This window comes from Burkholderia savannae (assembly GCF_001524445.2).
Taxonomy (GTDB): domain Bacteria; phylum Pseudomonadota; class Gammaproteobacteria; order Burkholderiales; family Burkholderiaceae; genus Burkholderia; species Burkholderia savannae.
The window spans coordinates 2,758,875-2,813,955 of record NZ_CP013418.1 but is presented as its reverse complement, the minus strand read 5'-3'; the positions used below and the strand labels follow the sequence as shown (position 1 = coordinate 2,813,955).

General features: G+C 67.0%; 57 protein-coding genes and 1 pseudogene (2 of these 58 only partly in view). 22 read left to right on the top strand and 36 right to left on the bottom strand.

What is annotated here, in order from left to right; all coding sequences use genetic code 11:
- Positions 1 to 926, bottom strand: partial view of an AMP nucleosidase gene (locus WS78_RS33585; RefSeq protein ID WP_059581271.1) — the 5' portion only. Its footprint begins 601 nt before the window's first position; 926 of the gene's 1,527 nt are visible here — the first part of the coding sequence; it begins with the start codon at positions 924 to 926; the stop codon falls past the left edge of the window.
- A 156-nt stretch (positions 927 to 1,082) separates the two neighbouring features.
- Between WS78_RS33585 and WS78_RS33580 the strand changes: the two genes are divergently transcribed.
- The 5 genes from WS78_RS33580 (at position 1,083) to WS78_RS33555 (ending at position 4,890) form a co-directional block, all read left to right on the top strand.
- The gene (locus WS78_RS33580) at positions 1,083 to 1,481 is read left to right on the top strand and encodes a hypothetical protein (RefSeq protein ID WP_038755411.1); all 399 of its coding nucleotides are present in this window, start codon (positions 1,083 to 1,085) and stop codon (positions 1,479 to 1,481) included.
- Between the two features lie 96 nt (positions 1,482 to 1,577).
- Positions 1,578 to 2,573 carry a homoserine kinase gene (locus WS78_RS33575; RefSeq protein ID WP_038755394.1) on the top strand — a complete coding sequence of 332 codons (996 nt, stop codon included), beginning with the start codon at positions 1,578 to 1,580 and terminating at the stop codon, positions 2,571 to 2,573.
- Positions 2,564 to 3,373 (top strand): BPSS1780 family membrane protein, encoded by an 810-nt coding sequence (locus WS78_RS33570; RefSeq protein WP_038755397.1) that lies wholly within the window; start codon positions 2,564 to 2,566, stop codon positions 3,371 to 3,373. The genes WS78_RS33575 and WS78_RS33570 overlap by 10 nt, the downstream gene beginning before the upstream one ends.
- A gap of 497 nt (positions 3,374 to 3,870) precedes the next feature.
- Positions 3,871 to 4,323, top strand: coding sequence for a MarR family winged helix-turn-helix transcriptional regulator (locus WS78_RS33560; protein WP_038755401.1), 453 nt, complete (start codon positions 3,871 to 3,873; stop codon positions 4,321 to 4,323).
- Positions 4,324 to 4,470: 147 nt separating this feature from the next.
- On the top strand, positions 4,471 to 4,890 hold the full coding sequence (locus tag WS78_RS33555; RefSeq protein ID WP_038755403.1) for an organic hydroperoxide resistance protein: 420 nt from the start codon (positions 4,471 to 4,473) through the stop codon (positions 4,888 to 4,890).
- 116 nt (positions 4,891 to 5,006) lie between these two features.
- On the opposite strand, the gene WS78_RS33550 is transcribed toward WS78_RS33555, so the two are convergent.
- Positions 5,007 to 5,165: a DUF3563 family protein gene (locus tag WS78_RS33550; protein WP_038755405.1), complete on the bottom strand. Its 159-nt coding sequence runs from the start codon at positions 5,163 to 5,165 to the stop codon at positions 5,007 to 5,009.
- Positions 5,166 to 5,262: 97 nt separating this feature from the next.
- The gene (locus tag WS78_RS33545; protein ID WP_059581265.1) at positions 5,263 to 6,411 is read right to left on the bottom strand and encodes an extracellular catalytic domain type 1 short-chain-length polyhydroxyalkanoate depolymerase; all 1,149 of its coding nucleotides are present in this window, start codon (positions 6,409 to 6,411) and stop codon (positions 5,263 to 5,265) included.
- A 250-nt stretch (positions 6,412 to 6,661) separates the two neighbouring features.
- On the opposite strand from WS78_RS33545, the gene WS78_RS33540 reads away from it, so the two are divergent.
- The 4 genes from WS78_RS33540 to WS78_RS33520 all read left to right on the top strand — a co-directional run bounded on the left by WS78_RS33540 (position 6,662) and on the right by WS78_RS33520 (position 10,034).
- Positions 6,662 to 7,360, top strand: a complete 699-nt coding sequence (locus WS78_RS33540) for a phosphatase PAP2 family protein (protein WP_059581261.1) — start codon at positions 6,662 to 6,664, stop codon at positions 7,358 to 7,360.
- A gap of 474 nt (positions 7,361 to 7,834) precedes the next feature.
- Entirely contained in the window at positions 7,835 to 8,644 is an 810-nt protein-coding gene (modA, locus tag WS78_RS33530; protein ID WP_059581259.1) for a molybdate ABC transporter substrate-binding protein, read from the top strand.
- Between the two features lie 12 nt (positions 8,645 to 8,656).
- Positions 8,657 to 9,331, top strand: a complete 675-nt coding sequence (gene modB / locus WS78_RS33525; protein ID WP_059581255.1) for a molybdate ABC transporter permease subunit — start codon at positions 8,657 to 8,659, stop codon at positions 9,329 to 9,331.
- Between the two features lies 1 nt (position 9,332).
- A complete protein-coding gene (locus WS78_RS33520; protein ID WP_038748126.1) occupies positions 9,333 to 10,034 on the top strand; it encodes an ATP-binding cassette domain-containing protein in 702 nt (233 codons plus the stop codon).
- A gap of 332 nt (positions 10,035 to 10,366) precedes the next feature.
- On the opposite strand, the gene WS78_RS33515 is transcribed toward WS78_RS33520, so the two are convergent.
- From WS78_RS33515 to WS78_RS33505, 3 genes are all read right to left on the bottom strand, one after another.
- On the bottom strand, positions 10,367 to 11,215 hold the full coding sequence (locus tag WS78_RS33515) for a TOBE domain-containing protein (protein WP_038748124.1): 849 nt from the start codon (positions 11,213 to 11,215) through the stop codon (positions 10,367 to 10,369).
- A 34-nt stretch (positions 11,216 to 11,249) separates the two neighbouring features.
- The gene (locus tag WS78_RS33510) at positions 11,250 to 13,154 is read right to left on the bottom strand and encodes a CHAD domain-containing protein (protein ID WP_059581251.1); all 1,905 of its coding nucleotides are present in this window, start codon (positions 13,152 to 13,154) and stop codon (positions 11,250 to 11,252) included.
- Between the two features lie 213 nt (positions 13,155 to 13,367).
- On the bottom strand, positions 13,368 to 13,751 hold the full coding sequence (locus WS78_RS33505) for a tautomerase family protein (RefSeq protein WP_038748120.1): 384 nt from the start codon (positions 13,749 to 13,751) through the stop codon (positions 13,368 to 13,370).
- A 97-nt stretch (positions 13,752 to 13,848) separates the two neighbouring features.
- Between WS78_RS33505 and WS78_RS33500 the strand changes: the two genes are divergently transcribed.
- From WS78_RS33500 to WS78_RS33480, 5 genes are all read left to right on the top strand, one after another.
- Positions 13,849 to 14,724, top strand: a complete 876-nt coding sequence (locus WS78_RS33500) for a LysR family transcriptional regulator (protein ID WP_059581247.1) — start codon at positions 13,849 to 13,851, stop codon at positions 14,722 to 14,724.
- A gap of 66 nt (positions 14,725 to 14,790) precedes the next feature.
- The gene (locus tag WS78_RS33495; protein ID WP_038748116.1) at positions 14,791 to 15,714 is read left to right on the top strand and encodes a DMT family transporter; all 924 of its coding nucleotides are present in this window, start codon (positions 14,791 to 14,793) and stop codon (positions 15,712 to 15,714) included.
- A gap of 84 nt (positions 15,715 to 15,798) precedes the next feature.
- Positions 15,799 to 16,578, top strand: a complete 780-nt coding sequence (locus WS78_RS33490; RefSeq protein ID WP_059581244.1) for a sensor histidine kinase — start codon at positions 15,799 to 15,801, stop codon at positions 16,576 to 16,578.
- A gap of 93 nt (positions 16,579 to 16,671) precedes the next feature.
- Entirely contained in the window at positions 16,672 to 18,012 is a 1,341-nt protein-coding gene (locus tag WS78_RS33485) for a hemolysin family protein (protein WP_038748112.1), read from the top strand.
- A 62-nt stretch (positions 18,013 to 18,074) separates the two neighbouring features.
- The gene (locus WS78_RS33480; protein WP_059581240.1) at positions 18,075 to 18,665 is read left to right on the top strand and encodes a thiamine phosphate synthase; all 591 of its coding nucleotides are present in this window, start codon (positions 18,075 to 18,077) and stop codon (positions 18,663 to 18,665) included.
- 152 nt (positions 18,666 to 18,817) lie between these two features.
- Here WS78_RS33480 and WS78_RS33475 read toward each other — a convergent pair whose 3' ends face one another.
- Positions 18,818 to 20,461 carry a DUF3459 domain-containing protein gene (locus tag WS78_RS33475; protein WP_059581237.1) on the bottom strand — a complete coding sequence of 548 codons (1,644 nt, stop codon included), beginning with the start codon at positions 20,459 to 20,461 and terminating at the stop codon, positions 18,818 to 18,820.
- A 273-nt stretch (positions 20,462 to 20,734) separates the two neighbouring features.
- On the opposite strand from WS78_RS33475, the gene WS78_RS33465 reads away from it, so the two are divergent.
- Both WS78_RS33465 and WS78_RS33460 read left to right on the top strand, forming a co-directional pair.
- Positions 20,735 to 21,448 (top strand): class I SAM-dependent methyltransferase, encoded by a 714-nt coding sequence (locus WS78_RS33465; RefSeq protein WP_038748105.1) that lies wholly within the window; start codon positions 20,735 to 20,737, stop codon positions 21,446 to 21,448.
- Positions 21,449 to 21,703: 255 nt separating this feature from the next.
- Positions 21,704 to 22,159: a YbaK/EbsC family protein gene (locus WS78_RS33460; protein WP_038748104.1), complete on the top strand. Its 456-nt coding sequence runs from the start codon at positions 21,704 to 21,706 to the stop codon at positions 22,157 to 22,159.
- Positions 22,160 to 22,221: 62 nt separating this feature from the next.
- Here the strand turns inward: WS78_RS33460 and WS78_RS33455 are convergent, their stop codons facing one another.
- Positions 22,222 to 23,460, bottom strand: a complete 1,239-nt coding sequence (locus WS78_RS33455; protein ID WP_038748144.1) for an alpha-hydroxy acid oxidase — start codon at positions 23,458 to 23,460, stop codon at positions 22,222 to 22,224.
- 251 nt (positions 23,461 to 23,711) lie between these two features.
- Between WS78_RS33455 and WS78_RS33450 the strand changes: the two genes are divergently transcribed.
- Positions 23,712 to 24,122, top strand: coding sequence for a winged helix-turn-helix domain-containing protein (locus tag WS78_RS33450; protein WP_059581232.1), 411 nt, complete (start codon positions 23,712 to 23,714; stop codon positions 24,120 to 24,122).
- 240 nt (positions 24,123 to 24,362) lie between these two features.
- Here WS78_RS33450 and WS78_RS33445 read toward each other — a convergent pair whose 3' ends face one another.
- Entirely contained in the window at positions 24,363 to 24,956 is a 594-nt protein-coding gene (locus tag WS78_RS33445) for a LysE family translocator (protein ID WP_038748140.1), read from the bottom strand.
- 93 nt (positions 24,957 to 25,049) lie between these two features.
- On the opposite strand from WS78_RS33445, the gene WS78_RS33440 reads away from it, so the two are divergent.
- A complete protein-coding gene (locus WS78_RS33440) occupies positions 25,050 to 25,904 on the top strand; it encodes an AraC family transcriptional regulator (RefSeq protein ID WP_059581229.1) in 855 nt (284 codons plus the stop codon).
- A gap of 751 nt (positions 25,905 to 26,655) precedes the next feature.
- On the top strand, positions 26,656 to 27,687 hold the full coding sequence (locus WS78_RS33435) for a helix-turn-helix transcriptional regulator (protein ID WP_038748101.1): 1,032 nt from the start codon (positions 26,656 to 26,658) through the stop codon (positions 27,685 to 27,687).
- Positions 27,688 to 27,763: 76 nt separating this feature from the next.
- Here WS78_RS33435 and WS78_RS33430 read toward each other — a convergent pair whose 3' ends face one another.
- The 15 genes and pseudogenes from WS78_RS33430 to WS78_RS33355 all read right to left on the bottom strand — a co-directional run bounded on the left by WS78_RS33430 (position 27,764) and on the right by WS78_RS33355 (position 39,634).
- A complete protein-coding gene (locus WS78_RS33430) occupies positions 27,764 to 28,366 on the bottom strand; it encodes a LysE family translocator (RefSeq protein WP_059581226.1) in 603 nt (200 codons plus the stop codon).
- A 37-nt stretch (positions 28,367 to 28,403) separates the two neighbouring features.
- Positions 28,404 to 28,811 (bottom strand): cupin domain-containing protein, encoded by a 408-nt coding sequence (locus tag WS78_RS33425; protein WP_038748097.1) that lies wholly within the window; start codon positions 28,809 to 28,811, stop codon positions 28,404 to 28,406.
- Between the two features lie 48 nt (positions 28,812 to 28,859).
- A complete protein-coding gene (gene dmpG / locus WS78_RS33420) occupies positions 28,860 to 29,903 on the bottom strand; it encodes a 4-hydroxy-2-oxovalerate aldolase (RefSeq protein WP_038748096.1) in 1,044 nt (347 codons plus the stop codon).
- Positions 29,900 to 30,793 (bottom strand): acetaldehyde dehydrogenase (acetylating), encoded by an 894-nt coding sequence (locus tag WS78_RS33415; RefSeq protein ID WP_038748095.1) that lies wholly within the window; start codon positions 30,791 to 30,793, stop codon positions 29,900 to 29,902. The genes dmpG and WS78_RS33415 overlap by 4 nt, the downstream gene beginning before the upstream one ends.
- Positions 30,790 to 31,632 carry a thioesterase II family protein gene (locus tag WS78_RS33410; RefSeq protein WP_038748093.1) on the bottom strand — a complete coding sequence of 281 codons (843 nt, stop codon included), beginning with the start codon at positions 31,630 to 31,632 and terminating at the stop codon, positions 30,790 to 30,792. Before WS78_RS33410 ends, WS78_RS33415 begins: the two co-directional genes overlap by 4 nt.
- The gene (locus WS78_RS33405) at positions 31,629 to 32,573 is read right to left on the bottom strand and encodes a branched-chain amino acid transaminase (protein WP_038748091.1); all 945 of its coding nucleotides are present in this window, start codon (positions 32,571 to 32,573) and stop codon (positions 31,629 to 31,631) included. Before WS78_RS33405 ends, WS78_RS33410 begins: the two co-directional genes overlap by 4 nt.
- 14 nt (positions 32,574 to 32,587) lie before the next feature.
- Entirely contained in the window at positions 32,588 to 33,271 is a 684-nt protein-coding gene (locus WS78_RS33400; RefSeq protein ID WP_038748089.1) for an RraA family protein, read from the bottom strand.
- Positions 33,272 to 33,278: 7 nt separating this feature from the next.
- Positions 33,279 to 34,061: a thioesterase II family protein gene (locus WS78_RS33395; protein WP_059581222.1), complete on the bottom strand. Its 783-nt coding sequence runs from the start codon at positions 34,059 to 34,061 to the stop codon at positions 33,279 to 33,281.
- An 18-nt stretch (positions 34,062 to 34,079) separates the two neighbouring features.
- Positions 34,080 to 34,985 (bottom strand): chlorinating enzyme, encoded by a 906-nt coding sequence (locus tag WS78_RS33390; RefSeq protein WP_059581219.1) that lies wholly within the window; start codon positions 34,983 to 34,985, stop codon positions 34,080 to 34,082.
- Between the two features lie 94 nt (positions 34,986 to 35,079).
- A complete protein-coding gene (locus tag WS78_RS33385) occupies positions 35,080 to 35,340 on the bottom strand; it encodes an acyl carrier protein (RefSeq protein ID WP_038748080.1) in 261 nt (86 codons plus the stop codon).
- Positions 35,337 to 36,926, bottom strand: a complete 1,590-nt coding sequence (locus tag WS78_RS33380; RefSeq protein WP_059581216.1) for an amino acid adenylation domain-containing protein — start codon at positions 36,924 to 36,926, stop codon at positions 35,337 to 35,339. The genes WS78_RS33385 and WS78_RS33380 overlap by 4 nt, the downstream gene beginning before the upstream one ends.
- 673 nt (positions 36,927 to 37,599) lie before the next feature.
- Positions 37,600 to 37,771: pseudogene (locus tag WS78_RS33370) on the bottom strand (LysR family transcriptional regulator); the annotation flags it as partial.
- Positions 37,772 to 38,026: 255 nt separating this feature from the next.
- Complete coding sequence (locus WS78_RS33365) at positions 38,027 to 38,392, bottom strand: ArsR/SmtB family transcription factor (RefSeq protein WP_059581213.1); 366 nt, start codon at positions 38,390 to 38,392, stop codon at positions 38,027 to 38,029.
- A complete protein-coding gene (locus tag WS78_RS33360) occupies positions 38,376 to 38,837 on the bottom strand; it encodes an SRPBCC family protein (protein ID WP_038748068.1) in 462 nt (153 codons plus the stop codon). The genes WS78_RS33365 and WS78_RS33360 overlap by 17 nt, the downstream gene beginning before the upstream one ends.
- A gap of 143 nt (positions 38,838 to 38,980) precedes the next feature.
- A complete protein-coding gene (locus WS78_RS33355) occupies positions 38,981 to 39,634 on the bottom strand; it encodes a DUF1345 domain-containing protein (protein ID WP_038748065.1) in 654 nt (217 codons plus the stop codon).
- Positions 39,635 to 39,755: 121 nt separating this feature from the next.
- Here WS78_RS33355 and WS78_RS33350 point away from each other — a divergent pair, with 121 nt between their 5' ends.
- Positions 39,756 to 40,490: a metallophosphoesterase gene (locus WS78_RS33350; protein ID WP_059581210.1), complete on the top strand. Its 735-nt coding sequence runs from the start codon at positions 39,756 to 39,758 to the stop codon at positions 40,488 to 40,490.
- An 87-nt stretch (positions 40,491 to 40,577) separates the two neighbouring features.
- Here the strand turns inward: WS78_RS33350 and WS78_RS33345 are convergent, their stop codons facing one another.
- The 3 genes from WS78_RS33345 to WS78_RS33335 all read right to left on the bottom strand — a co-directional run bounded on the left by WS78_RS33345 (position 40,578) and on the right by WS78_RS33335 (position 43,173).
- A complete protein-coding gene (locus WS78_RS33345; RefSeq protein WP_038748060.1) occupies positions 40,578 to 41,285 on the bottom strand; it encodes an RES family NAD+ phosphorylase in 708 nt (235 codons plus the stop codon).
- The gene (locus WS78_RS33340) at positions 41,276 to 41,695 is read right to left on the bottom strand and encodes an MbcA/ParS/Xre antitoxin family protein (protein ID WP_038748057.1); all 420 of its coding nucleotides are present in this window, start codon (positions 41,693 to 41,695) and stop codon (positions 41,276 to 41,278) included. The genes WS78_RS33345 and WS78_RS33340 overlap by 10 nt, the downstream gene beginning before the upstream one ends.
- Positions 41,696 to 42,264: 569 nt before the next feature.
- Positions 42,265 to 43,173: a metal-dependent hydrolase gene (locus WS78_RS33335; RefSeq protein ID WP_038748054.1), complete on the bottom strand. Its 909-nt coding sequence runs from the start codon at positions 43,171 to 43,173 to the stop codon at positions 42,265 to 42,267.
- 498 nt (positions 43,174 to 43,671) lie between these two features.
- Here WS78_RS33335 and WS78_RS33325 point away from each other — a divergent pair, with 498 nt between their 5' ends.
- Positions 43,672 to 44,013, top strand: coding sequence for an FKBP-type peptidyl-prolyl cis-trans isomerase (locus tag WS78_RS33325; RefSeq protein ID WP_038748049.1), 342 nt, complete (start codon positions 43,672 to 43,674; stop codon positions 44,011 to 44,013).
- A 46-nt stretch (positions 44,014 to 44,059) separates the two neighbouring features.
- On the top strand, positions 44,060 to 44,812 hold the full coding sequence (locus WS78_RS33320) for a helix-turn-helix domain-containing protein (RefSeq protein WP_038748047.1): 753 nt from the start codon (positions 44,060 to 44,062) through the stop codon (positions 44,810 to 44,812).
- 329 nt (positions 44,813 to 45,141) lie between these two features.
- Here WS78_RS33320 and WS78_RS33315 read toward each other — a convergent pair whose 3' ends face one another.
- The 9 genes in view from WS78_RS33315 to WS78_RS33275 are tightly spaced (at most 50 nt apart) and all read right to left on the bottom strand, a layout consistent with a single transcriptional unit that may run on beyond the window.
- A complete protein-coding gene (locus WS78_RS33315; protein WP_038748044.1) occupies positions 45,142 to 46,308 on the bottom strand; it encodes a glycosyltransferase family 4 protein in 1,167 nt (388 codons plus the stop codon).
- Positions 46,308 to 47,492, bottom strand: coding sequence for a glycosyltransferase family 4 protein (locus WS78_RS33310; RefSeq protein ID WP_038748041.1), 1,185 nt, complete (start codon positions 47,490 to 47,492; stop codon positions 46,308 to 46,310). The genes WS78_RS33315 and WS78_RS33310 overlap by 1 nt, the downstream gene beginning before the upstream one ends.
- Positions 47,489 to 48,964: a glucose-6-phosphate isomerase gene (locus WS78_RS33305; protein ID WP_038748138.1), complete on the bottom strand. Its 1,476-nt coding sequence runs from the start codon at positions 48,962 to 48,964 to the stop codon at positions 47,489 to 47,491. The genes WS78_RS33310 and WS78_RS33305 overlap by 4 nt, the downstream gene beginning before the upstream one ends.
- 11 nt (positions 48,965 to 48,975) lie before the next feature.
- Complete coding sequence (locus tag WS78_RS33300) at positions 48,976 to 50,115, bottom strand: glycosyltransferase (RefSeq protein WP_038748038.1); 1,140 nt, start codon at positions 50,113 to 50,115, stop codon at positions 48,976 to 48,978.
- A 43-nt stretch (positions 50,116 to 50,158) separates the two neighbouring features.
- A complete protein-coding gene (locus WS78_RS33295; RefSeq protein ID WP_059581315.1) occupies positions 50,159 to 51,106 on the bottom strand; it encodes a glycosyltransferase family 2 protein in 948 nt (315 codons plus the stop codon).
- Between the two features lie 31 nt (positions 51,107 to 51,137).
- Positions 51,138 to 53,357 (bottom strand): polysaccharide biosynthesis tyrosine autokinase, encoded by a 2,220-nt coding sequence (locus WS78_RS33290; protein ID WP_059581204.1) that lies wholly within the window; start codon positions 53,355 to 53,357, stop codon positions 51,138 to 51,140.
- A gap of 50 nt (positions 53,358 to 53,407) precedes the next feature.
- Complete coding sequence (locus tag WS78_RS33285; RefSeq protein WP_059581197.1) at positions 53,408 to 54,583, bottom strand: polysaccharide biosynthesis/export family protein; 1,176 nt, start codon at positions 54,581 to 54,583, stop codon at positions 53,408 to 53,410.
- Positions 54,577 to 55,011, bottom strand: coding sequence for a low molecular weight protein-tyrosine-phosphatase (locus tag WS78_RS33280; RefSeq protein ID WP_038748030.1), 435 nt, complete (start codon positions 55,009 to 55,011; stop codon positions 54,577 to 54,579). The genes WS78_RS33285 and WS78_RS33280 overlap by 7 nt, the downstream gene beginning before the upstream one ends.
- A gap of 20 nt (positions 55,012 to 55,031) precedes the next feature.
- Positions 55,032 to 55,081 carry the 3' portion of a UDP-glucose dehydrogenase family protein gene (locus WS78_RS33275; RefSeq protein ID WP_059581193.1) on the bottom strand. The gene runs 1,372 nt beyond the window's last position, so 50 of the gene's 1,422 nt are visible here — the last part of the coding sequence; its start codon lies off the right edge, out of view; its stop codon occupies positions 55,032 to 55,034.

Below are 55,081 nucleotides of genomic sequence, written 5' to 3'. Positions count from 1 at the left end.
GTCTTCGCGTTCGACGGCCCCACGCCGATGTTGATCATCGTGATCCCGCTGCCGTCCGCGCGCTTCAGGTGATATGCGGGCATCTGCGGCCCGCGCGGCGGCGGCGTGCCTTCGGTCGCCTCGTCGCCGAGGTTCGCGTTGTACGTGATCATGTCGCCCGGCTCGACGAACGCCGTGTATTCGCTGCGGTACGCACGCACTTGCGGATCGTCGCTCTCCGACATCATCGCGCGGCCGAGCTTCACGAATTCGTCGATGTAGAACTGGTAGTTCGTGTAGAGCACGTAGTTCTGGAAATGCGTCGGCAGCGTCGCCGTGTAGTGGCGCAGCCGATGCAGCGAGAAATCGACGCGCGCGGCCGTGAAGAGCGCGAGCGGGTGCGGCTCACCCGGCGCGGGCTCGTACGTGCCGTTGACGATCCGGTCGTCGAGGTAAGTGAGATCCGGCGTATCGAACACGTCGCGCATCGCGACGAGGCGGTCGCGGTCGAGCTCGCCTTCGAGATGGATTCCTTCGGAAAACGCGAAGTGAACCGGAATCGGCTGCGTCGACACGCCCACTTCGATCCGCACATGATGGTTCTTCGCGAGCAGGCGCAGTTGCTCGCGGTAGTAGCTCGCGAACAGATCCGGGCGCGTGACGGTCGTCTCGAACACGCCCGGGCCCGCGACGAAGCCGTACGAGCGGCGCGAATCGACGTGCGTGTTGACGTCGGTGCGGATGCGCACGAACGGATAGCATGCGCGCACGCGCTCGTCGAACGAGTCGTTGCGGCGGTAGCGCGCAAACGCGTCTCGCAGGAACGCGGTGTTCGTCTCGTAGATCTCGGAGAGCCGCGCGACGGCGGCGATCGGGTCATCGAACGCTTCGACGGACGGACTGCCCGGCATGTGCATCCGGGAACGGCGATTGGGATCGTTCTTCATGTAGCAATGCCTCTTCAAGATCGCTTCGACATTACCACGGAACCCGCGCGCGCGGCCGATGCCCTTCGCGGCGGCAAGGCCGGCCGCGCATCGACGAACGGCATCGGCACGACGCCGGTATTTGCTAAAATCCAATGGTTCACTGGGAGAAACACGATGAAGCCGCTCCTTTTCGCCGCCGCCCTGACGGCACTCGCTCTCGGCGGCCCCGCCTACGCCGCCGACGCCGCTCAAGCGGCCGCCGACGCAAAGGCCCAGGCCGCGGCCAACGAGGCGGCCGGGCTGCCCGATCTCGCGCAGATCAACCGCCCGGGCGCCGAAGTGACGTCGAAGGTCGATTTCAACGACGTGCGACGCACGCCGAGCTTTCACGAAAAAAGCAAGAACGGCACCGAAGTCACCGAATACCGCGATCGCGGCAAGCCGGTCGAGATCAACGTGAAATCGAATTTCGGCACCCGATATCAGATGAGCGCGTCGCCCGACACGTCTCCGCGTCCGCACGACGCGGGCGTGCCGATCACGCGCCTGCCGTCGGTCAACTTGCACTACTGACGCCACCGCCGGCGCCCCGCGGCGCCGGCTCCTCTTCCGCCCTTTTTGCGACACCGGCGCGCCGCCGGCACGCCAACCCGATCCGACGTCTCTTGCATGGCCGTTTTCACCGCAGTTTCCGACGCTGACCTCGCACTCTGGATGCGCCACTACGATCTCGGCGACGTTGTCGCGTTCCGCGGCATCCCGTCCGGCATCGAGAACAGCAACTTCTTCCTGACGACGACGCGCGGCGAATACGTGCTCACGATCTTCGAGAATCTGACGGCCGCGCAGTTGCCGTTCTACATCGACTTGATGAGCCATCTCGCGAAGCACGGCGTGCCCGTGCCCGCTCCCGTCGCGCGCGACGACGGCGCGCTGTTCGGCGAGCTGCACGGCAAGCCGGCCGCGATCGTCACCAAGCTCGAGGGCGCGGCGGAGCTCGCGCCGAGCGTCGAGCACTGCGTCGAAGTCGGCCAGATGCTCGCGCGCATGCACCTCGCCGGCCGCGACTATCCGCGGCATCAGCCGAACCTGCGCAGCCTGTCGTGGTGGCGCGAGACGGTGCCCGAGATCGCGCCGCTCATCACCGGCGAGCAGCGCGCGCTGCTGGAAAGCGAGCTCGCGCACCAGGCCGCGTTCTTCGCATCGGACGACTACGCGGCGCTGCCCGAAGGCCCCTGCCATTGCGACCTGTTCCGCGACAACGCGCTCTTCGCGCACGCGGATGCGGACACCGGCCACACGGTGCGGCTCGGCGGCTTCTTCGATTTCTACTTCGCCGGCTGCGACAAGTGGCTGTTCGACGTCGCCGTGACGGTCAACGACTGGTGCGTCGACCTCTCGAGCGGCGCGCTCGACGCCGCACGCGCCGACGCGCTGCTGCGCGCATACCAGACGGTGCGTCCGTTCACGGCCGGCGAGCGCCGCCACTGGGGCGACATGCTGCGCGCGGGCGCGTACCGCTTCTGGGTGTCGCGCCTGTATGATTTCCATCTTCCCCGCGCCGCGCAGATGCTCAAGCCGCACGACCCGGGCCATTTCGAACGCATCCTGCGCGAGCGCATCGCGCACGCGGGCACGCTCCCCGAGACCCACGCATGCAACTGATCGAAGTCTCCGCCAAGACCGGCTACGTGTGGTTCCGCCAGGGCATCTGGCTGTTCCGGCGCAATCCGCTCGCGTTCGTCACGCTGTTCTTCACGTACCTGCTCGCGATGATGCTGGTGTCGCTCGTGCCGGTGATCGGCGCGGCGCTGCCGCTCCTGTTCATTCCCGGCATCGCGGTCGGCTTCATGGCGGCGTGCCGCGATACGATCGCCGGCAAGCAGGTGCTGCCGACGATCCTGATCGACGGCTTCCGCTCATACGGCCCCGTCGTCACGCAGCGGCTCCTCGCGCTCGGCGGAATCTATATCGTGTCGATGGCGCTCGTGTTCGCTTGCTCGTCGCTCGGCGACGGCGGCACGCTGCTGAAGATCATGTTCGGCCTAGGCGCCGAGAACCTCGAATCGGAAGCGCTCGCGTCGCCGGGCGTCGCCGTCGCGGTGCTGATCGCGGCCACGCTGTACGTGCCGGTCGCGATGATGTTCTGGTTCGCCCCGGTGCTGACCGCATGGCACGACGTTCCGCCGATGAAGGCGCTGTTTTTCAGCATCGTGAGCTGCTGGCGCAACAAGGGGGCGTTCACCGTCTACGGGCTGCTGTGGTTCGCGGTCGCGCTCGGCGTGTCGTTCGGGCTCGCCGCGCTGATGCAGGCGCTCGGCGCCAGCGCGTACGCGCTCACGGTAATGATGCCGGCATCGATCGTCATCACGGCGATGCTCTACTGCTCGTTCTACGCAACCTATCGCGGCTGCTACGGCGTGCAGGAGCCGGGCGCGCCGACACTGCCGGATTCTTCCCGGTAATCGCCGCAAGCGGGAGCGGCGCGGCCGCGCCGATGCACGCGCGTTTCGCGTGTCGTCGCGCGGTTCGGAATCGCCGGAGCACACGCGGCGGATGTTTCGACGGAGAAAGCGGCGTTCACGCAGCGCACGAGTGAAGATCGCTGCCTGCCTGGCGTCGGGCATCCGGTGCCGCTTCGCCGCCGAAGCGAGACACATAGGCACCGCTAGCCATAGAGCACGCTCTCCGATTCTTCTTTCGACCTTTCGTCGCTACCTGGCACCCCTCGCGCGCCCCGCCGATTCGGCCTCCGGCGCCGGTGTCGCCGCGGCGCCTTGCCGGGCCGGCCTTATGCCAACGAAGTCGCGGCCAAGTTCGCCGCCCTCTTCGTCGTCGACCATCGATTCATCCCCTTTTCGATTCATCCCCTTCTTGAGCGCTCGGCGCCTCTCGCCAATCGTCGCAGTTAGGCGCAAAATCATTTGCATACAAATCTTTTGTGCTTTACCAAAACTCCATCATGAACGATTCGCCAACCTTCCCGCTCACGCTCGACGACCAGCTCTGCTTCGCGCTCTATTCGACGTCGCTCGCGATGACGAAGGCTTACAAACCGCTTCTCGACAAGCTCGCGCTCACGTATCCGCAGTACCTCGCGATGCTCGTGCTGTGGGAATCCGACGACATGGCCGTCAAGGACATCGCCGCCCGGCTCAGCCTCGATCCCGCGACGGTCACGCCCCTCCTCAAGCGCCTGGAGGCGCTCGGCTACATCGAGCGGGTGCGCGACACGAACGATGAGCGGATCGTCCACGCGCGGCTCACCGCAGAAGGCGCCGCGCTGAAGCAAAAGGCCCGATCCGTGCCCGCCGAGCTGTTTTGCGCGATGCGCCAGACGCCCGATTTCCTGATCCGGCTGCGCGAAGATCTGACGCGGCTGCGGCAAGCGCTGACGGACGCCAGCGACGCCTGATCGACTGTCGCTCTGCCCGCGCTCTGCCCGGTAAGTCACGCCCAAAAAAAATAATTTGCGCACTAATGATTAGCGAACTATATTTATGCCGTGGCCCGCGCTTCCCGATTCGCCGAGGCCCTTTCTCTCACGACACAGGAGTCCAGCATGAACATTCTGTACAAGACGGCAGCAACCAGCACCGGCGGCCGTGACGGCCGCGCGACGTCCCAAGACCAGAAGCTCGACGTGAAGCTTGCCGCGCCGCGAGAACTCGGCGGCACGGGCGCGGACGGCACGAATCCCGAGCAGCTGTTCGCCGCCGGCTATTCCGCATGCTTCCTGAGCGCAATGAAGTATGTGGCGGGCCAAAGCAAGCAGACGTTGCCCGCGGATACGACCGTCACCGCGGAAGTGGGCATCGGCCCGAACGAGGAAGGCGGATTTGCGCTGGACGTCGAGCTGCGCGTCGCGCTGCCCGGCCTTGATGTGGCGACCGCGAAGGCAATCGTCGATCGCGCGCACCAGGTGTGCCCGTATTCGAACGCGACGCGCAACAACGTCGCGGTACGCCTCGTCGTCGCTTGACGCCGCGGTGCGCACGCGCCGAAATGACAAAGAGGGCGCGCCGGCCATCGAGCCGGCGCGCCCTCTTCGACTTTACAACTTTATGCGTATAAATTTAGTACGCGCTTAACGCGAAATCACGAGCGTTCGAGTGCGGCTTCGCGATCAAGCTTGCGCATACGGAATTCGAGGTCATACAGATCGGATGCGCCGGCGAGATACGCATCGGCGCGCTCCTTCGCGCGTTGTTCGGGCGACTTCGTCAGAAACAGGAACAGGCGGCTCAACAGGTACATGATCGGTCACTCCAATCCAAGGGCTTTCACTTAGGTATTTACCCGCATTATAGGGAAAACCCCGAGCCGACTCCAGCCGTTCTCGAATCGTGCGTCGTTACGACGCGACAACCGCCCGCGTGCGCGACGCAAAAAAGGACCAAATCAACTCGCTCGCGTCCGGGCCGGCCGCCGAGTGAAACGGCACGCTGTCGTCGCCGCCCGCCCACGCGTGCGCAAGGCCGTGGACCCGGCAGAGGCGCACGACGGACTCGCCGTCGCGACGATAATCGATCGTGCGGGCGTCCGCCGCGCTCGTCTCGACGCGCTCGACGGCGGCCGGTTCGCCTTCGGCGTTCGCGAGGCCATTCAGCCGCAGGAACTGGACCGCGAGTTCGTCTGCATTCTTCGGCGCGACGACGCGATCGTCGTCGCCGTGCACGATGAGGGCCGGCATCCCCGGATGCGAGCCCGGCGCGACGAGCGCGTCAGTGACGACGGCGGGATGGCGATGCAGGCCGCGGCGCATCACGTCCATCGCGGTGATCCCGGAATGCGCGTCGCCGAACGCGGGCCCCGAATGGAGCGCCACGGCGGCAAAACGCTGCGGAAAGTGCAGCGAGAGCAGCGACACGAGTCCAGCCCCCGCCGACAGGCCGGCCGCGTACACGCGCGACGCGTCGAAGCCCCGCTCGGTAACGAGCGTGTCGACGAGCGCGACGACCGCTTGCGCCTCGCCGCGCCCGCCGCGCGCGGTGTCGTCGTACCAGTGCCAGCAGCCGTGCGCGTGCGCGTTGAGCGACTGCTCCGGATAGATCACGGCGAAGCCGTGCCGATCCGCGAGCAGGTTCATCCGCGTGCCTTGCGCGAACTGATCCATGTCCTGCTTGCAGCCGTGCAGCATCACGAGGAGCGGCAGGCCGTCCGTATCCGCGCCGGGCGGCACGTACAGCCCATATTCGAGATGCTTGACGAAGCGCCCGAACGCGGGCGGCAGCGGGTGGTCGGCACGGGTCCATTCACCGGCCGCCCATGCGGCGGCGCGCGGCCGAACGCGCGATTCGCGCGCGACGGGCGGGGCCGGCTCGACGGGCATCGCGACGGCAGCCGCAGTGGAAATCGAATCGTCGAACGGCCAGTCGGCCGCCATCTTTTGGGCCGCCATCAATACGGACTCGGGCGCGGCGGACTTCGGCGTGCGCGCGTTCGGCAAGTGCAGCATGCGTTTCACACCGCCCAGCCAGAATTTCGTCAGACTTTTGGTCATCGGTCGGGGCTCGCAGTCAGAAATTAGGGACGCCGCAGTGGGCGCGACCATTCAGGATTGTGCAATGCACAATAGCACTATTTCTGGGATTTATCCTGACACCCGATAGTTCCCTGCCGGCGTCCGAACGGAGCGCGGCCCGCGACGACCGGTATACTGGGCGCTCGCGCTTGTCTTCGTTGTAGTCGCTATTCACGGCTCATGCGTTAAGCAAGTATCCCGCATTCCCCGTATCCGCCCGCAGCTTCCGATGTTCGATTTGCCGCCCCGTCTGTGGATCTCGATCACCGCCCTAGGCGGTGCCGGCCTGACACTGCCCCTCGCCGTCACGATCGCCGTCTGGCTCGCGCTCGGCTATTCGCTTCGTCGCGCCGCCGCATGGCTCGCCGTGCTCGGCGTCGCGATCGGCGTCGTCGCGCTCACGAAGATCGCGTTCCTCGGCTGGGGCATCGGCGTGCGCGCGTGGGATTTCACGGGCTTTAGCGGCCACGCGATGCTGTCGACGTCAGTCTATCCGGTCGCGATGTTCCTCGCGCTCGCCCGCGCGAAACCCGTCGTGCGCATCGGCGGGATCATCGTCGGGCTCGCGGCGGGCGTCGCCGTCGGACTGTCGCGCGTCGCGCTCGATGCGCATTCGCCGTCCGAGGCGGTGACGGGCTGCGTCATCGGCGCGGTCGCCGCGATGTCGTTCATCGCCGGCTCATGGCGCGCGATGCCGCACCGCTGGTCCGCGCCCGCCGTCGCGACGAGCCTCGTGGCCGTCACGATCGCGCTGCACGGCGTTACCGTGCCGTCGCATCGGTGGGTGACCGCGGTCGCGCTGCATCTTTCTGGCCATGAACGCCCGTACGTGCGGGCGCGCTGGAAGGCGAATCCGAACTACCGGCCCGCGTCGCGGCCGGCCCAGCAGCAGACGCTCGGCTTGCCCGCGATCGTCGAGCACGTGTAACGCGAGCGCGGGTTGCGCCGTGCGGGGCTGCCGGGCTGCCGGCTCGGTTCTTCGGTTCTTCGGTTCTTCGGTTCTTCGGTTCTTCGGTTCTTCGGTTCTTCGGTTCTTCGGTTCTTCGGTTCTTCGGTTCGCCGGTTCGCCGGTTCGCCGGTTCGCCGGTTTGCCGGTTTGCCGGTTTGCCGGTTTGCCGGCTTGTCGATCTATTGATCTGGCGACGGTTAATCGGTTTATCAGTCAACCGATCTACCACTCAACAGCCGACCACTTCTCAGCTTCTCAGCTTCTCAGCTTTTCCGCATCTGCGCTGCACCACCGTTCCACCGCGGATCGCACCATCCCCGCCTTTTCCCGCCCCAGCCGCGCCGCCCGCCGCACTGCGGCGTCATGCAGCACCGGCACAGTTCGGAAATCCAATCCGTTATAACCTCGCGTATATTACGATTACGGTTTCCGCCCACGTCAGTGTTTCCCGCCATGTCCGCTCCCGCCCGCTCCGCCCGCCGTCTGTTCCTGCGTCTCGTCACGCTGTCCGCGCTCGCCGCCGGTTTCGCCGCGCCGGCCGCGCATGCCGCCGACGAACTCGTCGTGTCGGCCGCGGCAAGCCTCACCAACGCGTTCAAGGCGGTCGGCGACGCATACGAAAAGCAGCATCCGGATACGAAGATCCTGTTCAACTTCGGCGCGTCCGACGTGTTGATGCAGCAGATCGCGAAGGGCGCGCCGGCCGACGTGTTCGCATCGGCCGACCAGAAAGCGATGGATCGCGCGATCGCCGAACACGTGATCGCCGACGGCACGCGCCGCGATTTCGCCGCGAACTCGCTCGTGCTGATCGTGCCCGCCGACAGCCGCGCGACGTTCGGCTCGCTGCGCGACCTGACGTCGCCCGCCGTGAAGCGCGTCGCGTTCGGCGATCCGGCGTCGGTGCCCGTCGGCCGCTACACCGAGGGCGCGCTGAAGGCGGCCGGCGTGTGGAGCGACGTCAGCGCGAAGGGCGTGCTCGCCGCGAACGTGCGCCAAAGCCTCGACTACGTCGCGCGCGGCGAAGTCGACGCGGGCTTCGTGTTCGGCACCGATGCGGCCGTGATGCCCGAGCGCGTGAAAGTCGCGTTGACCGTCCCGACGCAAACGCCGATCACCTATCCGATCGCCGTCGTCAAGGACAGCCGGCACGCGGGCGCCGCGCAGGGCTTCGTCGCGTTCGTGCTGTCGCCTGCGGGCCAGGCGGTGCTCGCGAAATACGGCTTCAAGCCGGCCGCGAACGCGACGAACGCCGCGAACTGATCGGGGCGCGCGATGCACGACGCCTGGGTTCCGCTGCTGTTGTCGCTGAAGGTGGCCGGCTGGGCGACGGCGCTCGATCTCATGCTCGGCGTCGCGACCGGCTACGCGCTCGCGCGCTGGCGCTCGGGCGCGCGCGACGTGATCGATTCGCTGCTGACGCTGCCGCTCGTGCTCCCGCCGACGGTGCTCGGCTATTACCTGCTCGTGCTGCTCGGCCGGCGCGGCATGTTCGGCGCGTGGCTCGACGAGCTCGGCATCCAGCTCGTGTTCACGTGGCAAGGCGCGGTAATCGCGTCGATGGTGGTCGCGTTTCCGTTGATCCTGAAGTCCGCGCGCGCCGCTTTCGAAGCGGTCGATCCGCAGCTCGAGCGCGCGGCGCGCACGCTCGGCATCAGCGAAGCCGGGATTTTCTTTCGCGTGACGCTGCCGCTCGCCGCGCGCGGCATTCTCGCGGGTGCGCTGCTCGCGTTCGCGCGCGCGCTCGGCGAATTCGGCGCGACGCTGATGATCGCGGGCAACCTGCCCGGACGCACGCAGACGCTGTCGGTCGCCGTCTACGCGGCCGTGCAGGCGGGCGACGACGCCACCGCGAACTTCCTCGTGCTCGTCACGTCGGCGACCTGCGTGCTGATCCTTCTCGTCGCGGGGCGGCTCGTGCCGCAGCGCGCGCTCGTCGGAGCACGGTGAGATGAGCCTCGTCGTCGACATCCGCAAGACGCTCGTCACGCCGGAGCGGCGTTTCACGCTCGATGTGTCGTTCGCGTCGACCGCGCAGCGCATCGTGCTGTTCGGGCCGTCCGGCGCAGGCAAGAGCCTCACGCTGCAAGCGATCGCCGGTCTGCTCGCGCCCGACCAAGGCACGATCTCGATCGGCGGCGACACCTTGTTCGACGATGCGCGCGGCATCGACGTGCCGACGCAGGCGCGCCGCGTGGCGTACCTGTTCCAGGACTACGCGCTCTTCCCGCATCTGAACGTCCGGCAGAATCTCGCGTTCGGCCTGAAACGCGGCTGGCGCAATCCGCGCGCGAAGGAGCTGCCCGACGACGCCGCGTACTGGCTGCGCGCGTTCGAGCTCGAAGCGCTCGCCGGGCACTATCCGGCGCAGTTGTCGGGCGGGCAGAAGCAGCGCGTCGCGCTCGCGCGCGCGCTGATCGCGCAGCCGCGGATACTGTTGCTCGACGAGCCGTTCTCGGCGCTCGACGTCGCGATGCGCCAGCGGATGCGCCGTGAACTGACCGACTTGCAGATGAGGCTCGACATTCCGATGGTGCTGATCACGCACGATCCCGACGACGTCGCCGCGTTCGGCGATCAGGTCGTGCGGCTTCAGGAGGGCCGCGTGCTGCCCGACACGCCGATCGCCGAATGGGTGACGAGCGTTCGGTGACGGGATCGGCTCGCACCTTCCGCGCGAGCGCCGTTCACCGTTCACCGCTCCCCACTTGCCGCTCGCCGAGCCCGGACGCGATTGCTCATCACGCGGTCCGACAACCCGGCTCACGCCCATCGCCAGCCGCCGCGATCTTTCAGCAACGCCGGCCATCCAACAGCATTTAGCGATGTTCTTGGCGCTTTCTCTCGCTAAAACTCAGGATCGCGCATTCGCTCGCCGATCGAATCGGCGGGCGGACGGACGCAAAAAAAGCCGGCACCAAGCCGGCTTGGCTTCGTACCGCCGCCCGCGCCGCCGAGTCCCGCTCGGCAGGCGCGGCCGCGACATCATCCGTTGACCGCCAGAATCACGCTCGACGCCTTGAACGCCGCCACCGCGTTCACGCCCTTCGCGAGCCCGAGCGCATCGACGCTGTCGTTCGTGACGATCGCGGCGAGCGTCATGCCGCCGTCGAGCGCAAGCGCCACTTCGCTATTTACAGCACCGCGCGTGACCGCCTCGACGACGCCGCGCAACTGGTTGCGCGCCGACAACTTGAGCGGCGCACCGTCTTCGACCGCGAGCACGATCCACGACGCCTTCACGAGCGCGCACGCGTCGACGCCCGGCTCGAGCCCCAGTTCCTGCGTGCTCTCGTGCGTCACCACCGCCGCGATCGTGTGCTCGCCCGGCAGCGCGAGCACCACTTCGTCGTTCACCGCGCCATGCTTGACCGCCAGCACCTTGCCGAACAGTTGGTTGCGTGCGCTCGTCTTCATGCCGATTCTCCCGATAAGTTCCCAATTGACCTCGAAGCCTTCGACCGCCGCGCTCGCCGCGTCGATGAAGCGTCGATGCTCGCGCTCGATCGCGCGAAACGCCGCGATCAGCGCCGTTGCGCGCGGCGTGAGCGTCGTGCCGCCGCCGCCCTTGCCGCCTGTCGAGCGCAGCACGAGCGGCTCGCCCGCAAGGTTGTTCATCGTGTCGATCGCGTCCCACGCGCCCTTGTAGCTCAGGCCGACCGCCTTCGCCGCGCGCGTGATCGAGCCGGTTTCGCCGATCGCGGCGAGCAGCGCGATGCGCGCCGCGCCGCCGAGCGTCTCGGCGCCCGCACGCAGCCACAGCTCGCCGCGCAGCGCGAGCGGCTCGCGCGCGGCGCGCGCATCGAAACGGGAAGAGGACGAATCGGCGGTCATCGACGCAGCCAAACAGGACGAACGGCCATTATAGTCACGCCTTTCTGCCGCCGATCCTCGGCGGCCGCAATCCGCGCAGCATCTGCTCGGCCGCCTCCGCCGTGTAGCGCTGCGCCGCCGCGCCGTAGCCGCGCGCGAAACCGAGCTGATACGGCGGCGCGGACAGTTGCTCGAGACAGCGCAGCGCGACGGCCGCGTCGTTCGCGTCGCCGAGCGCGTTCTGCACGCGCGCGAGCAGCCGCACCGTGTCCACGCGCGTGCGGCGCGACGCGAGCGACGAAAAGAATTCCAATGCGTAGCGCAGCCGCTTCGCGTCGATCCGCACGCGGTGGCGCGCGGCGGCGTCGAGCGTCGTCAGCCGCCCCGAGCCGTAAAGATGGCCGAACAGCCGGCTCACGCGCTTCGCCGCGTGCCGCTTGAGCGACGGGGCCTTGCCGCGCGCCGGATCGTCCCGCGTGAGCGGCAGCAGGCTCAGCCATTCGAGCCACGCGAACACGAGCCGCGCATAGCGCGCGGTGCCGAGCGCCTGCCGCAGCTCGACGTGCGCCGCGTCGCGCTGCGCGCGGGCCGCATCGAGCGTGCCCGCCCACGTCGCGTCCTCGCCGTGCGCTGCGGCGAGCGCGGGCAGCGTCGACGTCATGCAGACGTCCCAGTCGCGCACCGCGCCGAGCATCGCGGCGATCCAGCGAAGGTCGCCCGAGAACGCGTCCTTCCAGGCGGTGTCCGCGTAGCGCGGGAAGAGTCGCGCGAGCGTGCGCAGCCGGCGCAGCGCGACGCGCATCTGATGTACGTATTCCGGATCGGCTCCGCCGCGCACGCCGGCCTCGTTGCCGAGCCACTGCCCGGTCACGCTGCAGCCGAGCGTGAAAAACGCCGCGCGCTGCGTGCGCGTGTTCGACAAATCGGCCGATTGCGCCTTCATCGGCGCCCCGATTGCGTCCGGCGCCTCGCCCGCGCACGCGCGATCGAGGACGCTCGTCAGCAACAGCGACGCCGGCCACGCGCCGCTCAGCTCGCGGGCCGCGCGAAAGAGCGCGCGCAGCGCGGCGGCACGCGCGTCGGGTTCGTCCGCATCGGCGGCGGCGAGACGCAATTCGCACACACGCAGCGGCGCGGCGCGGGTGGCGGCGGACGACGCGGCAGCCGACGAAGCGGCGGCGGCCGGCGCGAACGTGACGTCGTCGAGCGTCAGTTCGACTTCGATGCCGTCGGTGTCGAGCCATCGTCCGCGCCGGCGTTCGGCGACGAAACCATAGGCCGGCTGGCCGGCAGCCTGCGATTCGGGACCCGCCGCGCCGGCGGCGGCAGGAGCGGCAGGAGCGGCAGGCGAGGCGGAATCGGCCGACGGAAGCGCGGAGCCGGTCGGCGCGGAGGCGGCGGATAGAACGCGTGCGCTCGCATCGGTTGCGACTGAGGAATCGGAAGAAGCGCGCGTGCTTGTCAAAGCTTGCGCCGCCGCCCGCGCGACAGCCGTCTTCGACGTCCGGCCGTGCGAACGCCGTGCGTCGCTCGCCGCGGCCATCGAATCGGGCAAATCGGGTAAATGGGGCGAATCGGATGCGGACGCAGCCGCCGTCGCCGGGCGCTCCGCCACGATCGCCATCGCGACGCGCACGCCGCCGCGATCGCCGTCGAAGCGCTCGCGCACCATCACGCCGGGCACGAACGGGTGACTGCGCGACGCGAGCGCGCGCCGCGCCTGCGCGGTCGTCTCGATCCAGGCCTGCCAGCGGCCGCCGTCGTCGGGCTCCGCTTCGGCGAATCGGCACGGCTCGATCGTCACGCGCTCGTGCCCGCGACGCATCTTCACCGGCGGACAGATCCGCCATGCCCGCGCGAGTTCCGCGCCGAGGTCGCGCGACGCGCGCGCCCGCGATCCGCGCCCGGCCTGCCAGCCCTGCAACGGAAAGTCCAACACGATTTCCAGAACGCGCGCCATGGAAGCTCCGGCGTAGGTCGGGCCGCCCGCTGCCGCCGCGCACGCGTCGACGGACCCGACGTTCTCCATAGTACACGGCCCTTTTTACGGCCAGTGAGGCGGAACGCCGCGCGCAAGCTCCGCGCATCGTGCGCGCCCCCGCGCACCGCGCCTCGGCTTGCGATGCCGGCCGCTCGGCCTTCAGCCGTCCGACCGGCGCGGCTGCGCCGAGTTTCAGCTCACGTACTGCGCAATGCCGTTGCCGAACGACCAATCCTCCTTCAGCACCTCGACGAGACTAATGAACACGTCTTCGCGGCGCAAGCCCGGACGTTCGGCGAGATGCTCGGCGATCAACCGGTACAGTTCGCGCTTCTGCTCGAGCGTGCGCGTGTTGTTCGCGGTGATCTGGATCATCACCAGATCGTCGCTGCGCGCGATCCCGAGATAGTCGCGGCCATAAAAGAAATTATCGGCGCTGTATTCGGTCACGGTCATGAAAATATCGTCGGCGGGCACGTCGAACGCGCGCTGCAACGCACGGTGAATGCCCTCCGACAGCGCCCGTCGGTATTCGGCGGGCTTGCCTTCGCGCAATGCGATACGGGTGAACGGCATCGTGTTTCTCCTCACGGGTTGGGACACGCATGCAGCTTAGGGCCCGCCATCTATAATGAACAGATATCGATGAACATTTTATCTATTTTCATTTGAAATGAAACCGCTCGATCTGGACGCCGTTCGCGCATTCGTCCTCGTCGCCGACTTGGCGAGCTTCACGCGCGCCGCCGACGCGCTCGGCACCACGCAATCGGCCGTCAGCCTGAAGCTCAAGCGGCTCGAGGCGCAGCTCGGCACGCCGCTTCTCGAACGCACGCCGCGGCGCGTGACGCTCGGCGCCGTCGGCGCCGCGTTCCTGCCCGCCGCGCGCGAGCTGCTCGACGCGCACGAGCGCGCGCTCGCATCGCTTGCGCCCGAGCGACGCAGGCTCTCGATCGGCGTCAGCGAGCACGTCGCGGTGCCGGATCTGCCGGCCGTCCTCACGGGCCTAAGCCGGCACGACCCCGGCCTCGTGCTCGAAATGCACGTCGGGATGTCGACCGGGCTGCTCGCGCAGTACGACGAGCGGCGTCTCGACGCGGCGTTCGTGCGCCACGAGCCGGGCGAAGATCCGCCGCGCGACGACGCGACGCCGCTCTTCACCGAGCCGCTCGCATGGCTCGCCGCGCCGGGCTGGACGCCGCGCGCGGGCGAGCCGCTGCCGCTCGCGGTGCTGGCGGGCCCGTGCGGCGTGCGCGCGGCCGCGCTGCGCGCGCTCGACCGTGCCGGCGTGCCGTGGCGCGAGCGCTTCACGGGCGGCGGCGTGGCGGCCGTGGCGGCGGCCGCCGCCGCGGGTCTCGCGGTATGTCCGCTTGCGCGCCGCGTCGCGCCGCACGCGCTCGTCGACGTCGGCGCGCGCTTCGGCCTGCCCGCGCTGCCCGACTCGCAAGTCGCGCTGTATTCGCGGGTGCGCGACGCCCGCTCGAAGGACACGCTGCGGCGCTTCGCCGACAGCCTGGCGGGGCCGACGCAATCGGCCGGACGCGAGTAGACTGTCGGATTTCGTCTGTCGATTTCTCGCCTTTCGCGCGACTTTCGCCCGCCCTTCCGCCGCCGCATGACCCACGACGCCCGCAAACACCTCCGCGCCAACCTGCTGATGCTCGCCGCCGCCGCGATCTGGGGATCGGCGTTCGTCGCGCAGCGGCTGAGCCTCGCCGTGATCGGCCCGTTCCTGTTCACCGGGCTGCGCTTCCTGCTCGGCGCGGCGGTGCTCGTGCCGCTGTTGCGCATCAACGGCGCGGCGCGCGCGCACTGCGCGGCGCTCACGCGCGATCGGACGCTATTGCTGCCGGGGCTCGTGCTGGGCGTGCTGCTCGCGGTGTCGATCTCGCTGCAGCAGATCGGGCTGCAATACACGAAGATCGCGAACGCGGGCTTCATCAGCTCGCTCTACGTCGTGCTCGTGCCGATCATCGGCGTGTTCTTCCGGCATCGCACCGGCATGGGCACTTGGCTCGGCGCGCTGCTCGCGGCGATCGGCCTGTACTTCCTGAGCGTCGACGAGCATTTCTCGATGCTGTACGGCGACTGGTTCCAGCTCGCGGGCGCGATCGTGATCGCGTTCCACGTGATCGCGGTCGGACACCTCGCGCGCCGGCACGATCCGCTCGTGCTGTCGTTCATGCAATTCGCCGTCTGCGGCGCGCTGTGCGTCACCATCGGGCTCGCGATCGAGCCCGTCGACCGCGCGACGCTCGTGCGCGCGCTGCCGACGCTGCTGTACGGCGGGCTGCTGTCGGTCGGCGTCGGCTACACGCTGCAGGTCGTCGCGCAACGCGACGCCGCGCCCGCGCACGCGGCCGTGATCTTCAGCATGGAAGGCGTGTTCGCCGCGATCGCCGGCTGGGCCGCGCTCGGCGAGACGCTGTCGCTGCGCGCGCTGATGGGCTGCGCGCTGATGCTCGCCGGGCTCCTCGTCTGCCAGTTGCTGCCGGGCCACGCGCGGCGCGCCGACGACAACGACGCGCTCCCCGCGTGACGACGCGCGCCGGCCGCCGCGCGCGTGTCCGGTCCCTATAATGTCGATTCGCCCTTCATCACGATTTCACACAAGGGAAACACTGTGATTCCGTCCGCCGCCGATCCGGCCGTCGCGCTGCTGCGCGAACGCGCCGCACGCTACGCCGCCGAGGTGGCGCTGTTCGTCCGCGACCACGCGCTGTCGATCGCGTCGCACGATCTGCGCGGCCCGCTCAACGCGATGCACAGCTGGGCGTACGTGCTCGAGCGCCGGCTCGCGCCGAGCGACGACAGCGTGCGGCGCGCGCTCGACGGCATCCGGACCGGAATCGAACAGCAGACGAAATTGCTGGAAACGATCGTCGACGCGCCGCGCGCCGAGACGCGCGCGCTCTCGATCACACGCGCTGACGTCTCGCTCGACGCGCTCGTCGGCGAATGCGCGGCGCTCGCGCGCGCCGCGCTCGGCGATGCGCGCGGCGCGGCCGTGACGGTCGCGCCTCCCGCGCTGCCCGGCGGCTCGCTCGATTGCGATCGCGAGCGCGTCGCGCAAGCGTTGTGGTCGATGCTCACGTTCGCGATCGAAGCGAGCGCGCCGGGTGGCGAAATCGCGCTCGGCTGCGACGTCGCGGCCGACGCGACGCGTTTCGGCGTGACGTTCCGCGCGCAGCCGTCGGCGCTGACCGACGCCGCGCTGCCGCACGTGTTCGAGACGTTCGCGCGGCGCGACGCGCTGGCCGAGCGCCACGGCGAGCGTCCGGTGGCGGTGTTCGCGCTCGCGCAGCGCGTCGCGCGCGCGCACGGCGGCACGTTCGCGCAGACGCCGCTCGAGGCCGGCGCGCCGGCCACGCTCGCGCTGACGATCGCCGCCGCCCGCGCGTAATGGGCGGCCGCGCATGTCGCACTGCGCGACAATAAATTACGTTTTCCTTTCCAACCTTATACTGTCGCTTCGTTCATTTCCGGAGTCCCTTCGTTGATACAGATCTTCGCGCTCGTCGGCGCGTTGTTCCTCGTGGCCCTCAACGGCTTCTTCGTCGCCGCCGAATTCGGTCTCGTCAAGCTGCGCGCGACGCGCGTCAAAACCCTCGCCCGCCAGCACGGTTTGCGCGGGCGCATCCTGCGCGTCGTCCATGCGCGGCTCGACGCGTATCTGTCCGCATGCCAGCTCGGCATCACGCTCGCGTCGCTCGGCCTCGGCTGGATCGGCGAGCCGGCGTTCGCCGCGCTGCTGTCGCCCGTTCTCGCGCTCGTCGGCGTCGAGTCCGAGAAGCTCGTGCACCTGATCTCGCTCGTGTTCGCGTTCTCGGTGATCTCGTTCCTGCACATCGTCGTCGGCGAGCTCGCGCCGAAATCGATGGCGATCCGGCAAGCCGAGAAGACGGGCCTGTGGGTCGCGATCCCGCTCTACGCGTTCTACTGGGCGATGTATCCGGCGATCTGGGTGCTCAACACGAGCGCGAACGCCGTGCTGCGGCTCGCTGGGCTGTCCGCCGAGCACGGCGGCGACGCGCACTACTCGACCGACGAGCTGAAGCTGATCCTGCGCAGCCGGCGCAACACGGCCAGCTCCGCGAAGACGTCGAAGGACGCGTACAGCACCGACGAATGGAACACGCTCGCGCATTCGCTCGATTTTTCGTCGATGACCGTATCCGACCTGATGCGGCCCGCGCACGAGATGGTCGGCCTGCGCCGCGACGTGCCGCTCGCGGACAACATGGAAGTCGTCGCGCGCCACCGCTTCAGCCGCTACCCGCTCTTCGACGACCACTCGCGCGAGCGCGTGAACGGCCTCATCCACCTGAAGGATCTGCTGCTCGCGCGGCACGCGGGCGCGGCGCTCGCCGATCTTTCCGACTACGTACGCCCGGTGCAGTACGTGAAGCCCGACACGCCCGCTCTCGACCTGTTCCGCCGCTTCCGCAAGGGCGCGCCGCACTTCGCGCTCGTCGGCAAGAAGGGCGAGAAGCCGATCGGCTTCCTCACGCTCGACAACCTGCTCGGCGCGCTCGTCGGCCAGATCCACGACGAATTCCGGCAGGGCGATTCCGATTGGAACCGCCTCGACGACGGCACGCTGATCGGCAAGGGCAGCCTGCCCGTCGTGTCGCTCGAGCAGGCGCTCGGGATCGACATCGACGAAGGCCGCGCGGAATCGGTCGGCGGCCTCGTGATCCAGGCGCTCAACGATCTGCCGACCGAAGGCCAGCGCGTGTCGTTCGAGCGCTTCGACGTCGTCGTGAAGAAGATGATCGGCCCGCGGATCGTGCTCGTGCGCGTGTATCCGAAGGCGTTCAAGGAGGCGGACGAATGAGCGGGAATACGGCGCTCGACGCGGCAAACGCGGCCGCGCGCGCAAGTGCGTAGGATGACGAAATGCCCGAAGATCTCGCGCTGCCGCCGTACTACCTGATCACGCCGGAACCGGACTCGGATTCCGACGCGGATCTCGCGGCGTTTCTCGATCGGCTGTCGGCCGCGCTCTCGACCGGGCTCGCGCTCGTTCAATTGCGCGTGAAGACGCTCGATGCCGCCGCGTATGCGGCGCTCGCCGCCGACGCGATCGCGCGCTGCCGCGCGCAACGCGCGCGCCTGATCGTCAACGGGCCGATCGATGCCGGAACCGCGCTCGCGCTCGGCGCGAGCGGCGTGCACCTCGGCAGCGCGGCGCTGCGCGTCGCGACCGCCCGCCCGCTCACGTCGGACTGCCTGCTGTCGGCCGCGTGCCACTCGCTCGACGAGCTGCTGCACGCGGAGCGCATCGGCGCGGATTTCGCGACGCTGTCGCCGGTCCTGCCGACACTCACGCATCCCGGCGCGCCGACGCTCGGCTGGACCCGCTTCGCCGACTACGCGGCGCAAGCGCGCATGCCCGTCTACGCGCTCGGCGGGATGACGCGCGAGCATCTGGCGACGGCGCGCGAGCATCGCGCGCACGGCATCGCCAGCATTCGGGGGCTCTGGTAGGAAGCGATCCGGCAACGGACGCCACGCGCCTGTCGCCTCGTCACGCGCACGCCGCCTTCGGCCCGCGTTCGTTCAGGCGTCCTGATCGGAAGAAACGGCGCAGGCGCCGCCGGCTCGGCCGGCGCGACGCCACGCCGGGCGCTTTCACCCGTTCAAACACCGCCCAACGGGCGCGGCGCGACATCCGCGTAGCGACGCGCATCGTGCGTCAGCGCGTACTGATTGACGTCGCCCGTCAGCCACGCTACGAGCGCGTACGGCGGCAGCTCGCCTTCGTCGACGCGATCCCGCGCGCGCGCCGGCGTCTCGAACACGATCATTCCGTCCGGCGCGCCATAGAACGGCAACGGCTGCGGCGACAGGTTCAGCGCGATGCTGAGCGTCTCGCCGTCGCCAAGCCGCCATGCGGCAACGAGCGCATCGGCTTCGACGCCGTCGTTGGTCCTCAGCATGTCGGCACTGCGCGGGCGCACGTCGAGCAGGCGCGGCGCGATCAGCTTCGCGCGCACCGCGAGCGCCGACTGCAGGAAATGCCGACGCGACGGATCGCCCGCGGCTTCGTCGAAGATCAGCGGAATCTGCGGCGTCAGCAACGACAGCGCGAGCGCCGCGAGATCCGCCTCGCGCGCATCGCGCACCACGCCGTCGGACAGCACGAGCGACGTCAGCGACAGCCCGACGTCGGCCATCCCGCCGTCGCCGATCGGTTGCGCGCGCTGGAACACCGCGCCGTCCGCGGTCAATGCGCGCGCGAGCGCGTGAATCGACTGATGGGTCGACACGCCGTCGCCGCGCGCGCGGTCGCGGCGGCCCGTGAGCCGGTACAGCGCGCGTTCGCCGCAGCCGTTCCATTGCGCGTCGAAATGCGTGTCGGCGAGATGCGACGGATGCCGCTCGCTGCCGAGCACGAGATGCACGATCCGATCGGTCGGCATCACCGCGTGCACGCGATCCGCGATCTCGCGCAACCACGTGCTGTCGATGCGGTCCGCCTCGCGAATCCGCAACCCGTCGCATCGGTACTCTTCGAGCCAGTACAGCGCGTTGTCGCAGAAGAACTCGCAGACCTGCGGATGATCGAGCGCGAGCGGCGGCGCTTGCAGCGGATCGTCGCGCGTGTGGAAGAACGGTTGCGCGTAGCGCCGCATCTCGTCCGTGCCGCAGCCGAAGCGCGCGTAGTCGAGATCGAGCAGCACCGCGAGGCCGAAGCCGTGCGCTTCGTCGATCAGTTGCTTCAGCGCGTCGGGGCCGCCGTAGTCGGCGAGCGGCACAAACGGCAGGCTGTCGTCGCGCGCATGCGGCGCCGCGAGCAATTCGAGCGCCGTAATGCCGAGCTGCGCAAGTTGCGGCAAGCGCCGGCGAATGCCGTCGTAGCCGCCCGCCGCGCCGGGCTGGATCGCGTAAAGCGCGATCTCCTCCCACGGCCGGCCCCGCCAGAACGTATGGCGCCAGGTGAACGCACGCGGGTCGACCACTTCGCTCGGCCCTTCGATGCCTTCCGGCTGCGAGCGCGATGCGGGATCGGGAATCGTCAGCGCATCGTCGAGCCGGTAGCGATAGCGTGTGTGCGCGCCGCAATCGGCAAAAGCCTCGAACCAGCCGTCGCCCGCGGGCGCCATCTGAAGTTCATGCGGGCCGCCCGCGGTTTCGAGCGCGAGCGTCGCGCTCGCATGCGCGGGCGCCCAGACGCGGAAGTGCGTGCGCGTGGTCGCGCCCGCGGCGCCGCACGGCTGTGCGCCGAAAGGCAGGCAGTGCGAATAGTGCCGCGCATATGGATCGTGAGGACATTCGGACATGATGCGATCCTCCTGCGTTCAGAGGCATGACGATGCGCCGCTTGCGGCGTGCATGCATGACACGCGTGGCCCGACGAAGAGGGGCAATCAGTATGCGCCGATTCGCGTTGCGATGCGAGCGTCGACGCGGGGTTTTAAACGTGAAGCGACCCCGAAAATGGCCGGTAGCCGCGATACCATGATCGCCGCTTGTCTTGTTGCGCACAGCGTCGGCGCCTACGCTGCGGTTTCGCGTACGATCCCGCGCGCGCGATTCTTCAGGAGTCCGACGTCATGTCCACGCCATCCGGCGCAGCCAAATTCGATCCGTCGCGCGCCGCCGAATACGCGGAGCAAAGCCGCATCGCGCTCGCGGGCTACGACGCGTGCCACGATCTCGCCGCATGCATGCTCGCATCGTCGGTCGCATCGGAAGCGGGCGCCGCGCAGATCCTCGTCGCGGGCGCGGGCGGCACCGCGCGCGAAATCGTCGCGCTCGCGGCCCTGGAGCCCGCCTGGCGCTTCACCGCTGTCGATCCGTCGCGGCCGATGCTCGAGCTCGCGAGCGCGAACCTCGCGGCGGCCGGCCTCGACGCGCGCGCGCGGCTACATCACGGCTACGTCGACGATCTGCCCGCCGACGCGCGCTTCGACGGCGCGACGCTGATCGGCGTGCTGCACCACGTGCCCGGCGACGACGCTAAGGCCGCGCTGCTCGGCTCGATCGCGCGGCGCCTGAAGCCCGGCGCGCCGCTCGTCGTCGCGGGCAACTACCGTCGCTATGCCGAGCATCCGCGCCTGCTGTGCGCGTGGGCGCAGCGCTGGCGGATGCATGGGGCATCGCCCGACGAAGTCACGCAAAAGCTCGCGACGATCCTGCGCGGCGCCGATCCGCCCGCGTCCGAGGACGCCGTGCATGCGCTGCTCGACGCTGCGGGGTTCCGCGAGCCGGTACGTTTTTTCGCGAGCCTGTTCTGGGGTGCGTGGGTCGCGACGCGTGACGCATGAGCGCGAGCTTGCCGGCGGCGCGCTCCACAGCGCCAGTTGCGTTTTCGCGCGTCGTGCGATGCATGACCGCTCGGCCGGCTCGGCGAACGGCCGCAACGGTCACTGCACAATCGTTCAATACATTCTGCCCCACGGGCGATAGCTTATCCGTTCCGAGCGTTCACCAACAATGCGAGCGCAAAGGCTGCCGAGCCAGCCTTTTCTCCCGCCGATCATGCGAAGACAGACAAGTCGGCCGCAAGGAGTGCAAAGAATATGAGTGTTGAATCGGTTCGCCGGTTTCTGGCGGAAAAGGCGCCGGACATCGACGTCATTCCCTTGAACGAAAGCAGTTCCACGTTGACGTTGTCGGCAGCCTGGGACATCAAGCCCGCGCAGATCGCCAAGACGCTCGCGATGAAGGTCGGCGACACCCATTTGCTGCTCGTATCCTGCGGCGATTCCCGTCTCGACAACCAGAAAGTCAAAACCGCGCTGGGCGGCAAGGCGAAAATGCTCTCCGCGGACGAAACGGTCGCCGTCACCGGCCATCCGGTGGGCGGCGTATGTCCGTTCGGACTCTCGACGCCGTTGCCCGTTTATTGCGACGTGATGTTGAAATCGTACGATTTCGTCGTGCCGGCCGCCGGCTCGACGCACGCCGCGCTGCGCATCGATCCGGTCCGGCTGGCCGAACTCGTCGAAGCAGAGTGGGTCGACGTCTGCAAATAGCCGGCGCGCCGCGCGCCGTCGGTTACCGGTTGCGGCGGCGTGCGTCAATGACTGTCGGCGCCTTACAGCGCACGCTCCATCAGCTTGCGCGATGCTTCCTCCGGTTTTGCAACCGCAGTCACCGCACGATGGACCGCCCCCGCCATCCGCAACGCCGACTTGCCCGCCGCCCTGAGTTCCGCAATCGATTCGAAGCCCATCATGTTGAGCGCGGGCAGCATCTCACTCTTCAACAGTTCGAGGCACCGCTCGACGCCCTTCCCGCCCGCCGCGCCGAGGCCGTAGACATACGCGCGCCCGATCGAGACCGCGCTCGCCCCGAGCGCCAGCGCCTTGATCACGTCCGCGCCGCGGCGCACGCCGCCGTCCATCAGAATCTCGGTCCGCTTGCCGACCGCGTCGGCGATCTCCGGCAGCACATCCATCGCCGAGGGCGCCGGATCGAGTTGCCGTCCGCCGTGATTCGAAATCAGAATGCCGTCGACGCCTTCGTCGACCGCGCGCCGCGCATCGTCGGGATCGAGAATGCCCTTGATGACGATCTTGCCGGGCCAGCGCGCGCGCAACCACTTGACGTCGGCCCAAGACAAACGCGAGTCGATCATCCGGCCGACCGCCGCGGACTGCTCGAGCAACGATGCGCCGAGATCCGGATAGCGCAAGACGTTGCCGATTTTCGGCATTCCGTTGGACAGCGCGCCGACGCACCAGCCTGGGTGCTTGAGCATCGACCACACACCTCGCGCCGACAAACGCGTATCGGCGCGAAAACCGTTGCGCGCATCACGTTCGCGAATCGGGATGTAGCACGTGTCGACCGTCAGGAAGACAACGTCTACGTTCGTCTGCCGGCAACGCGCGAGAATGTCCTCGGTCAGATCGCGATTGCGGAACATGTAGAGCTGGAAATACAGCGGACCGAACCGCGCCGCGGCGACATCTTCGAGCGAACAGATCGAAAACGTCGACAAGCACTGACCAATGCCCGCCTCGTCGGCCGCACGCCCCGCCGCGATTTCCCCTTGCGGCCAATACATGCCTGCGAATCCCACCGGCCCGAGCAGGATCGGAAGCCGATGTTCGGCGCCGAGGTACGTCGCGTTCAAACCCGCCGCACTGCTCTGCGCCCCGGTCAACACCTTCTGACGCAACCGCCAGCGTGCGAAATCGCTTTCATTCGCGCGCATCGTGGTTTCGCTGTTCGCACCGCCGTCCAGATAATCGAAGAAATACTTCGGCACCCGTTTTTGCGCCATTTTTCTCAAATCATCGATGTTCCATGCCTTTCCGACGTCGCTCATCTTGACCCTCTCCATTTGCCGCCGCAACGCGGGCGTTCGCCTCTTCCATGCACGGGCGCCGTAGCGGGCGTGCATCTCACTCGCACCGAGGCATTACGGCCATGTTTTCATGGCAGCGGCTCGGATTCGGCAGGATTTTTTCACTAGCTGTCTCATCGACATTCTAATGTTATTTTCATCGACCTTTCACTGATTTTTTAATTATTTAGTACTCCATTTCATCAACGATGACTTTTAAATGGTGAAAGCATATGGGCACGAAGCAAGATAGAGGATCGTCGGTCGCCGAACGGCGCATGAAGGGTCTCGACTTGCTCGAGATGGGCATGTCTCAGGCCGACGTTGCGCGAACGCTGGTCGTGTCGCGGCAGTCGGTGTGCAGATGGGCGAGACGGCTTGCGCAACGCGAGTTGCATGTCGCAAAGCCGCTGGGACGGCCAAGGCGATTGACTTCCGCAAAATGCGCGGTACTTCGCGCCATGCTCGACGACGGCGCGCTCGCGGCGGGTTTCACGAGCCCGCAGTGGACGGTCGCGCGAGTATGCATGTTGATCGAGCGAGAATTCGGCGTCGCATATAGCAAAACCGGTGGATGGGAATTGTTGCGCACGCTAGGCATCTCGTTGCAACGAATGGAAAAACACCCGCGCGCCGCACGCTGATGCACGGCCGAAGACGCTCCGCACCGATGCCCAAGCCGACGGGCATCGGCATCGCATCGCGATAGCGCCCGCACCCTTCCGATGCCAACGGGCCGCCTGATCGAATGCACGCGCCGACGGCGCAAATCTCATACCGCCGACGGCGAACAGCGGATCGGCTCCAACGCCGAATCGGCCGCTCCAACCGAGCCGAGACGAAAACGAAGAGCCGCAATCGATAACGCCCCCAAGGCAATTACTTCATTCGAATAGCGCAATCAGCGAAACAAGCACCAATATCGCCGCCAAGGAAACATTGATGATGCGGGACGCAACCGGATCGTGCAGGAAACGGGACAACGACACGCCTGCCAGCAGCCAGCCGAGATGGATAACGATGATCATCACGCTCAGCAGGGCAATTTTGGCGGCAGCATCCAGGCCATAGTTGCTGGCAACGAGCGTCGTCCCTGCAAACACCGCGCCGATCGCGATGTACGCCTTCGGATTGGCGACGGCCAAAAGGAAGCCGCCCTTGAACGCGGGAGACGAGACGTCTCCTTTGCGCGCGTCGAGCGGTGGCGCAGTCGCAATCTTGTACGCAAGATAGAGAATGTAGACAGCGGAAATGATGTTGAGCATCCTCGCGCCGTTCGGCATCGACATCACGAAAGCCGTCACGCCCGTCGACACGAGAAGCAGCACGGCGACCGTGCCGGCAATGAGGCCCCAAGCATATTTGAGCGACCTGCGCACCCCGTAGGACGCGCCCATCGCCGTCGCACTGACCGTCGACGGCCCGGGGCTGCCCATCACCACGGTCGCCGCAAGGAGCAGGGCCAGAAGTGAGCGCAACATATCCGAAACTAGATCGACTTGGTTTACCATCGAGGCTCCAATGCACCATTTTTTGAACAGGTAGCTTATGGAAGCGCCACGGAGGCTGTCTTGAACGATTGTGCACGCGACACCGCGCCCGACAGGAACCACATTCGGATCGGCTCCGGCGCCACGGGCATCGAGCGCGCAGAGGCGCACTTCCTCGATCACGCGTTCACGCCCCATCGTCACGACACGTACGCGATCGGCATCACGCTCTCGGGCGTGCAGACCTTCCGCTATCTCGGCGAAACCCACCACTGCCTGCCGGGGCAGTGCCATATCCTTCACCCGGACGAACTGCACGACGGCCGCGCGGGAACCGACGAAGGCTTCGGCTACCGGATCGTCTACGTTGACCCCGCGCTCGTCCAGGAAGCCCTTGGCGGACGCATGCTTCCGTTCGTCCGCTCACCGATCGTTCAGGCGCCCGCCGTCGCCGAAGGACTCGCAGCCGGCGTCTGGAACCTGGACGAGGAAATCGACAACCTGTCCCGCTTCGACATCGCCGTCGCCGTCGCGAACCTGCTGACGGCCGCCGCCGCGAACCGCGGCGCGCCCAAGACCGGCACGCTCGCCGTGGCCGAATTGACGCGCATACGCGATATCATCGCGTCCCGCCCGCACACGGCGATCTCGATGGACGCGCTCGAACACGCCTCGGGGCTCGACCGCTGGACAATCGCCCGCCAGTTCCGCACGCTGTTCGGCACGAGCCCGAGCCGCTTTCGCACTCAACGGCAGCTCAATCTCGTGCGCAAACTGTTGATGGAAGGCGAATCGCTGTCGACCTCGTCCACCGACGCGGGCTTCTCCGATCAAAGCCATATGTCGCGGCACTTCAAGAGCACTTACGGCATCACGCCGGGTTCGTGGATTTCCGCGGTCCGCGGCCGGCGCTCGCAGCACCAGGCAGACCACTAAAGACATTCGACCACCCGGCGGCGGCCGAACACCCCTCGCCCCGCCTCTTCCGACCGCCGCATCCGCCCACCAGGTGGATGCGGGCGTCCTCGTCCGAGCGCTTGCGCGCACGCGCGGCCCATCCGGCCGCGCTCGACATTCGGCGCGCCGTCGGCGGCATATCCGCCTGGCTTCGCATAAACCAACCAGCGAGACAAACGTTGCGAACCGCTCGTTACTCGACATCCATCGCGCTGGCGCATCTCGATGACGGCAGCCAACGCCGTTCGAGCTCACGCCATCGGAACGCATGGCCGGCGAAGTCGCGTGCCAGCACATATGGGGATCGTGTCGCCAGAGAGACGATAGGGACTCGTCCGTCGATGATTGAGTGCACAACCATCCATTCACGCCGAGACGGGAACCGCACGCATCGCCGGAAGAATCGCCTCGTCGAATCTCGATGTGCATCTGCGGATCGAATGGTGATCTAGGAATTTTCCGATTCGATTTCCATCGAGTTTATTGGTCACCAAAAAACTAAATTTACAAATCTCAAATTACTCATTCAGAGCGATACAAGTAATTAAAAGTTTGTATTGCCAACCAATCTATAGTCGCAGTAAGTTAAAGGACATAATTCGGCATATGCCTCCGACCCCGCACACCGCGAGCAATTTCCCGTCGCGCCCGTCGCCATCAGCTCGGCGCTCCGGTAGGTCGCGGCGAATCGTCATGAAGTTCGGAATCCTCGAAGCACGGCCTGGCGCGTATGGCTCGAAATCGCACCGTATTTCCTATCGAACACGCGCGAATGGACGTCACCCAGGAACGCAACGGCGTTGTCGGCGACAAACAGATATCGCTCAGGATATGTGGCGACGCGGCCCAAGGATACTTGCTCGAGCGACACCACGCGGCGCCGCGCCAGCCATCGTTCGTGCAACGTCTGGATTTATTCGACGGCGCGACCGTTACGTCGTTCATCGAACACGATCCTTATTCGGTGGAGCTCGAAAGTCTATATCGAGCAGTAGTTGGCGTTCCCGAAAACACCGTGGAATCCACCGAATACAAGGCGATTCAACCCGAATTCGCGTCTGAATGCGTCAGCGAAAGCGGCTTACTGACTGTAATGCGCAACACAGCCGCCGAATGTGGTGCAACAAACTGTTTTTACCATTACTTCAGAATCGACGAGAAAACCGGAAACTTGAAGAACCATGAATTATTAATCGGCGGAACGCCCGTTTGGGCACACCGTTATGTGCATCGCCATTGGTATTTGAACGATCCCGCCATCGCGCATGCACGCAACGACACGCGCCCGCTGCGTGCGTCAACGCTCGCAACGCTGCCGTCCGATCATTGGCTGAATCAGCAGACGCAATTGCTCGGCCTGGCCAGCAACGTGTTCTTTCCTGCACACCGCCGCGACGACGACACGATCGGTTTGTTGCACGTCAGTTCGTCGCTGCCGCCCGCGCAAGGCGAAGAAATCATCTGGCGCAACCGGCGAACGCTGCGCGGACTAGCGACCGAGATGCTCGAATGGAAAGTCACGGCGCAGCGCCAGATGCTTGCCCGAGAAATGTCGCTGAGCCGTCGCGAACTCGTCGCGTTGCGGCTCGTCGGCCGGGGCGGCAACGCGCGCCACGTCGCCGAGGAACTACAGCTCGACGAACATGCGGTCTATCAGCTGTTCACGTCGATCAACAAGAAGATGAATAGCAGCCACATCAAGACGAGCGCGAACAAGGCGAAGCAGCTCGGTTTCCTGGCGGAGGGCTACATCTCCGAATGAACGGGGCGCGGCGCACGGCCCGCCCGTCTCTCCTATCGTCGATGGCCGCTCGCGGGCCGCCCGCCCGCGAGCGGATTCAGCGCCCCAACACCGAATACGCGAGCGATCCAGAAAACGTCGCGAGCACGAGCGACGCGCAGCGCATGAACGTCGACGTATGCGCGGCCCACGAGCGCTGCGACGTCAGCAGCCCGCCCAGGCTCGACCAGCCGACGCCGATCGGCGCGAGCACGATCAGGAACACGACGACCGCCCATCCGAAGTAGCTGAGCGACCGGAACGCTTCTAGCGGAAACATCGTGCTCGCAAACAGCAGTGCCTTCGGGTTCATCAGCGTCGCGACGAACAGATCCGCGAAACTGATCGGCCCCGCGGTCAGCTCGTGCAGCGCGCGGCTCTTCGTCCACATCTTGACCGCGAGCCACAGGATGTACGCGGCGCTCAGCAGCTTGATCGCGCCGAAGAGCCAGGGCCGGCTCGCCGCCACCGACAGCAGGAAGAACCCCCATAGCGAGATCGCGACGACATAGCCCAGCGCCTCCGCGATCACGAGGTGCCAGGTGCCGCGCAGGCCGGCCTTCAGGCCCGACGACAGCAGCAGCGTGTTCGTCGGCCCCGGCACGATCAGCACGAGCGACACGTATAACGACATCTTGAGCAATGCATCCTGGATGAGCACGGCGCCTCCTCGGTTCGTCGGCTTCGATGGTGGTCGTTCATCGGCCGGCCGCCGGCGCGGACGAAGCCGCGGCCGGTGCGCCGGCGAAGTAGCGATTGCCGTCCGGCGCGAGCCAGTCGGCCCGCGGCGGCGTAAACACGTCGAGATCGACCGCGTCCTCGAGACACAACGCGTTGTGCGGCACGTTCGCCGGAAGATGCAGGATCTCGCCGGGCCCCACCTCGACCTCGTGCTCGAGGCGCTCGCCGTAACGGAACAGCAGGCGTCCTTCGAGGATGTAGGTGAACTGCTCGTTCGGATGCGAATGCGTTCCGACGAACGCGCCTTTCTTCAGGAACAGCTTCGCCAGCGTCAGCGCGTCGCCCGAGACGACCTGACGCTCGATCCGATCGGTCAGCACTTCGCGCTCGACTCGATCCCATGCACCAAAACCTCGTTCGCTCAAACCTGTCACGATTCCCTCCTCGTTCGATCGTGTGAAATGCGTCCGCGCTCACGCGGACAGCTCGCGAATCCGCACGCCGTCGCTCGCGCGCTGCACGTCCCGCTCGCGCGCGAGACGGCTCGCCTCCTCGATGATGATGTCCTCCTGGCCGGCGACGAGCTTGCGTTCCGCGAGCCGCTTGTACAGATCGAACTCGTTGACGCCGAACTCCTGCGCCGCCTTCTGGATGTGCGGCACATAGCCGGAAAAGAGGCCGTACAGGCCGCTCGCGATGTTCGCCGGCTGGATGTGCGGCGTCTTCGGATTCAGGAAAGCCTCGGTGCTGCGCGCGAGCGTCATCACGCGCTCGAACGTCGTTCGCGCGCCGTGCCCTTCGCGTTCCATCGCGGCGACGAGCGTCTCGAGCTGCGTGTTGCCCGCGCCCGCGCCGAAGCCTTTCACGCAGGCATCGACGATGCGCGCGCCTGCCTCGAGCGCGACGAGGCTGTTCGCGACCGCGAGCCCGAGATTGTTGTGCGCATGAAAGCCGACGTCGATATCGAGGCCGTCGACGAGGCGCTCGACCTTCGCGCGCACGAGCGACGGCGTCGAGTAGCCGGCGCTGTCCATCAGCACGACCGCCTGCGCGCCGTAACGCTCCATCAGCCTCGCTTGCGCGAGCAGCACGTCGGGCGGCGCCATGTGCGACATCATCAGCACACCGAACGCTGTGCGGCCCGCGTGTCGCGTCTGCTCGATGAAGCGCGCGGACACGTTCGCTTCGGTGCAATGCGTCGCGACGCGCACGACGTCGACGCCGATCTCGAGCGCGAGCGCGATGTCCGCCGCCTTGCCGAGCCCGGGAATGAAATGCACGCCGAGCCGGCTCGTGCGCAGCGCGGCGCGCGCGGTCTCGAGCATCAGGCGATCGCCGATGGGCGTCTGTCCGAGCAGGCACGACGAACCGCCGAGACCGTTGCCGTGCCCGACTTCGACGACGTCGATGCCGGCCTCGTCGGCCGCGCGCGCATACGCATGAATCTGCGCAGCGCTCAGTTGATGGCGAATCGCGTGATTGCCGTCGCGCAAGGTCGCATCGCTGATCAGTATCATTGTGTGGCTCCTTGTCTGGCGGTTGCATGTCGATGCGAGGCGACCGCGAGCGCCGCGCAATTGATGATGTCCAGATTGCCCGCGTACTCGGGCAGGTAGTCGCCGCGCCCGCGCACCGTCAGGCCGATCGTGATCCTGCCCTGGCTTTCGAGCGGTTCGACGACAAGCCGATAGCCGGGCACGTATTCGCGAACCTTCTCGACCATGCCGGCGACGCACGCACGCACCCGATCGAAATCGCGATAGCGCGCGTACGCATAGAGCGTGGTCTGCATCCGCACGCCGGGCTCGGCGGGATTGATGTTGAGGATCGCCTTCGTCTTCTTCGCACCGCTGAATTTCGCGAGCGCGTATTCGGTCGTCGTCATGTATTCGTCGATGTTCTCGCGCGTCGCGATGCCGGCGCTGCGCGACGCGATCGCCGACACCACCTCCAGGTATTCGATCTCGTCGACCGCCTGCTTCAGTGCGTACGCAAGCGGCAGGCTCGCCTGCCCGCCGCAGGTGATGAGGTTCACGTTCTGCTCGGCGCCCATGTCGTCCAGATTGATGCACGGCACGCACAGGCGGCCGAGCTTCGCGGGCGTCAGGTCGATCACGAACTTGCCCGCGTCCGAGAAGAAGCGATTGTTGATTTTGTGCGCGGCGGCCGACGTCGCGTCGAACACGAGGTCGTACGCCCCCTCGTTCTCCTTCAGGAAGTCGAGACCGTCGCTCGACGTCTCGACGTTGCAGCTGCGCGCGAGCTTGAGTCCGTCGCTCTGCGCATTACGCCCGACGACGAACCTCAGATCGAATTGTTCGGATGCCTTCACTTTGAACATCAGATCGAGCCCGATGCTGCCCGACCCGAGGATCGCCACGCGCGTGCGCGATGATTTGTTCTTCATATGCCGCTCTCCTCCGTCAAATGACGCATGCGCGCCGCCGAACCGCGCATGCCGCTTTGCACACCCGCCGCTTCGCGTGCGAGCACACGCTCCAGCTCGCGGCCGATTTCGCCGAGCACGCCCTCTTCTTCGCCGTGCATGAAGAAATGGCCGCCCGAAAAACCGACGTAGCGCGCGGCTCCGCTCGTCTCGGCGAGCCAGCCCGACAGCCCGGCGTCGCTCACGAGGCCGTCGTTCGAGCCGTGCAGCACGAGCAGCGGGCAATCGAGCGGCGGCGCTTCGACGTATCGGTACGTCGCGGAGATCGTCAGATCCGCCCGCAGCCGGGGCAGCCAGAGGTCGCGCAGCGCCGGATCGGCGATCAGCGCGTCGGGCGTGCCGTTGTAGTCGCGCACCGCGGCGATGAACGCATCGTCGGGCAGCGTCTGAATGCCCGCGTCCCGCCAGCGAAAACGCGGCGCGCTGCGGCCCGACGCGACGAACAGCGAAGGCTTGGCGAAGCCGCGCGCGCGCAGCAGGCGTGCGAGGTCGAACGCGATCAGCGCGCCCATGCTGTGGCCGAAGAACGCGTACGGCAGATCGAGCAGCGGCGGCACGACCTCCGCGAGCGCCGCGACGATCGGCTCGGCGTCCTCGATCAGCGGCTCGCCCAGGCGATACTCGCGGCCGGGCAGTTGCACCGCGACCACTTCGACCCAGTCGGGCAAGCCGCGCGGCCACGTCCGAAAGATCGACGCGGTCGCGCCCGCGTAGTGAAAGCAGAAGAGCCGTACGCGCGCATCCCGCGCCGCGTGGACGATCAGCCACGGCGAAGCGGCCGCCGATTCGCGCGCGCTCATGACCGCGCTCCGTCGCGCGCCGGCACCGGCACGGGCGTAAGCCAGTTCCATTTGTCCGCGTGCGTGCCGCGCACGATGCCGAAGTACTGATCCTGGATCGCCTTCGTCACGGGGCCGCGCTTGCCGCCGCCGACGAACATCCTGTCGACCGAGCGCACCGGACAGATCTCGACCGCGGTGCCGGTGAAGAAGATCTCGTCGGCGAGATAAAGCATCTCGCGCGGGATGCTCGTCTCGGTCACGGTGTAGCCGAGGTCGCGCGCGATCCGAATCACGCAATTGCGCGTGATGCCGCTCAGGATGCTGCTGCCGATCGACGGCGTGAAGATCTCGTTCTTGTAGACGAGGAACACGTTCTCGCCGCTGCCTTCGCTCACGAAACCGTTCGCGTCGAGCGCGATGCCCTCGCTCATCCCGTTCTCGTGCGCCTCCATCACGATCGCCTGGCCGTTGACGTACTGGCCGCCGATCTTCGCGAGCGTGCTCGCCGCGCCCGCGCCGTTGCGCCGCCAGCTGCTGACCTGCACGTCGACACCCTGCTCCAGCGCCTCGTCGCCGAGATACGCGCCCCACGGCATCGTCACGAGCAGCGCTTCGGCCGGGCATTGCCGCGCGTCGAGCCCGAGCGACTCGCCCGCGCCGCGATAGACGAGCGGCCGGATGTACGCGCTGCGCTGACCGTTCGCGCGCAGCGTCTCGACCGTCGCCTCCATCCACTGCCCGACGCTCATCGGCGATGGAATCCGCGCGACCTTGCAGCTGAACAGCAAGCGCTCGAAGTGCTCGCGGCCGCAGAGAATCGCCGCCTTCTCGCCGATCTCGTAGGCGCGCACGCCCTCGAACACGCTGGTTCCGTAATGCAGCGCATGGCTCATCACGTGCACCTGCGCACGCTCCCACGGCACCAGTTCGCCGTTCTTCCACACGTAGCTCGCTTTCATCGCTGTTGCGCTCCTCACATGACGTTGTATTGATTGAATGCGTCGACGACGCTGCGGCCTTCGACGATCGCGTCGCGAACCTTGCGTTCGAGCCGGTTCTTCGCGATCGCGCGGTTGATCACTTCCTGCTCCGCTTCGCGCGGAATCACGCAGACGCCGTCACCGTCGCCGAAGATCAGGTCGCCCGGCCGGATTCGCACGTGGCCAACGGTGATCGAACAGCGATAGTCGACGACGTTGTGGCGCCCCTGCAGCCCGTATGCGTACGTGCCGTGCGCGAACGCCGGCAGGTTCAGATCGGCAATCGCGTTCGCGTCGCGCACGTGCGCGTTCAACACGACACCCGCCGCACCGAGATTGCGCGCGCGCGTGACAAGCAGATCGCCGAGCCGCGCGACAGCCGTCGGGCCGCCGCTCGCGACGTAGACCTCGCCCGGACGCAACGCCTCGACCGATTCGAACAGCAGTCCAAACGGTTTCGCGTCGTAACGCTTGAGACCGCCGTGCGGCACGGGCGGCTCGTCCTGCACGGGCATCGCGCGGCCGATCATCACCATGTCCCGCCGCAGCGGGCGGATCTCCGGCGGCAGCATCGGGTACGCGAACCCGAGCTGCTCCATCACGTCGCTGACGGGGCAGGTCGAGAGCTCGGCGCGCATCAGCGCGAACAGCTCGTCATCTGAATTCCACTGCGCCATTTGTCTGTCATCCGATTAGAGTGGAGCTCGCATCGCTCAAGAGCGGCTCGAGCTCGCGGTTGATGTGGTCGAGTACCGACGCCTCTTCGTCGTGAATGAAGAAGTGGTCGCCGGCAAACCGGTAGCGTGCGAAGCTTTGCCGCGTCTCGCTCGCCCAGCGTGCGAGCCCGTCTTCGCGCACGAGGCCGTCGTGAACGCCGTGAAAGACGACGATCCGGCAATCGAGCGGCGCTTGTGGCTCGTAGCGGTACGTCTCGAACACGGCGCCGTCCGCGCGAATCCGCGGCAGCAGCAGCTCGAGCAGCGCCGGGTCCTGCAGAATCGCGTCGGGCGTGCCGTTGCAGCCGCGCAGCACTTCGACGAACTCGGCATCCGACAACCGATGCCGAATCACTTCCGGCTTCACGTCGGGCGCGTTCTGCGCGGACGCGATCAGAAGCCTCGGCTGCGGATATCCGCGAGCGCGCAGTACCCGCGCGACCTCGAAACCGATCAGCGCGCCCGTGCTGTGCCCGAAGAACGCAAACGGCCGGTCGAGCAGCGGAGCGAGCGCGTCGACGAGCGGAGACGCGACTTCGTCCATCGAGTGCAACAGCGGCTCGTTCAGCCGGTTCTCGCGGCCGGGCATCTGCACCGCGACAAGCTCGACGCCGTCCGGCAGCGACTCGACCCAGTTCCTGAAGATTGAGCCGCCGCTGCCCGCGTAGTGAAAGCAGAACAGCCGGATTCGTACATCGGGTTTCCGTTCGTCGGCGCCGAACAGGAACCAGCGGGCCTCGCATGCATTCATGTCGGCGCCTTCCTTCGCTTACGCGATCGCCGCAACTGCGGCGAGCGGCTTCGTCACGCGGTTATGGCCATAGCGGTCCTCGCCCGCCACCAACACCGTCGAGTAGCGGTCGAGCGGCAGCACTTCGCCGAAGTGGTGGAACGACTCCTGACCCGAATACACCTTCACGTGCGTCGGCACGAAGCGCGTCGCCCAGCCGAAACGCACCGAATCCTTGCTCGTGTTCGGATTCGAGCCATGCATGCAGCGCGACGTGAAGATGAAGAACTGGCCCGGCTTCACTTCCATGTGCACCGCGCGCGACTCGTCCGGCTTCCAGCTCGGATCGAGCTTCAGCTTCTCGTAGTCGTAGCCGTAGAAGCCTGATTTCTGGCCGTCGTCGAGCACGCGCTTGTTGAAGTTCTCCGGCTCGAACGGGATGTTGCGCTTCTCGTCGAAGAACCAGGTGCGGTGGCTGCCCGGCATCAGCTTCAGGCAGCCGTTCTCCTTCGTCGCCTCGCTCATCGCGATCCACGCGGTCAGCTCCCACGGCCGCCCTTCTTCCGCCGCCGTCGGCTCGAGCTTCTCGGTGCCTTCGAACTCCACGAAGCTCTCGGCCTGGTGCCAGTCGGTACCTTCGTCGCCCGGGTATTTCGGAAACCACTCGGTTCGCCAGCTCAGCACGTCCGGGCCGAGGATGCTCGAGATCCGATCGACGATCTTCGGATGACTAATGATCTGGTTCAGATCGGGCATGTCGAGATGACGGTCATAGTTGAGCCGGCTGTTCGGGAACGCCGCCTTCGTCGCATCGAGCAGGTCCATCCGCACTTCGTTCCAGACGCGGGTCATCTCCTCCGGTTCGTACAGCGTGAACGGGCCGGCGAAGCCGTTCTCGTAAAAAGATTTCTTTTCGGCTTCCGACATGTGAAAACGCTTTTGCATCTCAGTTCTCCTAAATATGGCGTAAAGAGCCATGTCTTGAAAAATCCGCTTGTCGCGGCCGCCGCTTTCGCGGCTCGTGAAACGCCCTCCGGAATCAGCCCGCGACCGGGGCCTCGGCGCCGCTGAGCTCGCGCAGTGCGTCGATTTCGCCGCTCAACGCCGCCACCGTCGAGCGCGTCTTGTCGAAAAACAGCCTCGGCGACGGCGCGACGCCCGTTTTCGCCTTGATCTGCTTCAGCACTTCGACGAGATTGAGCGAATTGCCGCCGATATCCAGAAAACGGGTATCGCCCGTCACCTTCTTGACGCCGATCACGCTCTCCAGAATCTGAATCAACATCGTTTCGGTCTTCATGGATTCACTTCCTCCTGGTTACTTTCATTGACGCGGTGTTGCAATATCGACAGAAGCGCTTTGCGATCCGTCTTTCCCGATGACAACTGCGGAAACTGCTCGAGAACCATGACGTGGCGAGGCACCATGTAGGCGGGAAGCTCCGCCGCGAGGCGCCGCCTGATTTCGTCGACCTTCGAATCGGCGTCGAGCGACGCGCCGCGCTCGAGCAGCACGCCCGCGGCAAGCAGCGTCTCGCCGTAGCGCGATTCGAGCAGCACGACCTCCGATCCATGCACGTGCGGCACGCCGTTGACGACCCGCTGGATTTCGCTCAGATGAATCCGGTAACCGCCGATCTTCACTTCGTTATCCTTGCGGCCCATGTAATACAGGCTGCCGTCGGCGAGATACGTGCAGACGTCGCCCGTTCGATAAAACGGCACGCCGTTCATGCGAACGAGCCGCGCCGCCGTCTCCTCGGGCAAGTTCCAATAGCCCTGCATGACCTGCGTGCCGCCGATCATCAGCTCGCCCGGCACACCCGGCGCCGTGATCCGCTCGCCGCGCTCGTCGGCGAGCAACGCCCTCACGTGCTCGAGCGGCTTGCCGATCGGATAGAGCGCGCGCCGCTCGGGCTCGACCTCTCGGATCACGTGCGCGACCGCCGCGCATGTGGCCTCGGTCGGACCGTACGCGTTGATCACCTGCACGCCCGCGTTTTTCTTCAGCCAGCGCTGGATCGTCTTCACGTCGGGCACGTCGGTGCCTGTAAGGATCGTCTTCAGGTGCGGCAGCGGCGCGGCTTCGAACGCGTCCGCCTGCGCGATCAGGCCGAGCATCATGCCCCACGCGGAGAAATGCGTGACGTCGTGCGCGCGGATCGCGTCGAACAGCAAGTCAGGCGCGTTCACGTCGTCGTGCACGTACAGCGACGCGCCCTGCGCGAGCGGAAACATCATGTCCATCAGATACACGTCGAAATGCAGCGGCGAAAAGCTCGCGCATCTCGATTGCGACGTGACGTCGTAGACGGCGCGCGTACCTTCGAAGAAATCCGCGATGCTGCGGTGGTTGATCAGCACGCCCTTCGGGCGGCCTGTCGAGCCGGAGGTGTAGATGCAATATGCGATCGCGGTTTCGTCGAACGGCGGCAGCGGCAACGGCTGCACGAGCGCGTCGAGCCGCGCCGAATCTGCGTCGGCGAGGAGCCGCTCGAGCTCGCTCAGCGGCAGGATCGGCGCGGCCGACGGCAACGCGTGCTCGAGCGCTTCGGTCAGATCTTCGTCGGCGATCACGAGCGCCGGCGCGACGTCGTGCAGGATGTATCGCAGGCGGTCCGTCGGCATGCGCGGATCGAGCGGCACGTGCACGCAGCCGGCCTTGAACACGCCGACGATCGCCGCGACGAGCAACGCGCGGCGGCTCGCGAGCATCACGACGCGATCTCCCGGGCGGCAGCCCAGATCCTGCAGGCGCATCGCGAAACGGGTGCTGAAGCTGTCGAGATCGGCGTAGCCGAGATCGCCGCGAGAATCGGACAACGCGCATTTATACGGCGTGGCGAACGCATGAGACTGGATTGCTTGAACGATGTGTCTGGCCATCTGAATGAATCCTCTTTGCGATGTCTCTTTACGGGCACCTTCGAGATTCAGGCGGCATTGCGCACCGGCTAACGGGCGAACGACCCTGCATGCGCGCTTGCGATGCACGTTCGTTCGCCGTCGACTACCGGCCCCTCGTCATTTGACTGCGTGCTGCTTTCTCTCAGACTGCTGGCTGCTTGTTCGAATCGTTCTGCCGCTGCACCGCCGATCCGCCGATGAAGCGGACGCGCCCGCACCCGGATGCAATGCTGGCGAGCGCACGTCGAACAGGCGGAATGCGCGTTGCTCGACGTCGGCTCGAATGCGTGTCGTTCGTCGCCGCATTCGTTGATTGATAGGCTAGATGAAATTCCCTGCGGAAATACTTAGATCACTTCCAGAATATGTCCGCACGATTTCAGCGCGATTCAAGAATAAGCTCCGAACCTGATATTTAAGCGTTTGTTGATGTATTTTTGGCTGCCTAAATAAATGGATGATTCAAAGCATGCCGCTGCGCGCGCGGTTGAATTCTTTAGCAAGAGCGGAAAAGCGCGGTTTCGCGTTGAATGCGATCGTAAAAGAGGAGGCAAGCGCGTGTCGCTGCAGGCCCGACGCATTCGCCGATTAGGCGCCCGGCACTTCCGCGCCGAGCGCGTTGCGATCCGATGCGTTTCATCTCGTCAGATGTCAGACAATCGACGAACGATGCGATGCGCGACGAGATCGCCGTATTGCGGCGATAGACTGCGTGAACCGGCTGCAGCACGTCGTGCGTCTGGCGCGTGAGCAGTTGCACGAGCCGCCCTTCATCGATCGCGATTCCGTGCGGTCATGAAATCGGACAGGCAAGCGATGCCCGCGCGTCTCGCCACTCGATTCGGCGTCTGCCGCCGAGCGCGCCGGATGAGCGCGGCGAGCGGGACTGTCTCCATGCGCCAGGCGGAGCGCGCACGACGGCAAGTAGCCGCGTGGCGAGATATTTCGCGAGACGTTCGCGACCGCTTCGAAACGGCACTCGCATCGGCCGTGCGCGAAACGGTTCGTCCATCGACGATCGTTCGTTTAACTGACCGTTCCCGCCGCGAAAGCGAAGCGGCGCGCCGCAAGCGCAGCCATCATGCCTGAACTGCGTGCTCGAGCCGCAGCAACGCCTGATCCCACCGCCGGCCGATCGCGTCGAGCGCCGCCCGCGCGATATCGATCTGCGCGGGCTCGAAGCTCCACAGCCGCTCGCGCCCGAGCTTCGCGTCACGCACGAGCCCCGCGTCCGCCAGCACCTGCAGATGCTGCGTGACCGACTGGCGCGTGATGTCGGTGCCCGCGGTGATCCGCGCGATCGACAGCGCCGTGCCCGCGCACAGCGCGGCGACGATGCGCAAGCGGGTCTCGTCGCCGAGCGCGGCGAACACCGTCGCGCAATCGCGCAACTGCGCGCGCTTGAGCGGCGCGCGCGGCGGCCGGCCGTCAGCGCGCGTCGACATGTACGGCGATGTTCTTCATCTGCTCGTCCCAGCCGCCGCCGTTCATCCGGAACGCATCCGCGCGGCGCTCGATGGGCAGCTTGTCGAAGCCCGATTCGATGATGGTGAGCAACGTGCCGGCTTCGACGTCGGCGAGCTCGAACGCGACGAGCGTCGGCGTCTCTTGCGAGTAGTCGAGCGCGGGATCGACCGCGGCCGGATGCCAGCGGTACGAGAAATGATGCTCCGGCTCGATCCGCTCGATCCGCATCTGCAACACTACATGCTCGTAACCGGGATACGTGATGCGGCCTTCGACGTGGCGTCCCGCCTCGAAGGTCTGCCCTGCGAGATCGACGCGAAACCACGCGCCGAACTCGTCGGCGTTCGTCAGCGCGCGCCACACGCGCGAGCGCGGCGCGCTCAGCACGATCCGCCTTTCGATACGATCGGTCGATGTGTTCATATGCAGCCTCCTGGCTGCACATTAGGCCGCGCACTCGTGAAATGCAAGGAAACGGCTGCCTGTCCGGAAATCGCATGCGCCGCCTCGCCGCGCCGGCGCGAATGCGCCGGCTGACGCGGCATGCGACGTCGGCGCAATCGAATTCAGCTCAGGAGCCCCGCCGCGACGTTGACCGACAGCCCGAGCACCGCCATGTTGAAATAGAACGACAGAATCGACTGCGCGAGCGCCGCGCGCCGGATCGATCGCCCGCGCAGCGATACGTCGGACGTCTGCGACGCGACCGCGATCGTGAACGAGAAATACAGGAAATCCCAATAATCGGGCTCGAGATCGCGATCGGGAAACGACAGCGCGCGCGCGTCCTTCGGCGACAGATAGTAGAGCCGCGCGTAGTGCAGCGTGAAGATCGTCGGAATCAGGAACCATGCGCCGAACATCGTCGCGCCCGTCACCGCGTAATGACCGAGGCCGTAGCGGAATCCGACGCTCTTCGCGCTGACGAGCTCGAGCACGATCGCGGCGATGCTCGCGACCGTTGCGAAACAGATGATGGTCAGCACGATCGTCGCGTTCTCGTCCTCGCGCATCGCGATCTCGCGCACCCTGTGATGTTGCGCGCGCACCATCCGCACCCACATCAGCACGAGATACAGCCAGATCGTGCAATCCCAGCCGATCAGCACACGCGCGAACGGCCGCAGCGGATACGGGAACAGCAGGCCGAACGCGACGCCGGCGGCGGCCGCGATCATCATGCGCGGACGATTGCGCAGCACTTGCGGATAAAGCGTCATGATTCCTCGTCGAGACGATCGAAAGTCGAGTGAAAGACCGCGCCGCTGCTGCGGCGCGTCGCAGCGATTATCGTCATGTTGTCCCGCTGCGCCAAGGGCGGCTGTGTCCTAAGATGGGCGAATGGACACCGCTCCCCTGATCCGTCGCCATACCGCGAACCATGCCGGCCGCGATTTCGTCGTCGGCGATCTGCACGGCTGCGTCGAACCGCTGCGCGTGCTGCTGCACACCGTGCGCTTCGATCCGGCGCGCGACCGGCTGTTCTCCGTCGGCGATCTCGTCGACCGCGGCGCGCAGTCGGAAGCGGCGCTCGCGCTGCTCGAGCGCCCGTGGTTCCACTGTGTGCTCGGCAATCACGAGGACGTGCTGTGCTCGGTCGCGGACGGCAGGCTGCCGATGAGCGTCTGGAAGCGCATCGGCGGCGACTGGGCGTCCGACCTGCCCGTCGCGACGCTCGAATGCTATGCGCGACGGCTGCGCGAACTGCCGCTCGTGCGCGTCGTCGGCGAAGGCGACGAGCGCTTCAACGTGCTGCACGCGGAATTCTTCGGCAGCGACGCCGACCTCGATCGCGGCGACTACGCGCCCGACGTGATCACACGCCTGCTGTGGGGCCGCGAGCTCGCGTACGGCCGCACCGACCCGGCCGCACGCCAGATCGGCATGTCGACCACGTATTGCGGCCACACGCCGATGCACGACGTCGTGAGAATCGGCGCGCAGACGTTCATCGACACCGGCGCGTTCGATCCGTCGGGCCGGCTCACGCTGCTCGACACGCGCAGCGGCGAAAGCTGGTCGCTGTCGGTCGCGGCCGCGCGCCAACAGGGCGCGGCGGACGTGCCGCTGCCTTGATGCGCGGGCCGCGGCGCCACCGTGGAGCCGCGACGGCGCAACGATGCTGCCTTGCGCCGGGCGTCCCGCCGCGCGCCGCCCGCATCGTCAGCCGATCTGACTCAGCTCGAACACCGCGTCGATCGCCGCGCCGTTCCAGTTGTACTCGAGATACGCGGCGTGGTGACAATCGCGCAGCAGCAGCGTCCTGAACGCCGCGAGACATTCGCCTCCCGGGTCCCGCACCGACGGATACGCGACGCCCGCGCCGCCCGCCTCGCGCACCGCACGGCCGAACGCCTGCCCGGCTGCATAGTCGGCGGGATCGAGAAACGCCGGATCGCGCTCGCGCCACGCGCGCAGGTCGGCGACCTCGCCGTGCGCGGCCACCGTGTAGAGACGCATCTGCTGACGCATCGGCGGCTCCTTCGTCGCCGCGAGGAACAGCGACGCGTGATAGCGCGTCTCCGCAATCGCCGTGTTGCGCGTGTGCGCGCAATAAAACACGCCGTAGCTGCCGTCGGAGAAACGGCTGCCGTTCGGATTCAGGTGCGTGAACGCGGCCATGATCGGCCCGTAGCCCGGCCCGAAGCGCCGCTCGTCGGGCGGCACGAGACCGAGCACGCCCACCTCGGTACGCACGCGATCGTTGGTCAACGCCTCGAGCGCGTACAGCGCGTCGAAATCCTCGGCCGACGCGACGCGGTCGAACAGATTGATCGCGGGAAAGCGCGTGGGGATCACGCGGTAGGCGGGTGCCCAGTCGAGCGCCGCGACGGGCCAGTTCGTCTGCCGTTCGGGAAAGATCACGCCCATCCGCCTCGCGTCGCGTCGAGATATTGGCGCACCGCGACGAGATCGCTGACGTTCCCCGCGAGCATCCGGTCGAGCGCGCGCCTGCCGTTGAACGGCGCGGCGTCGTTCGGCCGCTTGACCCACGCGTCCGCCGCGGCGGGCTGCGGCAGCAGGATCTGCAGCGCCTTGTAGATGCCGAGCACGAGCGACAGGCGCTCGAGCGTATCGTGCGTGAGGCGCGCGGTTTGCGGCGACGCCTTCCATTTGAAGAACGTCGAGCGGCCGGGCGAGCCCAGCAGGACGATCTGCTCGTCGGTCGACAGCTCCCAGTCGCGCGCGATGTTGAAGAACGCGCGCAGGCCGGCCGCCGACATTTGCGCGACCGTCGCCTCCGGCGGATTCGGCAGCGGCTTCAAAGCAGGACGGGACATGGCAGTTAGTCTCAAAATGAATCTACTAACAATATTAGTCCATTTCGGGATCTTTACAAGGAAAATAATGGCTGATCCCAATAAGCTGCGGATTGGGTGAATTAGTGGGGTCGGAAATCATATGCGGCCTTCCGCGCCGCCGCCCTCGCCGGCTTGCGCGCCCGTGCGCGCGGCACTCGCAGCGAATCGCGCGTGGCCCATTCGACGCCGGCACGCGAGACGGCAACGCGCCTGGCGGTCGAGCGTCGGCCTCCGCTCGGGCGACGAAAAATGCGGATCTCACGCGCGCGAAATGTCCGGATGCGTTCGCGCGTGCGCGGGATGAGCTGAAGCTGCCGGAAGAGCAGCCGGCGAGAAACGGAATCGGGATGAAGGGAGGCCGATGCAGCGCGCTCGCGGATATGTTTCCCGGCGCGCCGTGGAGCGCGTGGAGCGCGCGTGGAGCGTAAAAAAATAGGCCGGAGCGCGCGCGAGTGCGAACGAAAAGCGCATGAAGAACGCACGCCGCGCGCCGCGATGCCGCACCGGACAAGCCGCCAGTGCGACGGCCCGCCCGCGAGCTCACCGGCTCACGCCGGCTCCGCGCTGTCGAGCTCGATCGGCGGCAGCGTTAGCGCCGCGCGCGCCTGCGTCGCCGCGACGATGCCGTCGACGCGCGCGAGATGATGACGGTTGTCGTAGTCCCATGGATGGAAGCCCGGCCGGAGGAAACTCAGCCACTCGCGCGCGATCTTCGGAAACAGTCCACGACGCGGCCCGTACAGCAGGCCGACCACGCGCCAAAGGCCGCGCACGCTCTTGTCCGACGTGCGGTCCCAACGGATCAACTGCGAATGGATCAGGAACACGTTCGGCCAGAACGTCATCGTCGTCAGCAAATACACGCCGATGCGGATCAGGTATCGCTTCGGCCCTGGCTTCATCACCGCATTCCAGACGTCGAACGACACCGCCTTGTGCTCGGTCTCCTCGAGCGCGTGCCACTGCCACATCTGCTTGTAGCCTTCATGCGAGCCGGCCAGCGCGGACGGCTCGGTCAGCAGCCAGTTGGCCAGCATCGCCGTATAGTGCTCGGCCGCGACCGTGTGCGCGAGCTGCACCGAATGCGGCAGCACCTTCTTCATCCAGCCCGTCACTTTCCACACGCGCCTGTCGATCGTGCGCGCCGGCAACCGGTGCGCCTGCATCAGATCGTTGTACTCGACGTGCTCGCGCGTGTGCATCGCCTCCTGGCCGATGAAGCCGAGCACCTGTTTCTTCAGCACCGGATCGTCGATTCGGTCGCGGTAGTTGCGCACCGAATCCATGAAGAAACGCTCGCCCGCCGGAAACAGCAGCGACAGCGCATTGAAGAAGTGCGAGACTTGCGAGCCCTGCCCATGCCAATCCGTCGCGCGCTCGACCGGCAGATTGAAGCGCAGGTCGCGGCGCACGGGCATGACGAACACGGGGTCCGTCGACTTCGCGGGTTGATTCATCGATGTCTCCTGTCTGGGCGGCCGAGGACGGCGTCGATGCGAGCCATGCCCGGCATCCGGCCGGCGTCGCGCTCGTCGCGTTCGTCGGCGAACGCTCGCGCGGCCGACGGATCGACGTCGATCGCGCGCTTCCGGCTCCGCACGCCGGGGCCGCCGCATCGAGCGGCCCCGGCCTCGCGCGCCCGCCGTGCGGCCGCCGACCTTTACATTAATAACTGAAACAATATGGCGAGGAGCCGCGGATAGGCAAGGCGCGAGTTAGTGGCGGCCTTCCAAACGCCGGCCGCGCGAGAAGCGCCGTGCGGCCGGCCCGTGAGCCCCGTGCAGCGGGGGTTTCGGCGCGACGGCGCGGGCCGCCGCCCGGGCTTGCAAACGCGATCGCCGGGCGCATTTTTGCCGCATCGCGCGAAGCGGCGAACGCGGCGCGCCGCGAAATCCGGCCGAGTTCGCGCGGCTCCCCTACAATAGCGGTCATTTCGTTTCAATCAGGAGCATTTCATGACAGCCGTCACCACCGAATCCGGCCTCAAATACGAAGACTTGACCGAAGGCACGGGCGCACAAGCGCAAGCGGGCCAGACCGTGAGCGTCCATTACACCGGCTGGCTCACCGACGGCCAGAAATTCGATTCGAGCAAGGACCGCAACGACCCGTTCGCGTTCGTGCTCGGCGGCGGCATGGTCATCAAGGGCTGGGACGAAGGCGTGCAGGGGATGAAGGTGGGCGGCGTGCGCCGCCTCACGATCCCGCCGCAGCTCGGCTACGGCGCGCGCGGCGCGGGCGGCGTGATTCCGCCGAATGCGACGCTCGTGTTCGAAGTCGAACTGCTCGACGTCTGACGCAGGCGCCGCCCGTCGCCCCCGTTTCGCCGACCGTCGCCGCATCATGGCCCGCTTCGCTTCGCCGACTCTCTCGCTGCGCCGCTACGGCGCCGTGCAGGAATCGGACGTGCACGACTTCCATCAGATCGTGCTCGGCGTCGACGGCGCGATGACGATGATGGTCGACGGCGTCGACGAGCGGATCGACCGCCGCTCCGCATGGCTGATTCCGGCCGGCTCGCGGCACGAATACGCGGGGCTCGCCGACAACAGCCAACTGGTGCTCGACCTGCCGCTCGGCTCGCTCGCCGTGCCCGAGCGGCTGTTCGAGCGCGCGAAGACGATCGCGATCGATCCGGGCCTCACGGCGCTCGTCGGCGAACTCGCGGCGCGCGTCGACGCGCTGTCGGCCCGGCGCCTCCATTGGCAGGCGGCCGCACGGCTATGCGGCGCGCTCGTCGGCGAATTGGGCGGCGCTTCGTCGATGCAGCCCGCCGCCGGGCTCGACTTCGCGCGGATCGATCGCTGGCTGCGCGCGCATCTCGCCGAGCCGCTGCGCATCGCCGATCTCGCCGCACACTGCGGCTTCGGCATGCGCCGCTTCCATCAGCTCTTCTGCGACGCGTTCGGCGAGACGCCGCATCGCTATCTGCAGCGGTTGCGGCTCGACGCCGCCGTCGTATTGCTCGGTGATCCGAAGCGTTCGCTCGCCGACATCGCCGGCGAAATCGGATTCGCCGATCAGAGCGCGTTCACGCACGCATTCACGAAACGGTTCGGGCTCGCGCCCGGCCGGTGGCGCGGCGGCCGGCACTGAGCCTTCCGGCGCGAGCGTTCTTGCTCGTGCCGCATGCCGCGCGCGACGAGCGCGCGCGACGAGCAGGCTCCTGCTCGCGTCCAAGCGCTCGCCCATTTCGTCGTCGATCATTCGAGCGGCCAGCGAAGCGGCATTGCACCGCGAGGCACACCGCGCCTCCATCCGGCGTTCTCATCCGGCGATTGCGGAGCACCACGACAAAGCCGCGCGGCCCGTTCGCCCGCGACGCACATCGACCCCGGATGCGCGAACGCTCGGGCGCCACTCAAGGAACCCGGATGCGCGAACGCGCCCAGGCACCACTTCCGCGCCCTGCTACCGCGCACCGATCAGTCACCCGCTCGAATCGCCTCCTCGTAGACCTGCGCAACGCGCCGCGCGATCACCGCGTTGTCGAAATGCTCGCGCGCGTATCGCCGGCAAGCGTCCGCATCCGGCAGCACGAGCGAGCCCGACAGCGCGGCCGTCAACCCGTCCGCGATCGCGTGCGCGCCGATTTCGGGCAGCACGAGCGCATCCGACAAGCCGGCAACCGCCTCCGGCAGCCCGCCGACGGGCGTCACGAGCACCGGCGTGCCGGACGCGAGCGATTCGACGGTGATGAGCCCGAATCCTTCGAGCGCGACGGTCGGCACGACACTCACCGTCGCCGCGCGATACAGCGCGGCCAGATGGTTGTCGGGCACGAAGCCGAGCAGCTTCACGTTGTCGCCGAGTTCGGCGTCGTCGATCCGCTTCTGCAATTCGCTTTCGAGCCGCCCCTTGCCCGCGATCAGCAGCAGCACGTCCGGATGCCGACGGCGCACGATCTTCACCGCGTCGATCAGATCCTCGAGCCCCATGCGCCGCACGAGCCGCCGCACCGCGAGCACGATCGGCCGGTCCTGCGGCAGTTGCAGCTTGCGGCGCGCGTCGGCGGGCATCATCGGCAGATCGAACTGCGCGGTGTCGACGCAGCCCGGCACGACGCGCACGCGGGCCGGATCGATGTTGTAGCGCGACGTGAGAATCTGCCCGAACGCGCGCGACAGCACGATGAACCGCGACGAGCGCGAGTAGACCGCCTGCTCGAGCCGGTGCTTGACCTTCTGCCCAAGCGAATCCGCGCCCTCGACGTGGCTCTCGTCCGCCCACGGCCCCTGAAAATGCGACACCTGCGGAATGCCGCGCGTCACGTCGAGCCCGGGAAACGTGTACAGCGCGAAGTGCGACGACACCACGTCGGGCCGCTCGGCGCGGATCACGTCGCGCAGCGCGTGGCGCGCGGCGATCATCCGGCGCGGCAGCGACGACGTCGCCGGCCCGAAGCCGCGAATCGCGCCGCCCGTGTCGGCCGCGACGCGCTCGGAGCCCGCGACCACGCCGCGCACCGCGACGCCCGCGCCCGGCAGCGCGCCGACGAGTGCGTAATACATGCGATCGAGCCCGCCCGCCCGCTCGGGAAACCAGTGCATGCCGATTTGCAGCGACTTGATCGACGTTCCTGTGTGATTCATTACGATGGCTCCTGCGTCACGGCATGCTCGGCGCCGACGAGCGACGGCGACTGCGACGACTGGCGCAGCCGGCGATACAGCGCAATGTATTGCGCGCCCATGCGCGCCCAACCGAATCCGTCCATCAGCTTGCGTGCCGCATCGCCCATCGCGCGACACGCGTCGCGCGAGCGCGCGAGACGGCCGATCGCCTGCGCGAGCGCGGCCGGATCGTCGGGGTCCTCGAGCACGATCCCGCAATCCGGCGTGATGATCTCCGCCCCGCCCGCGGTGCGCGCGGTCACGACGGGCAGCCCCGCCGCCATCGCCTCGAGCAGCGACAGGCTCATCGCTTCGTAGCGCGAAGGAAACACATACGCGTCGACCGACGACATCAGCGTCGGCATGTTCTTCACGAGCCCGAGAAAGTGCACGCGCGAATCGATCTTCAGCGCACGCGCCTCGTCCGGATACGGACTTCCCGGCAAAGATCCCGCGACCGCCAAGTGCACGTCGGGCGGCAACTGCGTCAGCGCCTTCAGCACGGTGCCGAGGTTCTTGCGCGGCGTGCGCAGATCGCCGACGAACAGCAGCATGAACGGTTCGGACGGCAAACCGAATGCGCGGCGATCGGGCGTCGCGCTCGCAAACGCCTGCGCGTCGACGCCGTTGTAGATCACGCCGATCCGGTCGCCGTCGATGCCGATCCGGCGGATCTCGTCGGCCACCTTCTGCGACACGGCCGTGATCGCGCGCGAGCGGCGATACGCCCAGCGTTCGAGCAGCGTGTTGGTTCGCGTATAGACGTACTGATACGCGGACCACACTCCCTTCGTGAGGCCGAACGGGTAATAACGGCTCGCGAACCAGCCGCCGTGGACGAAATGCGCGGTGTTCACGTCGGCGCGCACCCAAGCGATGAAGCCGTTGACGTGAAGCACGTCGTACGCATCGCGATGGCGGCGCAGCCACCATGCGCTCTTGATCGCGAACACCTGCTGCTTGACGAGGGTCGACGGCCAGAAGCGGCCGGATTTCACCGGAATCCAGCGCACGCGCGCATCGGCGAGCAGCTCCGGCGCGACGTGCGACGCGACGAGCGTCACTTGATAGTTCTCCGCGAGCGCGGCTCGCGCGATCTCGTAATTGACGCGTCCCTGGCCGTCGTTATGCCGCACGACGTGCGTGACGATAGCGATTCTCATTGTTCGGCTCCCGGAAAACGCGCGGCGCTCGCGCGCTGTAGCTTTTGCCAGTGCGCCGCGGACAAGATCGAAAATATGCTCATGAACAGCAACAGCCCTCCTGTGCCGATGAACGAATTGGTAAAGACGAGCATCGCGAAGACAGACAAACTGAGACTCAGGCACGCGGCGACGAACTTGTCGCTGCGCAGCCTGAACGACACGCGCAGCGCACGAGCGAGCAGCCAAACGAGCCCGAGCAGGTAGAGCAGCGTGCCGGGCCAGCCGAGCACGAACGGCACGTTCATCACGCCGCTGTCGAAGCTGCCGTACTTGCCGAGGTTGCCGCTGTCGCTCGACAGTTTCGTCGACGCGCCGGTCGCGCCGAGCCCTTCGCCCGCGACGTCGGTAAACGCGGTCTGCGCGAACGTCGCGTAGAACTTGTTGCGATCGTCGTAGCTGCGATCGTCCTTCAGGTTCGTGATCGTCTGCAGACGCTGGCCGAGGCGGTCCGCGACGGGGCCGACGGTCAAAAGCGGCACGCACAGCGCGGCCAGCACGATCGCGCTGCCGATGATCCGCACGCGCACGCGATTGCTCGATTTCGCGAGCTGGATAGCGAGCGCGATCACCCAGCCGCCCCACGTCGAACGCACGAGGCACAGGCAGAACGAGATGAAGCCCGCCGCCCCCGCGAGCCAGCGCACGCGCTCGGTCGCGGCGATCATGAACACGAGCGCGCCCATCATCGCGAACGCGAACGGGCCCGACGAATTCATCGTGCTGAACACACGCACGCCGTACGGCACCGGATCGCCCTGCGAATTCATCTGCGAGCCGATCATCCACAGCGCATCCCATTTCGGCATCGCGAAGAACTGCACGATCCCGTAGATGCCCATCACGAACATCCCCCAGACGAACGTCGACAGGATCACCTTGCGGTACTCGGGGTAATCGCGCGAATGCACGACGATGTGAAAGCCGATCACCACCGGGTAGAGCCAGTTCGCGAGGTCGTAGGTCGCGGCGAGCGGGCCGCTCGACACGACGCCGACGAGGAACGCGTACATCAGGCCGAACAGGATCAGCAGCACCGGCAGTCCGCGCCGTTCCGCGAGCACCCGGTAGTGGCGCAGCAGGCCGAGCCCCGCGATCATCGTGACCGCGAGCGGCGCGATCTGGATCAGGCTCGTGGGCGTGTACGCGCCCTTCGACCAGTCGGCGAGACGCCGCACTTCCGGACTCAGGAACCACATCCACCACATGAAGCCGACGTAGCGCGCCGGGTTCACGAAATACAGCCACAAGCCGGTTGCCACCGCGAGGCACGGAAAACCGTACGTCAGAAGCGTGCCCTGATGCGCGGCGATCAGCAGCCCCGTGACGGTCCACAATCCCGCCTGCGCGACCCAATGCTTCGGATCGCCAAGCAGCTTTCGCCGGCTCGCGCCGCCGCCGGATGCGGGAACGGGCAGGGTCGTCACGCTCACCGTCGCGGCCCTCACCCGTTCGAGCGCGAACGCGAATCCGCGAACGACAGCGCCGCCGCGGCCGTCGCGTGCGCGCGCCGGCGCTTGAGCAGATCGCGCGTGATCCGAACGTGCTGCTCGGCGAACTGCTGCGTCGTCAGATCGCGCGCCTTCAGCCGGCGCGCGGCCGCCCGCGCGCGCGCGAGCGCCTGCTCGGGCCGCGCGGCGAGCGCATCGGCCGCGCGCCGCAACGCGCCAGCGTCGAACGGCTGCACGTATGTCGCCGTACCGTGCGGGAAATAGTCGCGCAGCCCGCCGACGTCGCTCACGATCATCGGTTTCCCGACGGCCGCCGCCTCGAGCATCACCGTAATGCCCGACGCATGATGATTGGGCCGCAGCGGCACGACGATCAGATCCGCCCAGTCATATAGTTCGCGCTGCTTGACGATGCCCGAAGCAGGCGCGATCTCGACGTTCGGCGCGTGCAGCGCGCGCGAAATCCGGCGGCGCGTGGCGAGCCGCACGTCATAGCGCGAATCGCCGCCGAACGCGGTGACGAACGTCTTCCAGTCGCGATCGCGATCATTGCCGATCGCGGCGATCCGCAACGGCCGATGCGGCGACCATGCGTCCGGCACGCGCACCGGAAAATCCTGCGTGTTCAGCCCGTAGTACACGTGCAGTGCATCGCGCCGCAGGTAGCGGCGGCACAGCTCGGCGTTGTTGCGCGCGAGCGTCGTCAGCACGTCCGCGCGGCCGATCAGCATCCGATACGCCCAACGGCGCACGCCGCCGTAGTCGGGCCATTTGTCGAACAGCCACACGCTTTGCGCGAGCAGCAGCGGCTTCGCGCCGCGCGCGCCGGACAGCTTCAGCACGAGCGCCACCGCAAGATGCTCCTGTTCGGTGTGCGTCCAGATCACGTCGGAACCCAGCAGCTCGGCGCGGTTGCGCCACGCATGCATCAGATCGAAGCCGAGCACGTACTTCAGCGCACGACGGCCGACGCTGATGAGCCTGTTCTCGCGCGCATCGCGCGAATACGTCAGTGCGAACTCTTCGGACTCCGCATGGTGATAGCCGTACAGGCAGCCGATGTCGTCGCCCTTGCGATAGGTGCGCGGATCGGCGCCGTAAAAGAGATGAACGTGAACCTTCGTGGCGATCATGCGGTAACTCCAGCCCGAAACAAGTGAATCCGAAACGTGTCGCTCATCGCGCGACGCCGGCGTGCGGCGCGTGCGTCACGCGCCGCGCGTCGTGTGCGCCTCGCCGCACAGCACGCCATCGCGCGCGCATGCTCGCGCCGTTCTTCGCCGCGACGGTCAGCGCGACGTGCGCGAGCCCCGGATACACGCGGGTACCGACGAACGTCCACCACCACCACGCGATCATGCGCCGCGCGGGCGGCAAATGCTCGCGCAAGGTCAGATGCAGGTTGTATGCAGCGTTCGACAGCGCGGCCATCGATGCGGCGTCGCGGCGGTCGTCGTCGAAGCGCTCGGCCGGATAGTGATCGACCGCGACAGCCGGGTCGTAGACGAGCTTCCACCCCGCGCGCTTCACGCACATGCTGAACGACGTGTCGTTGTGCGTCTGCGCGCCCGCGCCGCGAAGGCGCGTGTCGAAACGCAGGCCCTCGATCGCCGCGCGGCGATAGCTCATGTTCGCGCCTTTCAGCGTATCGACTTCGCGCGCGCCACCTACGCCGAGATGATGATTGCCGATGATCTTGCCCGACACGGTGAGCCGGCCGACGAGCGGACGTTCGCCGTCGAGCAGGCAGCCTTTTTCGTGCACCCAGTCGCGGCCGCCTACCGCGCCGACGCGCGGATCGGTGGCGAATATCGCGCCGATCCGTTCGAGCCAGTCGGCGCGCGGCGCGGCATCGTCGTCGGTGATCGCGATCACGTCGCCGCGCGCCGCGTCGAGCCCACGATTGAGCGCCGCCACCTGCCCCGGCACGTCGACCGCGACCACGCGCAGCGCAAGCGCGCCGCACACGCCCGGATCGGCGAGCCGCTCGTGGGTCGCGTCGTCGTCGGCGCGCGCGACGACGATCACCTCGTCGGGCGCGACGCGCTGCCGCTGCAACGCGATCAGGCAGCGCGCGAGATCCGCCGGACGCCGGTAGGTCGGCACGAGTACGGAAATTTTCATCGTCACCTCGTCGATCGGAGAATGGCCCGCGTCACGCGCTCAGGTATTCGTGCACGGCGGCATAGCCTCGGCCGTAGCCGCGCGTGCGCGCCGGCACGCCGTTGAAGATCCCGCCTTGCAGCGGCACGCCCGCGGTACGCAGCCGCTTGATCGCGTCGCCGATCTCGCCCTCGGTGTGCATGCCGGAGCGCAGCACGAGGAACGTCGATCCGGCGAGCTCGCCGAAGATCGTCGCGTCGGTGACGGCAAGAATCGGCGGCGAATCGACGATCACCATGTCGTAGCGCTTCGCGAGGCCGTCGAGGTATTGCGACAGACGCGGCGACATCAGCAGCTCCGACGGGTTCGGCGGACGCGAGCCGGACGGGATGAACGACAGCCCCGGCACCGACGTTTCGCGAATCGACTCTTCGAGCGCGACCTGATCGCTCAGCAACTCCGACAAGCCGTTCTTCTCGCCCATGCCGAAGTAGCGGTCGAGCGTGCCGCGCCGCATGTCCGCATCGATCAGCAGCACGCGCTTGCCCGAATGCGCGACGAGCGCGGCGAGATTCACGGCGAGGAAGCTCTTGCCGATGCCGGGCGTCGGGCCCGTCAGCACGATCACGCGGTTCTTCGCGTCCATCAGCGCGAACTGCATCGCGGTGCGCAGGCTGCGCAGGCTTTCGACGCTCATGTCCTTCGGGCGCGCGCACGCGAGAATCGGCCGCACGCGGCTGCCCTTGTCGGCGGCGTCGAAGCGCGCCTGCTCGGCGCTCATCGGCACGAGGCCGTACAGCGGAAGATTGAACGCGCGCTCGACGCGATCCGGGTCCTCGATGCCATGGAACAGGTTGCGGCGCAGGAACACGACGCTCGTGCCGAGAATCAGGCCGAGCAGCGCCGCCGCCGACAGGATCAGCACCTTCTTCGGCTTGACCGGCACGCCCGGGCGCAGCGCCGCGTCGACGAGCCGGATGTTGCCGCCCGTGCCGGCCTTCTGCACCGACAGCTCCTGCACGCGGTTGAGCAGCAGCACGTAGATGTCTTCCGCAACCTTCGCGTTGCGCTGCAATGCGACCGCCTTCACCTCGGTCGCCGGCAGCCCGCGGAACTTGCCGTCGTACTTCGCACGCTCCCCTTCGAGCTGCGCGAGCTGCTGCTTTGCCGCGACGACGAGCGGATGCTCGTCCGTGTAGCGCTGCGCGAGCGCCGCGAGTTGCAGCCGCTGCGCGGCGATCTGCTGCTCGTACTGGACGCTGCCTTCGAGGTAGACCTTCGCTTCGTCGCTCGCGTTGATCGAGCCGGACGTGCGCTGATATTGGGTGAGCTCCGCCTCCGCACGCTCGAGGTCCGATTTCAGACGCGGCTCTTCGTTCTTCAGGAACTCGAGCATCTTCGTCGCTTCCGCCTGCTTGCTCGTCACGTGCTGATGCAGGTACGACTGCGCGAGCGCGTTCGCGATCTGCGCGGTTTGTTCGGGGTCCTTGCCTTCGAGCGAGATCTGGATCACGCCCGTCTGCTTGCCCTGCTCGGCCACCTGAATCGCCGACTGGAACGCGGTGATCGCATCGAGATCGTTCTGCCGGACCACCGTGAAGCGGGTGCCGGGACGCGCGACGAGCTTCGATACGTTGATGGTCACGCCGCCGCCCTGCTCGCTCTCGCCGACCTTGCCGCGCACGAGCACATTGCCGTCCGGATCGGCCAGCGTGTAGCCGCCGTCCGTGCCGGCCGTCAGCGTCAGCTTCTTGCCCTCGAGCGCGGGCGACACGTCGATCGAATCGACGTTCGCGTCCTCGCCGCCCCACGCGTACGACGACAACCCGAGCCACGGCTTCGCCGGATGGTCTGGTGCCGCGAGCCGCGCGGCGATCGCGCCGAGAATCGGGAACGTGTCCGGCGTGACCGACGCGTTCAGCTTGAACTGCTCGACGACGGGCGCGACGACGCCGCGGCTCTTGATGATCTCGATCTCCGCATCGGTCGGCGGCGTGGGCGGCCCGCTGTTGATCATCGCGCCTGTCTGCGTTTGCGTGAGGGCCTGAGACGTGTTGTCGCCCACCTCGACGCGCACCTGCGCATCGGCCGAATAAACCGGCTTCGCGACGTAGCAGTAGAGCCCGGCGAGCGCGATCACGACAAACGCGATGCCGAGAAGCAGCCAGATATCGTCGAGAATCACCTGGATCATCTGTCCCAGGACGACGTCTTCCTCGTCGGTCTTCACCGCGAGGTCGGCATAAGGATGTTTCGCTTGCGTATTCACCATGCATTCCCGCTTGAGGTTGAGGCGGGCCGCGCGCGACGGCCCGGGACCGATCAGCGCGTGATCTGCTTCATGTAGTAAATCGACTGGATCGTCGGGAAAATCTGCTGCAGCAGGCGGTTGAAGCGCACCGATCCCGACGTGCCGACGTACACGACGTCGAGCGGCTTCAGCTGGAAGCGGCTCGACAGCATCAGCGCGTCGGGCTGCGTCATGTCGAGACGGAAGATGTCGGGCGTGTTCGGCTTGTCCTGCAAATCGCGCAGCACGTACACCTGGCGCGGATTCGCGTCGGTGTCGAGGATGCCGCCGCCCGCCGTCAGCGCGTCGGCAATGGTCAGGCGTCCCTTGAGCATCTGCACTGTCGCGGGCGTTTTCACTTCGCCCATCACGAACACGCGGCTGTCGCTGCGGTCCGGCACGTTGACGATGTCACCCGGCTGCAGCATCACGTTCTGCGTGACGTCGCCGCGATCGAGCATCCCGTTTGCGTCGAGCTGATAGAACTTGCCCTCGCGCGTGAGGCGCACGCGCTGCAGGTCCGCCTCGTTCGTCGAGCCGCCCGAGCGCGTGATCGCGTCGACGAGCGTGAGCGGCACGTCGGTGATCGCGAGCGGGCCGGGCGTCTTCACTTCGCCCGTCACCTGCACCTTCTGGCTGCGGTACGACAGCACGCGCACGTCGACCTGCGGATTCTTCACGTAGCGCGCGAGCCGCGCGGCGAGCTCGTCACGCACCTGGCCCACCGTCTTGCCCGCCGCGTGCAGGCGGCCGACGAACGGAAAGTAGATCGTGCCGTCGGACATCACCGTCTGCCCGTACGGATCGGCCTGGCCGGGCAGCGCATTCGCATACGGCTGCTGCAGCGCGCCCGCGACCGTCTGCGTCGTGTTGCCGCCGCTCGAGAACGATTGGCCTTGCGGCGTCGTCAGCTCCGGGTGATCCCAGACGGTGACGCCGAGAATGTCCTGCGGCGCGACCCGGTACACGTACTGCATCGGATCGACGAAGCGCGACGGCGGCAGCGGCCGCTCCTTATGCTGCGCGTCGGCCTGCGACACGATCATCTGCGCGGTGATGAGCTGCACGTTGTAGTGCTCGGTCGGCTGCGCATCCTTGTCGTCGAGACGCGACGTGTCGAGGTAGTTGCCGGGCGCCATCGCGCACGCCTGCAACAGCACGGCGGCGGCGACGGCAAGCGCCAGAGGTCTAAGCGAACGATTCAGCATATCTTTTGCAGCCATCCTTGAACCAGACGTTCGATCAATGTGTAGCTATCCCGATAATCGGCTTCGGGACCGCCGTAGGGATCGGCGATCTCCGCGCCCTCCCATTTGCCGAGCAGATGCACCTTGCCGCGCGCGATCGGATCGATCGCCTCGACTTCGGAAATCTGCCCGCGCTCGGTGACGAGGACGAGATCCGCGGCGCGCACGAGCACGCGGCTCAGCCGCCGCGAACGATGCGGCGCCGCGTCGACACCGCGCGCCGCGAGCAGGCGCGACATCGTCGGATCGATGCCGTCGCCGTCGTTCGCGTCGATGCCCGCCGAATGGAACGAGAGCGACGCGCGCGGCGCCATCGACTTGAACAGCAGCTCCGCGGCCGGGCTCCGGCACACGTTCGCGCGGCATACGATCAGAATATTGCGGAACATGGTCGAACTCGCGTCGTTGCTCACGCGCCGGCGCGCGCCGCGCGCGCGCGGCGCCCGTCGCTCTTCGCCG

Excerpts from the sequence above, each read along its gene's own strand:
- WS78_RS33580 (WP_038755411.1), top strand. The coding sequence starts at position 1,083 with ATGAAGCCGCTCCTTTTCGCCGCCGCCCTGACGGCACTCGCTCTCGGC.
- WS78_RS33575 (WP_038755394.1), top strand. The coding sequence starts at position 1,578 with ATGGCCGTTTTCACCGCAGTTTCCGACGCTGACCTCGCACTCTGGATG.
- WS78_RS33570 (WP_038755397.1), top strand. The coding sequence starts at position 2,564 with ATGCAACTGATCGAAGTCTCCGCCAAGACCGGCTACGTGTGGTTCCGC.
- WS78_RS33560 (WP_038755401.1), top strand. The coding sequence starts at position 3,871 with ATGAACGATTCGCCAACCTTCCCGCTCACGCTCGACGACCAGCTCTGC.
- WS78_RS33555 (WP_038755403.1), top strand. The coding sequence starts at position 4,471 with ATGAACATTCTGTACAAGACGGCAGCAACCAGCACCGGCGGCCGTGAC.
- WS78_RS33550 (WP_038755405.1), bottom strand. The coding sequence starts at position 5,165 with ATGTACCTGTTGAGCCGCCTGTTCCTGTTTCTGACGAAGTCGCCCGAA.
- WS78_RS33545 (WP_059581265.1), bottom strand. The coding sequence starts at position 6,411 with ATGACCAAAAGTCTGACGAAATTCTGGCTGGGCGGTGTGAAACGCATG.
- WS78_RS33540 (WP_059581261.1), top strand. The coding sequence starts at position 6,662 with ATGTTCGATTTGCCGCCCCGTCTGTGGATCTCGATCACCGCCCTAGGC.
- modA (WP_059581259.1), top strand. The coding sequence starts at position 7,835 with ATGTCCGCTCCCGCCCGCTCCGCCCGCCGTCTGTTCCTGCGTCTCGTC.
- modB (WP_059581255.1), top strand. The coding sequence starts at position 8,657 with ATGCACGACGCCTGGGTTCCGCTGCTGTTGTCGCTGAAGGTGGCCGGC.
- WS78_RS33520 (WP_038748126.1), top strand. The coding sequence starts at position 9,333 with ATGAGCCTCGTCGTCGACATCCGCAAGACGCTCGTCACGCCGGAGCGG.
- WS78_RS33515 (WP_038748124.1), bottom strand. The coding sequence starts at position 11,215 with ATGACCGCCGATTCGTCCTCTTCCCGTTTCGATGCGCGCGCCGCGCGC.
- WS78_RS33510 (WP_059581251.1), bottom strand. The coding sequence starts at position 13,154 with ATGGCGCGCGTTCTGGAAATCGTGTTGGACTTTCCGTTGCAGGGCTGG.
- WS78_RS33505 (WP_038748120.1), bottom strand. The coding sequence starts at position 13,751 with ATGCCGTTCACCCGTATCGCATTGCGCGAAGGCAAGCCCGCCGAATAC.
- WS78_RS33500 (WP_059581247.1), top strand. The coding sequence starts at position 13,849 with ATGAAACCGCTCGATCTGGACGCCGTTCGCGCATTCGTCCTCGTCGCC.
- WS78_RS33495 (WP_038748116.1), top strand. The coding sequence starts at position 14,791 with ATGACCCACGACGCCCGCAAACACCTCCGCGCCAACCTGCTGATGCTC.
- WS78_RS33480 (WP_059581240.1), top strand. The coding sequence starts at position 18,075 with ATGCCCGAAGATCTCGCGCTGCCGCCGTACTACCTGATCACGCCGGAA.
- WS78_RS33475 (WP_059581237.1), bottom strand. The coding sequence starts at position 20,461 with ATGTCCGAATGTCCTCACGATCCATATGCGCGGCACTATTCGCACTGC.
- WS78_RS33465 (WP_038748105.1), top strand. The coding sequence starts at position 20,735 with ATGTCCACGCCATCCGGCGCAGCCAAATTCGATCCGTCGCGCGCCGCC.
- WS78_RS33460 (WP_038748104.1), top strand. The coding sequence starts at position 21,704 with ATGAGTGTTGAATCGGTTCGCCGGTTTCTGGCGGAAAAGGCGCCGGAC.
- WS78_RS33455 (WP_038748144.1), bottom strand. The coding sequence starts at position 23,460 with ATGAGCGACGTCGGAAAGGCATGGAACATCGATGATTTGAGAAAAATG.
- WS78_RS33450 (WP_059581232.1), top strand. The coding sequence starts at position 23,712 with ATGGGCACGAAGCAAGATAGAGGATCGTCGGTCGCCGAACGGCGCATG.
- WS78_RS33435 (WP_038748101.1), top strand. The coding sequence starts at position 26,656 with ATGGCTCGAAATCGCACCGTATTTCCTATCGAACACGCGCGAATGGAC.
- dmpG (WP_038748096.1), bottom strand. The coding sequence starts at position 29,903 with ATGATACTGATCAGCGATGCGACCTTGCGCGACGGCAATCACGCGATT.
- WS78_RS33415 (WP_038748095.1), bottom strand. The coding sequence starts at position 30,793 with ATGAAGAACAAATCATCGCGCACGCGCGTGGCGATCCTCGGGTCGGGC.
- WS78_RS33410 (WP_038748093.1), bottom strand. The coding sequence starts at position 31,632 with ATGAGCGCGCGCGAATCGGCGGCCGCTTCGCCGTGGCTGATCGTCCAC.
- WS78_RS33405 (WP_038748091.1), bottom strand. The coding sequence starts at position 32,573 with ATGAAAGCGAGCTACGTGTGGAAGAACGGCGAACTGGTGCCGTGGGAG.
- WS78_RS33400 (WP_038748089.1), bottom strand. The coding sequence starts at position 33,271 with ATGGCGCAGTGGAATTCAGATGACGAGCTGTTCGCGCTGATGCGCGCC.
- WS78_RS33395 (WP_059581222.1), bottom strand. The coding sequence starts at position 34,061 with ATGAATGCATGCGAGGCCCGCTGGTTCCTGTTCGGCGCCGACGAACGG.
- WS78_RS33390 (WP_059581219.1), bottom strand. The coding sequence starts at position 34,985 with ATGCAAAAGCGTTTTCACATGTCGGAAGCCGAAAAGAAATCTTTTTAC.
- WS78_RS33385 (WP_038748080.1), bottom strand. The coding sequence starts at position 35,340 with ATGAAGACCGAAACGATGTTGATTCAGATTCTGGAGAGCGTGATCGGC.
- WS78_RS33380 (WP_059581216.1), bottom strand. The coding sequence starts at position 36,926 with ATGGCCAGACACATCGTTCAAGCAATCCAGTCTCATGCGTTCGCCACG.
- WS78_RS33365 (WP_059581213.1), bottom strand. The coding sequence starts at position 38,392 with ATGTCGACGCGCGCTGACGGCCGGCCGCCGCGCGCGCCGCTCAAGCGC.
- WS78_RS33360 (WP_038748068.1), bottom strand. The coding sequence starts at position 38,837 with ATGAACACATCGACCGATCGTATCGAAAGGCGGATCGTGCTGAGCGCG.
- WS78_RS33355 (WP_038748065.1), bottom strand. The coding sequence starts at position 39,634 with ATGACGCTTTATCCGCAAGTGCTGCGCAATCGTCCGCGCATGATGATC.
- WS78_RS33350 (WP_059581210.1), top strand. The coding sequence starts at position 39,756 with ATGGACACCGCTCCCCTGATCCGTCGCCATACCGCGAACCATGCCGGC.
- WS78_RS33345 (WP_038748060.1), bottom strand. The coding sequence starts at position 41,285 with ATGGGCGTGATCTTTCCCGAACGGCAGACGAACTGGCCCGTCGCGGCG.
- WS78_RS33340 (WP_038748057.1), bottom strand. The coding sequence starts at position 41,695 with ATGTCCCGTCCTGCTTTGAAGCCGCTGCCGAATCCGCCGGAGGCGACG.
- WS78_RS33335 (WP_038748054.1), bottom strand. The coding sequence starts at position 43,173 with ATGAATCAACCCGCGAAGTCGACGGACCCCGTGTTCGTCATGCCCGTG.
- WS78_RS33325 (WP_038748049.1), top strand. The coding sequence starts at position 43,672 with ATGACAGCCGTCACCACCGAATCCGGCCTCAAATACGAAGACTTGACC.
- WS78_RS33320 (WP_038748047.1), top strand. The coding sequence starts at position 44,060 with ATGGCCCGCTTCGCTTCGCCGACTCTCTCGCTGCGCCGCTACGGCGCC.
- WS78_RS33315 (WP_038748044.1), bottom strand. The coding sequence starts at position 46,308 with ATGAATCACACAGGAACGTCGATCAAGTCGCTGCAAATCGGCATGCAC.
- WS78_RS33310 (WP_038748041.1), bottom strand. The coding sequence starts at position 47,492 with ATGAGAATCGCTATCGTCACGCACGTCGTGCGGCATAACGACGGCCAG.
- WS78_RS33300 (WP_038748038.1), bottom strand. The coding sequence starts at position 50,115 with ATGATCGCCACGAAGGTTCACGTTCATCTCTTTTACGGCGCCGATCCG.
- WS78_RS33295 (WP_059581315.1), bottom strand. The coding sequence starts at position 51,106 with ATGAAAATTTCCGTACTCGTGCCGACCTACCGGCGTCCGGCGGATCTC.
- WS78_RS33290 (WP_059581204.1), bottom strand. The coding sequence starts at position 53,357 with ATGGTGAATACGCAAGCGAAACATCCTTATGCCGACCTCGCGGTGAAG.
- WS78_RS33285 (WP_059581197.1), bottom strand. The coding sequence starts at position 54,583 with ATGCTGAATCGTTCGCTTAGACCTCTGGCGCTTGCCGTCGCCGCCGCC.
- WS78_RS33280 (WP_038748030.1), bottom strand. The coding sequence starts at position 55,011 with ATGTTCCGCAATATTCTGATCGTATGCCGCGCGAACGTGTGCCGGAGC.